This window comes from Pseudomonas chlororaphis subsp. aurantiaca (assembly GCF_013466605.1).
In the GTDB taxonomy this organism is placed as follows: Bacteria; Pseudomonadota; Gammaproteobacteria; order Pseudomonadales; family Pseudomonadaceae; genus Aquipseudomonas; species Aquipseudomonas chlororaphis_I.
Map to the genome: position 1 here is coordinate 3,638,571 of NZ_CP059162.1, position 56,991 is coordinate 3,695,561.

The window sequence follows — 56,991 nt, forward strand, 5'->3', positions numbered from 1 at the left end:
TACCTGCGACATGGAAGCCCAGGCGCAATACAACCTGGTCGACGGTCGCTACCTGTACGACATGACCTCCATAGGCGTGGGCAAGAACGACCACCGCTGGCTCACCGAAAGTACCGGCAACCCGCGACTCAAGCGTGACTTCTATACCTCCGACAATCTGCGCGCCACCAGCGAACGCTAACCGCGGCCTATCGAGAACTGACATGAAAAGAATAATTACCAAAGCCTCAGGTCTTGTCATTGCGTGTGCAACCCCTCTGGCGATGGGGTTCACGTTTGAAACCGAAAACATCCGGGGCTCGTTCGACTCCACCATCGCCATGGGCATGGGCCTGCGTACCGAGTCCCCAGGCTGCAACCTGATCACCAGTGGCGCCAGCGGACACCATCCGCCCAGCGGTTGCCTGTCGCCCAGCGCGGGCATCGGCGACCAGGGCAACATGAACTACGACAAGGGCGACCTGTTCACCAACTACCTCAAGGGCACCCATGAGCTGCTGCTGAAGTTCCCCGAGGACTACACCTTCATGGCGCGCGGCAGCTGGATCCGTGACTTCGCCGCGACCGACACCAGCGGTGCGTTGTCGGCCACCAGCCCGGAGAGCGTGGGCAGCGACGGCCTCACCAGCAGCGCCCGCGACGATCTCAAGTTCAAGGCCCGCCTGCTGGACCTTTGGGTGAGCAAGAGCTTCGACGTCGGCGAGCAGCACGTCCGGGCCAGGCTCGGCAACCAGGTGATCAACTGGGGCGAGAGCCTGTTTGCCGCCGGCGGCATCAACAACACCAACTCCTACGATGTCATGGCCCTGTCGCGGCCGGGCACCCAGCTCAAGGAAGCCTTGTTGCCAGCGCCGATGCTGAGCCTCGCTTCGGGTCTGGGGGCTGGCGTCAACATCGAGGCTTACTGGCAGTTCGGCTGGAACAAGAGCGAGATGCCGCCCGTGGGCAGCTACTGGTCCACCACCCATGCGCTGGGCGAGGGCAGGGGGGCTTATGGGTACGAGGAAAAGGACGCCCGCGACAGCGGCCAGTGGGGTATCTCGCTGCGCTGGCAGCCCCAGGACAGCGACCTGAACCTCGGCCTCTATGTGATGCGTTATCACGACAAGCTGCCGTCCCTGACCATGCAGGTGCTGGACCCGGACACCTTCGCCCTGGCGCAGAAGTGGGAGTACCCGGAAGACCGCATACTCTATGGCATTAGCGCCAACATGCCGATCGGCGACTGGGCCGTGGGCACCGAGCTGTCATACCGCCCCAAGGATGCGGTACCGCTCAACCCGGTGATCGATGCCTGCACCAGCAACGGTGGCAAATGCTGGAAGGATGAGAAGAAGTTCCAGTGGCACCTGACCGGCATCTACAGCCTGACCCCGTCCAACTCGCCGAGACTGCTCGACTTCACCGGCGCCAGCACCGGCACGCTGCTGACCGAACTGGTCGTCGTCAAATACCCGGGCTTGCATGACAACTACAACGGCGAACCGATCTCCGCCGGCTTGAACACCTGGCAGCTGGATCCGGCCACGGCGCCGACGGCCAAGGGCAACAAGACCTCTTCGGGGATAAGCCTCGACTTCAGCCTGACCTACGACAACACGCTGATCCCGGGCTGGCAGGTCACGCCGGGGGTGTTCTATTCGCAGTCGCTCAAGGGCCGCACGCCCAACCTGTCGGCGACCTTCACCGAGGATGCCAGCAGCATGAACCTGTACCTCAACTTCGTGCGCAACCCGGCGAGTTGGCAGGTTTCCTTCAACTACGCGAAGTTCTCGGGGGGCAAGACTCCCTACGACCAACTGTTGCGTGACCGCGACTACGTCGGTCTTGTGGTTTCCCGAACCCTGTGAGGCGTGCAGTGAACAGTTCCGTAAAGATGTCGGAGAAAAAGGTGCGTGGCGTGCTGCCACGCATCGAGCAGTGGTTGTTTGCCCATCGGCTGCTGACGCTGGTGAGCCTGGGTGTCTTCACCCTGGCCATGGCCTGGTTCGCCGTGCAGTTGCGCATGGAGGCCGGCTTCGAGAAACAACTGCCGATCGGTCACGAATACATCGAGACCTTCGAGGCCTATCGCAACGACCTGCTGGGGGCCAACCGCCTGACGGTGGTGGTCAAGGCACGCCAGGGCACGATCTGGAGCAAGGAGGGACTCAAGCGCCTGTACGATGTCACCCAGGCGCTAATCTTCCTGCCCAATGTCTCGCGCAGCAGCGTGCGCTCGTTGTGGACACCCAATGCCTTCGTCAACGAGATCACCGAAGAAGGTTTCCGGGCCGATCCGCTGGTGCCGGGCACGGTTACCCCGGAAAACCTCGATGAGGCGAGCATTGCGATGATCGCCGACTCAGCGGCCCAGGGCGGCTTCATCGGTACCCTGGTCGCCCGTGACCAGAGCAGCGCGATGATCACCGTCGATCTCAATGAGTTCGATGCCAACGGCGAGCGCCTGGACTATGTGGCCTACAACCGGGTGCTGGAGCAGCAGATCCGCGAGAAATTCGAGGACGGCAACTTCGACATCCAGATCATCGGTTTCGCCAAGCAAATCGGCGATATCGCCGACGGGGCTTCGGCGGTACTGGAGTTCTGTCTGCTGGCCCTGCTGCTGACGGCACTCGCGGTCTACTGGTACTGCCACTCGCTGCGTTTCACCCTGTTGGCCCTGGGCTGTTCGCTGGTGTCGCTGGTCTGGCAGTTCGGCAGCCTGCGCCTGCTCGGTTACGGTCTCGACCCGCTGGCGGTGCTGGTGCCGTTCCTGGTATTCGCCATCGGCGTGTCCCATGGCGTGCAGCAGATCAACTTCATCGTCCGCGAAATCGCCTGCGGCAAGTCCATCGAGAGCGCGGCGCGTGCCAGCTTCCGCGGTTTGCTGATCCCTGGCACGCTGGCCCTGGTGACGGCGTTCGTGTCCTTCGTGACCCTGCTGCTCATCCCGATCCCGATGGTCCGCGAGCTGGCGATCACTGCGTCGCTTGGGGTGGCCTACAAGATCATCACCAACCTGGTGATGCTGCCGGTGGTGGCCTCGATGTTGCGGGTCGACGGCGGTTATGCCGCCGCCGAGGAGCTTTCCCGCCAGCGCCGGGCCCGCTGGTTGCGAGGCTTTGCCCGACTGGCCGAATGGCACAACGTGCGCTGGGTGCTGGGCATGGCCTTGCTGATCTTTCTCACGGCGGCCTGGCAGAGCCATGACCGGGTCGTCGGCTCCCTGCAGGCCGGGGCCCCGGAGTTACGCGAGGAAGCCCGCTTCAATCGCGATGCGGTGGCCATCGCCAGCAACTACGACATCGGCCTGGACTGGCTCAGCGTGGTCTTCGAGGTCGTTCCCGACACGTCCGGCGCAAGCCCGGCGGACGCCTGCGAAGACGTTGCCCTGGGCCAATATCAGGATCGTTTTGTCTGGGCCATGCAGGGCGTGCCCGGGGTGCTGTCAGTGACCTCGTTCTCCAACAGCATGCGCCAGTTCAACGAGGGCTATAACGAGGGCAATCCGAAAATGAACGCGGTGCCCATCGACCCGGCGAACTACTCATCGATGGCAGCCGAGGTGGCCCGTGTCCCCGGGATGATGCGCCCCGATTGCAGCATGACCGCCGTGCACCTATTCCTGGCGGACCACAAGGCCACGACCATCCACCGGGTGATCGCCGCCGCCAAAGCGTTCCGTGCCGAGTTCAAGCAGCCTGGCGTGAGCGTGCGCCTGGCGTCCGGCAACGCCGGGGTGATTGCCGCGATCAACGAGGAAGTGGAGCGCAGCGAGCTGCCGATGATGCTGTACGTCTATGGCGCCATCGCTCTGCTGGTGTTTGTCGTCTACCGCGACTGGCGCGCGGTCCTGGTGTGCTGCCTGCCCCTGACCCTGGGCACCTTCATCGGCTACTGGTTCATGAAGGAGCTGCAGATCGGCCTGACCATCGCGACCTTGCCGGTGATGGTATTGGCCGTCGGCATCGGCGTGGATTACGCCTTCTACATCTACAACCGCCTGCAACTGCACCAGGCCCTCGGCCAGCCGATCACCAAGGCGGTCGAGCATGCGTTGCTGGAGGTCGGGGTGGCGACCATCTTCACTGCGATCACCCTGGCAGTGGGGGTGGCGACCTGGGCGTTTTCCGACCTCAAGTTCCAGGCCGACATGGGCAAGCTGCTGGCCTTCATGTTCCTGGTCAACATGGTCATGGCCATGACCGTGCTGCCAGCGTTCGCCGTCTGGCTCGAGCGGGTATTTCCGCGCCGGCGCCCCGTGCGCATGATCGGCGCCCTGGCGCACTGAGGAGAGCACTATGCGAAACCTGATTTGCCTCATGGCGACCCTGTTCGCCAGCGCGCTACCGCTGGCCACAGTGCAAGCCGCACCGGTACAGCCAGTACCGGCGACCCGGACAGCCAACGCCACGGCGGCCACCATGCTGGGTGCCAGCTGGGCCCAGGAACGCCTGGTCGCCGTTGGCGACCATGGCACGGTGTTGCTGTCCGACGACAAGGGCCACAGCTTTCATCAGGCGGCGGCCGTGCCGCTGTCCACGCCCCTGACCGGTGTCTCGTTCATCGACGCCAGGCAGGGATGGGCGGTCGGCCACTGGGGCGCGATCCTCGCCAGCACCGACGGCGGTGACAGCTGGCAGCTGCAGCGGCTGTCCAGCGCCGAGGATCGGCCGTTGTTTGCCGTGCATTTCTTCAATCCCAGGCAGGGCGTCGCCGTGGGCCTGTGGTCGCAGGTGCTGACCACCGACGACGGCGGCCTCAACTGGAGTGAGCAGAAGCTGCAGGCACCGCCTGGAGCGAGTCGCGCCGATCTGAACCTGATGGGGCTTTTCGCCGACCACCAGGGGCGCCTGTACGCCACCGCCGAGCGCGGCCAGGTGCTGCGCTCCGATGACCAGGGCAAGCACTGGCGCTACCTGGATAGCGGTTATGCCGGCACCCTCTGGACGGGAGCGGTGCTGGCCGATGGGTCGCTGCTGGTCGGCGGCCAGCGGGGCACGCTGTTGCATGGCTCCGCGGACGGACTGAGCTGGAAACGCGTACCCCTGAAGAGCAAGAGCTCGGTAACCGGCATCGCGGTAGCGGGGCAGCAGGTCGTCGTGGTCGGCCTTGATGGGCTGATGGTGAGCAGCAGCGACGGCGGGCTGAACTTCCAGGAACAGCAGAGTGCCGAGGGTGTTTCGCTGACGGCTGCGCTGTTGAACGGCAACGGCTCGCCCATCCTGTTTTCGCGACGGGGTGTGGTGTCCATGCAAGGCCAGGAGGAGGGGACGATGCACCCGAGTGAGTGAGTCCGCGGTACCTGTTCCAGGTGGACCGGCGCGGCGCTTCAGGCGTCGAGCCAGGTCCTGATCTTCATCCTTTAAGGGGCCCGTGCAGTACTCCACTCCAAGCGTGGCCCCTTCTTTTTAAGCCTTGCCAGGTAGGGCTTTTCTGCCTGTGTCGACGAGGGCCCAGGCTCTTTTTCCGGTCTGCTTTCGTGGACATTTCGCGCTTGTAGATTGCCCGTTCATGCCCCCGCGATTAATTTACGTAACGCATGTTGCGTTAAATAAATCACCTTGTTAGAGTCGATCTCAAATAACAAGACGCAGGAGGTTGCACATGAAAGCTCTCATCACTGGATCGCGCTCGGGAGCACTTCCCGGCGGATCGCTCGGCTTCGATCGTCCCGGCGCGCGTCGCGCGGCGGCTCGCAACACGTTCTCGCTGGAGGTGCTCTGATGATCTCGCTCAAGCCCACCCTGACCTTGCCCGCTGCCGGGCTGTCCGGTTTCGAACCCCCGCTGAGCGAGGAAGAAGCTGCGATCCAGGCTTCCGTGCATCGTTTTGCCAAGGACGTCTTGCGGCCGCTGGGTCGCGAGCTCGATCGCATGAGTTCCGAGGAAGTCGTCGCCCCAGGCTCGCCTTACTATTCGTTGTTCGGCGAGTTCGCCAAGCTGGGGCTCGACCCGGCATTGCTGGCGGAGCTGCCGCCGGAGATGGCGGTGCGGATCGAGTCGCTGATCGGCGAAGAACTCGGCTGGGGCGATGCCGGCCTGGCGGTTTCTCTCGGCTGCGCCGGCTTTCCGCTGCAGATGGCCGTCGCCGCCGGTAATACCGAACTGATAGAGCTTTGCCAGGGGCGGATCGGCTGCTGGATGGCCACCCAGCCCGATCGCGGCAGTGACAACCAACTCTTCGATATAGCGCGCGACTGGCCCGCGGGGCAGCAGGCCAATATCGGCAACCTGACCGCCAAGGTGGTCGGCGACGAGATCATCATCAACGGCCAGAGTTCGGCCTGGGTCTCCAACGGTGCGGTGGCGCAGGTGGCTTTCGGCTTGATGTGCGCCGATTACGGGGATGGTTTCTACGACCGTGACGGCTTGCCCCATGGCATTGCCGTCATCATCCCGCTGGATCTCAAAGGCGTGTCCAAGGGTAAGCCGCTGGACAAGATCGGTCAGCGCTCTCTGCCCCAGGGCGAGATCTATTTCGACAGCGTACGGGTGCCCCGGCGCTACGCCATCGCCGAGCGCGATGCTTATTACGGTGCCGTCAGCTCCTCCTGGTCCTATGCCGGTACGCACATGAGCCAGGTGTTCACCGGCGTCGCCCGGGCGGCCTTCGAATATGCGCTGCAGTACTGCCACGAGCGCCGGCAGGGCGGGCGGATGTTGATCGACCACCAGATGACCCGCCTGCGCCTCGGCGAAATGCTGCGCCGGGTCGAAATCGCCCGCGCAGTCGCCCGGCGTTCGCTGAGCTTCGCGCGCCTGTCACCGCAGACCCACCCTTACGCCACTGCCTCCGCCAAAGTCACGGTGACCGAAGAAGCGATGGCCGTGGTCGAGGAAGCCTTCCGCCTGTTCGGCGGTAACGGCACCACCCGTGAATACCCGATCGAGAAATTGTTGCGCGACACACAGTCCGCGCTGATCGAGGACGGCGAGAACCGTGTCCTGACCATGCGCCTGGGGCTGCTGGCCCAGCAGCTCTACGCCGAAGGCTGGGCGAACAACTGATCCTGAAGGATCACCCGGCAACACTCATCCAATAACAACAATGAGGAACACTCCAATGGCTAAATATCCTGTCGTTGTCTATGGCGCCAGTGGTTACACCGGCATGTTGATGATGGACTGGTTGATCGACCAGAACATTCCGTTTACCGCGGTCGCACGTAACGCCAGCCGTGCCCAGGAAATGATGGCGCAACGTGTCGTCGGACTGGAGTCGGCCACTTACGAAATCCTCGAGTGCCCGCACGAAGTCCAGGCTCTGAGCGCCGTGTTCAAGGGCGCGCGCGTGGTCTGCAACACGGTCGGCCCATTCGTCAATTTCGGGTTGACGGCCGTCGAGGCGGCGTTGAATGCCGGCTGCCACTACCTGGATCCGGCCGGCGAGCAGCAGCATATCCTTGCCCTGCGCGATCAGTTCGGCGAAAAATTCCGTCAGGCCGGGCTGCTGCTTTCTCCCTCTCTTGCCTACATGTACACCTTCGCTGAAATTGCCGCCGAACTGGCGCTGGAAACCCCGGGGGTCGACTCCCTGGAAACCGCGACCCTGACCCGCGGGCCTCGTGGCCGTGGTGCCGGTGTCACCGTGGGATCGACCGCCACGATTTTCGAGGGCTGCCGCCATGACTCCTTTTACCTGTGGGAGAAAGAGCTGGTCATGTACGCCCCCAATGCCAGCTTCAATGTCGTTTCGCCCGACCTCATGGAGTCGGTGTTCTGCCTGCCCTGGGGCGGCACTTCGCTGCCCGTGTACTTCGAGCGCGACGCACGCGTTCGCAGCTGCATGTCCTGTGTCGGTTTCTACGACAACCCGGTGATGAAAGTCGTCCATGGACTGAACGAGAAGTGGGACGCTGAATACAAACACTTGCCCAAGGAACAACAGGACGCCGTCATCCAGAGCCTGGTGAGTTCGACAACGCCGAGCATGCCCCCTCGTGAACGCGGCACCTTGCAGCGCACCGTGGACTTCGCCATCGGCCGCGGTCAGTTGACGGCGGTGCGTGCCACCGTGCACGGCATCACCCCCTACATCGCCACCGGCGCCCTGCATGCCGCGGCAGTGACCAAGCTGCTGGACAACGACACCGCCAAGGTCGGTTTTGCCTCGGCCTCGAAGGCTTTCGGCCATCGCTACCTGCTGGGTTTCCTCGAGCAGCGTGGCCTGGCCCGCGCAACCATCACCCAACTCTGAAGTGACAGACATGGCGATTATTGATTTCTTCGACCGTGGCTGGCGGATCAATCCGCAGGGCGCGGCTTATATCCAGGACGATCGGGTGTTTACGTTCACCGAAGTCCGCGATCGGTCATGCCGTATCGCCAACGCCCTGTTGGCCGAGGGTTTGCCCAAGGGCACCAAGGGGGCGATCTGGTCAACCAACGATGTGGTGGGCTGGACCTGCACGCTGGGACTCTGGCGCGCCAACCTGTGCTGGATTCCCGTCGGCGCGCGCAACAGCGCCGAAGAGAACCGCTACGTGCTCGATGCGTTCGACTGTGAGGTGTTGTTCTTCCAGAAGGAGTTTGCCGCGGTCATCGACTCGCTGCGCGCGAGCCTGCCGAAGATCAGGTTGTGGATCTGCCTCGACGGCGACCTGCCTGGCGCGACTTCTCTTTCGGCCTGGAGCGATGCCCAGCCGAGCAGCGTGCCCCAGGTCGACTATGACATGGACGACGTGATGGCGATCTCGCCCACGGGGGGAACCACGGGGATGCCGAAGGGGGTGATGAACACCCATCGGAGCGTGCAGACGTTCTGTGCCCACTTCATGATCAACTTCCCTTATGAAGACGAGCATCGTCCCGTCAACCTGGCGGCGGCGCCGATGACCCATACCGCCGGCACGCTGTCCCTGCCGTGTTCCGCGCGGGGCGGCACCGTGGTGGTGATCACCAAGCCGGATCCGGCGCTGATGCTGGCGATGATTCCCAAGTACAAGGTCACCGAGACCTTCCTGCCGCCCACGGTCATCTATCGCCTGCTGGATGTGCCCGATCTGGCGCAGAAGGTCGATTTCAGCTCGCTGAAATACTTCCTCTACGGCGCGGCGCCGATGTCGGTGGAGAAGCTCAAGCAAGCGATCGAGACCTTCGGTCCGGTGATGGCGGGTGGCTACGGCCAGACCGAAGCGCCGGCATCGATTTCCAACCTGCCGCCGAGCGAGCACCTGTATGGCGGCCAGCTGGCGTCGGACGAGCGGCTGTCTTCGGTGGGGCGTCCCAATCCGCTGATCCGGGTCGAGATCATCGACGACGCGGGCAAGATCCTGGCCCAGGGCGAAACCGGCGAGATCTGCGTGCGCGGCGACCTGGTGATGAAGGGGTACTACAAGGCCCCGGAAAAGACCGCCGAAACCATCATCGATGGCTGGCTGCACACCGGCGATATCGGCCACCTCGACGCCAATGGCTACCTGCACATCACCGATCGCAAGAAGGACATGATCATCTCGGGTGGCTTCAACGTCTATCCGAGCGAGGTCGAGCAGGTGCTCTGGGCCCACCCGGCGGTGCAGGACTGCGCGGTGATCGGCGTGCCGGACGCAACCTGGGGCGAGAGCGTCAAGGCGGTGGTCGAGTTGAGTTCCGGCCAAAGCGTCAGTGCCGAAGAACTGATCAGCCTGTGCAAGGCCAGGCTTGGTTCGGTCAAGGCTCCCAAGAGCGTGGATTTCATCGATGCGCTGCCACGGAGTCCGGTCGGCAAGGTATTGAAGAAGGATCTGCGTGCCCATTACTGGCAAAGCGTCGATCGTCAGATCTGAAGTCGAGGAGTTATCTGATGGAACCCATTTATATTGCCGGCATCGCCATGACCCAGTTCGGGCGGCATCCGGAACGCAGCCTGCAGAACCTGGCCCTGGAAGCTCTGCAGGGCGCGCTGGCGGATGCCAACGCACAGCGTTCGGACATCGGCGCCGTTTTCTACGCCGGCATCACCAACGGCCCGTTGCAAGGCCAGTTTTCCATCCCGGGGCAGGTGGTATGCAGCAAGATCGGCATCGAAGGGGTGCCGGTCTATAACGTCGAGAACGCCTGCGCTTCTGGCAGTACCGCGGTGCACCTGGCGGTGCAGAGCCTGCGCGCCGGCGCCACCGACGTGGCGCTGGCGCTGGGCGTCGAAAAGATGAACGTACCGGACAAGCTCAAGGCCCTGTCACTGTTCGAGACGGGCTGGGACGTTTCCACCGCCGAGGAGAACTACGAGATCCTGGTGAAAATGGGAGAGGGCATCGTCCCCCCGGCCGGGTCGGAGTCCGATCGTCCATACAGCAAGTTCATGGCCATCTATGCGGCCATGTGCCGTTGGCACATGAAGACCTACGGCACCACCCAGCGGCAGATCGCAGCGGTGTGCGCCAAGAACCACCAGCATTCGGTACACAACCCTTATTCCCAGTTCCGCAAGACCTTCAGCATCGAGGAGGTGCTGGCCGCGCCGCCCATCACGTATCCGATCACCTTGCCGATGTGCGCGCCGCTGTCCGACGGCGCGGCGGCCGCCATCCTCTGCACGGAGGCGGGCCTCAAGCGCATCGGTGCCGATCCCAAGCGCTGCGTGCGGATCGCCGCCAGCGTGATCCGCAGCTTCACCCTGCGGGGCCTGAGCGAGCCGGAGAAGCATGTCAGCCTCCTTGCCGCCCGCCAGGCCTATGAGATCGCCGGCCTGGGGCCGCAGGACATGCACGTCGCCGAGGTGCATGACGCCTCGGCGATGGGCGAGATCATCCAGTCGGAAAACCTTGGACTGGCGCCCCTGGGGCAGGGTGGTGTGTGCGCCGAGCGCGGTGACTTCACCGTGGGCGGGCGGATCCCGATCAATCCCTCTGGCGGGCTGGAATCCAAGGGCCACCCACTGGGCGCCACGGGCATCGGCCAGTTGTATGAGCTGACTACCCAGTTGCGGGGCGAGGCGGGTGCGCGTCAGGTCGAGGGCGCGCGTCATGCAATCCAGGAAAACGGTGGCGGGCTTCTGGGTGTCGAGGAAGCTGCCGTCGCCATTCACATCTTGAGTCGATAGGAGAACAGTCCATGTCCACGACCCGTCGGGGCGATGAAATCAAGGCCACCTCTGGCCCGGGGCAGTTTCGCAGTCTCGGCGGGTGGATGGAGCGACCGGACGATCTGCAACCGGAACTGGAGGGTAATGTCAGCGCCGACGTCATCGTGGTCGGCGCCGGCTTCGCCGGCCTGTCCACCGCGCTGGAGCTTACCGCCCTTGGCGCCAGGGTGATCGTTCTCGAGCGAGAGTGCGCCGGTTTTGGCGCCAGTGGCCGTAATGCGGGTTATCTCGCCGGTAGCCTGGGGATCGAATTCGAGATGTTCCTCAAGCGCGTAGGTCATGAGAAGGCGAAGAAAGTCGTCGCCTTCTATGACGAGGGCGTTGCCTACGTGGAAAGAAGGCTGCGCGAACTCGGTATCGACTGCGACTACAACGCCTCCGGGATCATTCGGGCGGCGGTTCATCCCTCACAGGAAAAGAAGTTGCGCGAGAGCATGCAGATCGGTCTCGAGCTGGGCTCGTCCGCGTGCTTCCTCGACCAGGCCGAGATGCGCGCTCGTGGCATACCCCCGGCGTTTCTCTTTGGCTGCCTGCAGCGACACGGCGGTACGCTGGACCCCGGCAAGTACGTGATGGGACTGCGTCGCGCGGCGCTTCAGGCCGGTGTGAAGATTTATGAGAACACTGAGCTGCTGTCCTACAGCGAAGGCCCGATCATCCAGTGCAACACCGCGCGGGGCAGTGCCAGCGCCCCGCATCTGGTGCTCGCCACCAATGCCTATACACCGCAGCTTGGCCTGCTGCGCGACAAAGTGGTGCCGTTGCGGGTGTCGGCGATCGAGACCCAGCCGCTGTCCCCCGCGCAGCTGGCCTCGTTGGGCTGGCCAGGCCGCGAAGGTCTGGTGACGCCTCACTGGACCATGGAAAGTCATCGTCTGACCGCTCGCAATACGCTGGTTGTCACGACCAAGCGACTCAGCTATGTGTATGGATCCCAGACACCGAATGTGCCGGACAATGTTGCTTATCACGAACTGGCAACAGCACTCGAAGACCGCTTCCCGACCTTGCGCGGCCTGGGTATCCAGTCATGCTGGAGTGGCTACATCAGCCTTGCCTACGACGCACTGCCGGTAGTCGGTGAAACGGGAGAGCAGGGCAATATTCTCTACACCGCCGGGTGCTCCGGGCATGGCGTCGCCACCCAATCACTCATGGGCCACCTGCTGGCCGAGCGAATTGGCGGCATCGAGCATCCGTTGCTCGCGGCCCTGCGCCACAAGACCCCCTCGACGCTGCCCGAGCCGTTGCAGTGGTGCGCCGTCAACCTGGCGCTGGGCCTGGTGCACAGGATGGACGAGCACGTCAATCGCAAAGCACGCCGTGTTTCCAATCAGTAACTAACAGACTTGTCGATGTTCAAGATTCGACAGATGGCTGGACATATAACAACAACTTGATGCACTTGGCTGCGCACCCTGGTTTTTAAACTTGATGACTTCGCCCGTTGTGTTCTGGCGAACTGAAAGTTGCTGTCGGGTACAACGCCGCTGTCACTCTTCTATTGCCGAAATGACACTCATCAAAGAGTGATTACTTTAATAAAAAATACGTGAGGCACCCTGTATGAACAAGAAGCCCACCCCTGACACTCCGCTCGATTTAAGACGAAGGCAACTGCTCAAGTTTGCCGGCGCCTCGGCAGCGGTAGGAAGCCTCGGCCTGAAAGCGGGGCTGGCAAATGCCGCTGAAGGGCCAGGAAAAACAGACTCCGCCACTGACAGGGGAGATGTTCTGGACGTCGTCATCATCGGCGCCGGGCTGGCCGGCCTGACCGCCGCCCGCGACCTGCAACAGGCAGGTTGCCGCTCATTCGTGGTCCTCGAGGCCAGGGATCGGGTAGGGGGCCGAACCCTCAATCACGATCTGGGCTCGGGTTATGTGTCCGAAGCCGGCGGCCAGTGGATCGGGCCTGGACAGACCGCCGTGGCGGACCTTGCCCGCGAACTGGAGGTGGGTACCTTCCCCACCTATTACGAGGGCAGCACGGTCATTCTTGGCGGCGACGGGCGGGTCGAGATCGACCTGAAGGGCACCTTCGGCACCGATGAGACGCTCGCGGCGAAGCTCAGCGAACTGTCACGCGACGTGCCTTGCGGCGCGCCCTGGAAGTCTTCGAAGGTGGCCGAGCTGGACAAGCTTTCTGCAGGCGACTGGCTGTCCAGGCAGGCCATCAAGCCCGAGGACCGGGCTGGGTGGAATGCCAGCTTCCTCCTGACCTGCGGCGTGGCGCCGGCGAAGATGGGGTTCCTGCATTTCCTGTCGATGATCAACTCGGCCAACTGTGAGTACATGCAGCTCGACTCGATCAAGGACAGCGCCCAGGGCACCCGGCTTGTCGGTGGTTCGCAGATTCTCTGCATCAAGATGGCGCAGCAACTGGGTGACCGGCTGCGCTTGTCGTGCCCGGTCCGGCAGGTTTCCGACTGGGACCGCGAAGTCGTCCGGTTGCAAACGGATCAGGGGGAGATCCGTGCTCGCCGGGTGATCATGGCCATCCACCCCGCATTGTGCCATCAGCTCCGGTTCGATCCGCCGCTGCCCGAAGGGCGCGCGGCGCTGCAACGTGCCTGGCCCGCCCACTCCCCGGCGCGCAAGACGTCCATGGTCTATTCCCGTCCATTCTGGCGGGAAAAAGGCTTGAACGGGCATGTCATACAGGCGGGCGGCCCCGTCATCTGGGCCTACGACAACTCCCCGCCGGGGGGCGAAATCGGCGTGATCAATGCCTTCGTCACCAACGCCATGGTGTCCTCCGACCTGAAGGAAGCACAGCGCGTGCTGGCCCAGATTTACGCCAGAGCACTGGGCGACGAGGCGTTGAAGCCGGTGTCGTATCGCGAGCATGACTGGGGACAGGCCGCCCCCTGGACCCTCACCTGCGTTTCCCCCATTCCGCCTGGTTTCTGGAGTACCCATGGCGAGGCCCTGCGTCCTCCCTGCGGCAATCTCTTCTGGTCGGGTACGGAGACCGCCGATATCTGGGCGGGCTACATGGACGGGGCCGTGCGCTCGGGCCATCAGAGTGCCTTGCAGGTGCTCAATGCCCTGCGTCGGGCGTAGGAGGCGAAGATGAAAAGAAAGATTGTGCTGGGGATTATCGCAGTCGTTGCCGTCCTGCTGGGCCTGTATGGCCGGGATTTGCTCGACCTCTATCGTTTGCAGAACTACATCAGCGCCTCGACCGAGGCCTACGAGGCCGACGGAGGCCCATGGCCGCAACTGACCGACGTCTGTACCGGTTGCCATGGAACCAAAGGCAGCTCGCAACATCAGCGCTACCCCAGCCTCGCGGGGCAGCCGGCCCCATACCTGGCGGCGCAGTTGCACAACTTCGCCAGCGGGCAGCGGATCAACCCGAACATGGCGCCGCTGGCGATGACCCTGAGCCGGGAGGAGATCGACCGACTGGCCAACTACTACGCCAAACAGCCTTTGAGCCGCGACTCGTCCTTTCAGCCCGACCCGGGCCTGCGGGACAAGGGGCAGAAACTGGTCGCCGCAGGCGGCTGCGTGGCCTGCCATGGCGAGCGCCTGATGGGCCGCGAACAGTTCCCGCGTCTTGCCGGGCAAGGGTCCGACTACCTCCGGGTGCAGCTCGATGCCTTCGCCGACGGCCGGCGAAAGGACCTGACCGGGGCAATGGGGGCCATTGCCGCGACCTTGTCAGCAGACGAGCGCAAGGCCATTGCCAGCTATCTCACAAGTTTGTCTGCGCAATAAAACAACGAATCGAACATCAATAAAAACATTGAGAGTATGTGTCATGGAACTCAGGAATATTGTTATATGCGCCGCTTGTTTCATATTGGTTTCGGCGGGACTGGTTTATGGGCTCAAGCTCCTGCGCAAGCGTAACTATCTGCTTGGCCTGGAATGGCTGGTCGTTGCGTTCTCGGCGACCAATGCTTTGCTGTACTTTTCATTGGGATCGGAAACGGCTTATTTGTTTTCGTATTTCTGTGATGCGTTTTCCAGGGGCGTCGGAATTCCAGTCATTACCATCATTGGCTTCATGGCGGTCACCCATGATTACAAACCGTCGGTCTTCAAGGATGTCATGCTGTTCGCGGGCGGTATGCTGGTCACCCTTGCTCTTGTCCTCTCTGCCAATGCCCTGGGCGGGTTCCTGGCGTATTTCTACGTCGTCATGTGGACTGTCTTCTCCCTCTACCTCGTTTACCTGGTCCTGCGTCTGCTGAGTGCCGGGGAACACATCCTGGCGCTGGGCCTGTTCCTCGGCATGCTGGCGGCGCAGACGATTGCCTGCATCTACGATTTCTACAAGATCCCGGGGGACGAGACCAACGTGCTGTTCAACTTCTATGTGCTGGCGTTGCTTAGCTGGGCCTGTCTGTTGGTCCTGATGTACTACGCCTATGGCGCCCTGGAGCGCACCAAGGAATCGATGCCGCTCCTGCAGCCACGCTGACGAGTCGTTTTTTCAAGAACGGGCCTGATTGCGCCCCACGTGCCGCGGTGTGACAGACCCACCGCGGCACGTGGGGCGCGAGCATGTTGGATGTGAAGCTGGTCGCGTCTGTCCGCATGCAGCCACCTGAGCCTGACCTCGGGGCAACGTCGGACGCGGATATCCATGATGTTTTGTGCCCGCAGGAACGTCAGGGCAGGGCGGAGGTCGAGGAGGGAAGGCAGGGAGGAAGGCAAGGAGAGGTAAGCATCCTTGCCCACGCTCACCCACAGCGGACTACTTGGCGCCTGGTGTGGGTGCCAGGGTGCCCAGGTAGTGGGCCACTGCCTTGATGTCGTCTTCCGACAACGCACTGGCCAGGGCGTTCATGGCCTGGGTGGGGTCCTTGCGCTGGCCCTGTTTGAAGGCGGTGAGCTGATCCGTCAGGTAGAGCGGCCCCTGGCCGGCGATCCGCGGCGCCAACGGGCCGCCCGAGAGGTTTTCACCATGACAGGCGACGCAGCCAGTGGTGGCGACCTTGGCCTTTCCGCGTTGCTCGAGGGCCTGGTCGCTTGCCGGGGCCTCGGTCTGGCCGGCTGTCTGCCGGGAGAAATAATCCGCCAGGAACTTGATCTGCTCTTGCGTCAGATTCGCCGCAAGCGGGCTCATTTGCGCACTGTGCCGGCGCCCTTGCGCGAAGGCCTGCAACTGCGCCTCGATATAGGCTGCGGATTGTCCAGCCAGGGAGGCATATCGGGTGTTTGCCGGCTGGCCCCTCGCGCCATGGCACAGGGCGCAGGTGTCCTGAAGCTGCGGCCAGGCGCCGCCGTTGGCCAGGTACCTGGCATTGTGCTCGTCGAGGGTATTCATGAAGCGGTAGCCGGCCACCAGCTCCGGGCCGTAGATCGCACCAGCCCCAGCCAGCGCCGTGGCCACCACCACCGTGCCGATCACTATTGCTCGTTTCATCAGGCGCTCCTCCGGTCTTGGACCAGGGCCTGGAGCGCTTCCAGCGCGGCCCGGTGGCCGGCACGGACCGCGCCGTCCATCGAGCCGGCCCAGAGATCCGCGGTTTCAGTGCCGGACCAAATCAAGCGACCGGTCGCGGGGTTCAGATGCTCGCCCCATTGCGTCCAGAAACCGGGCGGCATTGGCGAGATACAGGTGAGGGTCCAGGGGTCGACCTTGCCCCAGTCCTGGTCGTGGAACTGGACAGGGTGCAAGGCTTCGTCCCCCAGGGCCTGGGCGTAGATCGCCGACAAGGTGCTCTGCGCGGCTTGCGGATCATGGGGCAGTTGCCCGGTCCTGACGAACCCGCTGAGGACCCCGAGGCTGCCATCCGGGGGCGAATTGTCATAGGCCAGGATCAGCGGCCCTTCGACCTGGATGATCTGGCCGTTCAGGCCCTTGTCTCTCCAGAAGGGGCGTTCATAGACATGCACGGTCTTGCGCATGGGCGCGTGGGCCGGCCAGAGTCGCTGCAGCTGTGCACGCCCGGCGGGGAGGGGCGGGTCGAAGGTGATCTGGTTGCACAGGGCCGGGTTGACTGCCGCAATGACCTGCCGGGCGCGGATGATACCGCGGTCCGTATGCAGTTCGACGACGTCGCGGTCCCAACCGACGATCTTGCGCACCGGGCAAGACAGCTTGAGCTTGTCCCCCAGGGCTTGCGCCATCTTGAGGCTGAGTACCTGGGAGCCGCCAACAAAACGTGTCTCCTGGGCGCCGCCCTTTATCCCCTCGAGTTTCTCCAGGCTGCAATCGGAAGAGTTGATCATCGACAGGTAGTGCAACAGTCCCATGCCGGCTGGGGTGGTGCCGAAGGTCAGGCTCACGGACATGTTGAATCCGATCTGGTCCTGGTTGCTGATGCCTTGCCTGACCAGCCACTCGCCAACCGAAAGTTTGTCGAGGGCGGCGGCATCCGCTGCCTTCCAGGGTGCTTTGCTGGGGACGCCCCTGGCCAGCTCGTTCAGCTTGCCGACCAGCTCGGTGTTGGAGTTCGGGCCGTCGGTCACGTCCTCTTCCACCTTGGTGTCATCCAGCAGATAGACGGTTTTGCCTTGGTAATAGGTGGGGAAGGTGCCGACCTCAAGCTGGCGTGCCAGGTCGGCGATGGCTGTTTGTCCTGGCCCGATCCACTGGCCGCCCGCTTCAGAGACCACGCCATGGCCGAGGTCATGGTTGTAGGTACGTCCGCCCACGCGATCGCGGGCCTCAAGCACGGCGAAAGACTCGCAGCCGGCGCTGAGCAGGTCCCGTGCCGAAGTCAGGCCCGCCAGGCCGCCACCGATGATCGCTACGTCCAATATGCCGTCGCGATTGTCTTGTAGCGCCTGCGCCGCGGCACGCGTGCTCAGCGCGAGCCCTCCAACCACTGCCGCGCTGCCAAGCGCTTGCAGCAGCAAGCGTCGCTGCGGTGATTGAAGGGGTGATTCATTGTCGGTCGAATGCATGTTTGTCCCTGCCAGATCTGAGTTTTATTTTTAAAAACAGGTGTTATGCAAAATAGCGCATAATCTGATCCGGGCAAAGGGGAAAATCGCCGCGAATCAGGGACAGGGCAGGGGGCGTCGAGCTATTGAAGCCTTGCCTGAGTAGGCGTGATGGAGCAAGGGGGGAGGAGAGGGCCGCAACGACCTGGATGGCAGCGCTATTTCGCGGCGCAAAGCATGCAAAAGGCCGGAAGCGTGCCGGCCTTGTGCTGGTTCTGAAGAAGCTCCGTTACCGATTCCGGCAACGCTACGGCCTCATTGCTTCCGGGGACTCTTGCCGTTCGATGGCGCCGCCGGTGAGATCAGGGTGATGACCGCATCGAGCAGGGCCTGGCTTCTGGCGGGGGTGAACCTTTCGGGCTCGATCGGCAACATCATCATCCAGCCGTCGCTCATGGCGCTGATCTGATCGGCGAGCAGATCCGCTTCGATGTCGCTGCGGATCTTGCCTTGTTTCTGTCCCTTCTCCAGCATCGACGTGAGTACCTGGCGGAACAGTGCGTAGCGTTGCTTGATGATGCTCGCGAACGCTGGTTCGTGCCTGGCATGGGCCAGCAATTGGAACCAGGCGAGCCAGCCATTTGGTTCATCGACGCGCATCCAGTTCAGCCATTGTTCGATGAGTGACTTGATGTCGACCTGTTCCTGGCTGCCTTCCAGCAAGGTGTCGATCTGGTCGAACAGGCTCTGGGCGACAGCCGTGACCATCTCTTCCTTGTTGGCGAAGTAGTAGGTCACCGCACCCGTGGTGCATCCGGCGTGCTGCGCCACTTTGCGCATCGAAGCGCCGGCGTAGCCTTCCTGGGCGATCACGGCGATCGCCGCTGTGAGCAACTCGGTTCTTTTCTCGTCGCGGTTGCCAACAGGGCGCCCGCGCCGTACGGCAGGCTTGGGTGGGGAGAGGTGAGAATCATGCATGGGAAATGGGCAACTTCGCTGGCTCGATTATCTGGAGCACCATCGGTTTGAAAATGGTGCCTTCTGGCTGTGGAGCAGCATAGGGAATTTGCTCGCAGAAAGCACATGGGAAAGCAGCGCAGCGGCCAGGGCTTGAGTCCGCCGACTATTCGTCATCCGCGCGGAAGATCGTCGGGGTGATATCGGTGAAGTTGGCGACATCGCCAATCACCCTGGCAGTCCCGGGCGAGGACAGCGCGGCATTGATATCGGCCTGCTCGCGAAAGCGCAGTATCACCATGGCCACCAGCGGCGTTGGCCCGGTTGCCGGAAACAGCACCTCTGCCGATTGCAGCCCGAACTCGCTCCAGGCGGCGCGCGCCAGTGGCAGGTGGGTTGCCAGATAGTAATCCCGGTCGAATCGCCCGCCTTTGGCAGCGGGATAACTCACGATCAGTGTTGCCATGTTGTAGTCCTTGTTCCTGTCAATAAGCATCCTCGAAAGGGCGCGAAGATACTTCGCAGCCCCTTGGAATCTTGAGGCGCCTGTATGCGTCGACGCCCTCGGATCAATCCCGGCCGCAGCCGATGACCGCCACCGCGCGTATTTCCACGCGCAATGCGGGAAGGGCCAGTTGCGTGACGCCAACCGCGCTCCAGGATGGGTAACGATCGGGGAAGTACTTGTCCTTGATCTGTCCGAACGTATGGATCTCGCCCTGCAGATCGATATGGAAGGTCATCAGCTCGACCACGTCGGCCAGGCTTGCACCCGCTTCCTCGAGAATGCCGCTCAAGGCCTGGAACGCCAGGTGCGTTTGTGCCTCGATGCCTTCGGCCGGAGTCATGGTCGCGTCGACGCCAACCTGGCCGGACACCCAGATCATGTTCCCCACGCGGGTCGCCTGGGAGAAGTGAAAATTGTCGTAAATGGCCTGGGTATGGCCAGGGTTGATGGACTGTCGACGCAAGTCTTGGGTGGTCATGGACGATCTCCTTATTAGGCTTAGGCGATTTGCCGGAACGTGGTGTGGCGAAAGGAATCCCCGGCCTTCAGGTCTGCCAGTTCCTGGGTGAAGAGCACGCCTTGCTGCGGATAACCGGCAGCGCTGTGTTCCGGCAGCGGGCGGAAGGTTGCGTCGTCGCCGAAGAAGCGGAAGACAAAGGTGTGACGATCCGGGAAGGTCTCATCGACCGGAGCACCACCGTGCAGCGCGCCGGGATGGAGCACGACTATGTCTCCAGGCTCGGTCGCCCAGGAGAGGATTTCGTAAGCGTCGGGATCCTGCTTGCGCTGGGCCTCGACATCGGGAAGCCGAGGCAGTGCGTTGCCGCCATGCAGGGGCTGGGTCGGGTCGTTCGGATCGAGGAAGGTGGTGCCGTCGTAACGCGGCCCTTTGTGCGAGCCGCGGACGATCTCCAGGGCATTGCGCTTGGGCACCGACTCGAAGCTGATCCAGGCATTGCCCCAATGCAGGCCAGCCCAAGGCAAATAGGAGGTGTCCTGGTGCCAGAGCGTACGGGAGCCGCGGCCGCCCGCCTTGAGAAACACTTCCTCGGCGAAATACCAGACATGTTCAGAGCCCCAGAGCTGCGCAAACAGCTTGCCGAAGGGCAGGGAAGCGACCAGTTCCTCGAGCCGGGCCTTGGCCCTGGGGTTGGCATTGTCGACATGCGATTGCTGCTCGGTCCCGTCGAACATCCTGAAAGCATGCGGGCCGTGATTCTCGACAGCCCAGTCGTAGGCGGCCCGGCACTGGGCCAACTGTTCTTCGTTCAGAAAACCTTTGATCAGGACGGCCCCGTCTTCCAGGAACGCCTTGCGCACAGAGTCTTGCATGAGAGCTTCCTCCTAGGAAATGCCACTTGGCGATCTGGATCCTAGCAAGTCGCTTTATTTTACGCAACACGTGTTATTATAATTTGAAAAAGGCGTCGACAAGGCCAGATTCCCAGGCCTGGCTAATGCTTATCGAGTTCATCACCCGCTGACCTTCGGCGGCTCGGAGTACGAAACCTGCTGCGATGCCGAGCAGTAACGGAAACGCTGTCAGAGGGAAGGCGGGTTCGGCTGCAAGGTGCCGCAGATGACGCGAATTCGGAGCGGGTAGCCAAGGGTGGTGGGCTGCATGCACTGGATGGAAGCGATAGCCCAGGCGGACAACCGTATTTTAATCAGGACTCTTACCCGGTTTTTATGGACAACTTAGATCTCGTTAATGTCTTGCTCGTTGAAGACGATCGGAAGCTGGCGGCGCTGATCGCAGAGTTTTTGCTCCGGCATGGTTTTGAGGTGCGGGTGGTTCACCGGGGCGACCAGGCGCTGGCGGCATTTATCGAGTTCAAGCCGAACGTCGTGCTGCTTGATCAGATGCTCCCAGGCCAGAGTGGGCTGCAAGTGTGCCGCGAGATTCGCAACCTGTCCGATACGCCCATCGTCATCCTGACCGCAAAAGGGGATGACCGGGACCATGTTCTCGGCCTGGAGTCCGGTGCCGACGATTATGTGATCAAGCCTTTCAAACCCTCTGTGTTGCTGGCTCGGCTACGCGCCTTGCAACGCCGGCTGGCACAAAACTCAACGACACTCGATGTCCTGGAGTTCGGACGGTTATCGATCGACCGCGGTTGCCGGGTGGTCAGCCTGGCCGATGAAAAAATCAACCTGACCACCATGGAGTTCGAATTGCTGTGGGTGCTGGCCAGTGCGGAGGGCAAGCTTCTTTCTCGCGACGACATCCTCAACCGTATTCGCGGGATCCCGTTCGATGGGTTCAACCGTAGTGTCGATGTCTACATCAGCAAGTTGCGCGGCAAACTCAATGACAACCCCCGGGACCCGGTATGCATCAAGACTATCTGGGGCAAGGGCTACGTTTTTAATCCGTTTGCGTGGGAAGTCTAGATCGCGCTACGCCAATCATGGCTATTGGCTTGGCGAGAGAGACTTGGCTCAACCATTAATAGATGCAAGGTAGGACATGAAAAAGGTTTTTTTATTTTTGCTGTTTTTTGTCTGGATTCCGACATCTCTGTATTCGCTTTACTGCTGGAAAATGGCGGAGACCAGAGTTGCCGCCTTATGTCTCGCAGCACTCCTGGCAGCAGGCGGTCCTGCTAGCGCAGGGCGCCACCAAGCAAAGCAAACTATGGCTGAGCAAAGGTAGTTCGTTGATCGGCAGCATCGCTGTATGACAAGCTTCAACAATGACATCTAGACAGCTACGGATAAAAGATGAAAGGAACAGATGTTAATGAGTCCGGTTCAGATTTTGATGACTTCACACAATGTCGGCTTGAGTTCAAGCTTGATGTCAATCCGCGCTACGGGGAGCCATCTGACTACGTACTCCATTATGAGGGTAGCGTTTTGTCAGGAGAAGGATTCGACCAGCCCGTCGGTACAATATCGATTTATGTCGCAGACTTGCAGCAGGCGTACTTTGAAGGGCAGGACCCTTGGGAGGTGCTTGATAGTGTCGACAACGGGCTTGCGCATTTTTGCAGCCTCATTTCTCGTAAAACAGGGCGGTTCAAGCGATCTGTCGAATACATTGTTGGTTCCGACATTGAGCGTCTCTTGATCATTTCTCACCTATTTATAGATCCTGAGTATCGAGGGAGTGGTCTTGGGCTGAGTGCTATCGACGTGGCTTGTAAAGGACTTGGAAACGGTGCGGCGGCAGCCCTAAAGGCTTTTCCTACGCAATGGGAGGGCTGTGTTGTCGAAGATCCGAAGGCATTTCGTCGAGATCGACTCAAGTTGATGAGGTACTACCAACGCGTCGCTTTTTTTCCGGTTCTTGGCGATGGTTTGATGGCAAGAGCTTTGTTTTAGGTATAGCTGGTGAAGGGGATTAGCTAACTCGCATTCGACACTTCCTGGGGGCCTGATTCGGACAACTCTTGGATAATCGCCATCCGACGGCGTTCGCCCTGGAAGACCTGGTGACGGAACTGGAAGGTGGTTATCGCACCCGGTTGTTCGGCACCGGGCTGGCTGCGGTTGCCCAGACCTTGCTGGCGTACCTGCGGCCCGGCGACCAGGTGTTGATCAGCGATGCGGCGCCTGGCCCCGGAGTTTCTCCAGCTTTTCGGCATCCAGGTCGCCTACTTCAGGCCTGACGGCAGCGACCTGGAAGCGCGTCTGCGGGCCAATACCAGGATGGTCTACACCGAATCGGTGCGATCGTGCTGTCGAGGGCTTGCCCGGACGATTCGCTGCTGGCAGATGAATCAATCCTGGAGGTTTGCCGCGCTGAGATCCTTGAATCGCTGTTGGCGGGCTCAAAGATGCAAATCCTAGACATCCTTGACAGCGGCATGGGTCAATAACTGCACATTTTTCTGCACATTTCATAAGGCACACGGCCCCATGAAAATAAGGGGTTCCAGCCCAGTTCTTATCGGTGATTGGGATGGTTCTCTGCACATTTATTTTCACATTTGAAGCCATGTTTTAAGAATCAGCCCATGCAGTTGCTCTTGTCATTGAAATGACACAGTTCAGGCCTGGGCTGGCAGCCTTAGCACCGAAACACCGCTGCCGATGCCTCGCTGAAGGTTGTTAGAACGAGGCCGCCGAGGCGCCTGGCTGGAGGCGCTCCTCGACGGCTTGGGCCTGAAGGGGTTCAGGGAAGAGTTTCATTGGCGCAAGGCTCAGGAAGTGTGTTCGCCGCTTGCTTACCCAGAATCCAACTTACCCATGTAACGGTAGGGACTTAGTGGCTATCCAAGGCCTTTAGCTCTGACTCAATGCGTTGTACCAAGGGAGCTAGATCTTCGCCGTTCATCAGGAAACTGCGCGCAAATAATGTCACGGGGTGTATACCCAAAGCGACGGCGAGATCTTCCACTTTTTCGATTGACGGGCTTTTCTTACCCGCTTCTACTTCGCTGACATACGCTTGGCTGGGGGCGAGCGCCTCCTGAGCTAACCCTTTGTTCAAACGTATTTTTTTCAGGGCTAGCCCGAACGCTACCTTCCGTTCCATTTGTATGACTCACAAAAGGAACGATGAAGCCCGTCACGATGTAAAACGACTATACTCGATAGCGATATTTGATCGAGGAAGTGATCGTGTTTCGTACTTACGACTGGGCAGAGGCCGTCACAATAGAGTTATTTGACGAGGATTTCCGCGTCTGGACATACGTTGAGTATGACGTCGGTGGAGCATGGTTCCATGTTCAAATCGAAGAACGGAGTGGCTCCATCGCAAAACGCTTCAATCTTATGATCAGTGGTGATCTGGCTCTACGCGCCTTGCTTGCTCGACAGTCGAAGAAACTGGTCATAATCGAAGTTCAACTCGTCAGCGCGAATGAGCTCAATCAAGGTGGCCGACAACTGATGGAACCATTGATAAAGGCAGAGACGGTGTTTGAAGGTAGAAAAAAAGGCACGATCTACCACGTCGAAAACGGTAATTGCTACCTCGTGGGTAATATTGATCTTGAAAGAGTTAAGCCAGAGGAGCGAGATGTGATCTTTGACCTGTCTATGCTTCTGAAGACACCTTAACTCATGAATAACCGAACTCTACCAACCAATTGATCGACTAACAAGATTCCCAAAATAGGCATTCCCAAGAGCTGTATCGACAATCATGAAAGGGAAGGAACCGTGCCCGACCCGGAGAGAAGGGCCGCGATATAGTTTTTCTAGGGAAGTGCTCTTCAGTCGACCGCTTAGCTATTCTTTATGATAGACTATCAATAGAAGTATTTATCCCTAACTGATGGCGGGGAGAACCAAGGCATTATCACAATAGTCAATATAACGACTACTTAGCGTTTGAGCGAATCTAGGATGTTTTCAAGATCTAGCCCTTTCGCCAAGCACTTATCTGCAATTACGAACAGTGCTTCATAGAGTCGATCCCGCTGCATGATCAAGGCAGCATTCTCCACCTGAAGGTGGGCGATACGCTCTTCGAGACTTCTTCGGCGACGCGCACCATCTGGGTCCCTCCCGCTTTCCTTCATTTGTACTATACGAGCAGAGTCAATTCGCTTTCCACGCTCACCCGTTAAGGTAGCTCGGCTCGTCAGGGCCAGGCGCCGTTGTACTTCGGGACGAGAAATAGGCGCAATTTCCCATCCTAAGCTAATCATCTGGGCGAGAAGGGCATCGATCGCTTCATCCAAGGTGGCTCCTCTCAAAGTTTGTCGTTGCGCCATTGTCGCCTCTACTCATCCGAAACCGAACTGTGCCGTTTTTCCATGTCAGTAACTGTCACTGGATGTCCATTGGGGAACACACGTTGTGGGCCAGTATTAACATTGCGTTTAAGGGTGGCTTGTAGGTTGTCGAGCTTAGCCTGTTGGTCCGCCAGCCAGACATCGCTGCCCGCTTCACCGACGCCGGCATCCCGCATGATAGCGATAGCTGTTACTAGACGCTCGACTTGACTCTCAAGGTTAGCCCGCTCGGAGGGAGTGCCCATCAGATGAAGATGCGAGCAGCCATTCCAGCACTGTAGATGCTTAGGGCAGGGCGCTTGAGAGAAATCGTGAGCGCAACCTCCAAAAGGTGTTAAATGCAACGCCGTGGCATGTACGGTAAGGAACGCTTCTGCTGTGGTCATGCCCTTATCTGACAGAAGTGCATGATAACTGTCGGTCAACGCGCCCTGAATGCGCTTATCTCTGATACCCGTGTGCAGGAAATCGATGCGCTCGTGATGACTGTTGAACGCCAAAAACTCCTGATGAGCAGCAGTGTTCTCTTCGATGCTTGTATGTTGGTAATGGATGTTCTGATCCAGGCGTTTTCGCCCTAATGCCAACGCTTGCTGCACATTGCTCATGCCGGTTAGTTGGTAAATGGTATTCCGCCAGTGCCGAGGTTGGTGGCTTGTTAGCCGAATCGGAGTCCCGTCAGACTCGGTCAATGACCGACGCGAAAAAATGGATGCGTACTTTTCATCGCTACCCAGCGCATGATTAATATCCAAGAGGGTCACTCTACGCGGGATTGCTCGAAAAACGTTCGCTTCCCGCCCACCAAGACGAAATTGGCCATCGAAAGCGATGGCAAGCGTTTCGCTGGTTTTTAGGACAACACGAGACGTACCTCCGACATTTTCAGTTAACGCTGCATGGTTCCGTAGTTTGGGAACAAGAAAATGCTCAATATCACCCGCTAAGTAGCTGCGGTTGATCGCCTTCGTTCGATCCTTGGTCTGGTCGCAGGGATGAATCCCATTTCGTGAAAAGTACGCATGCAGATTCCTAGAGGTCTCTCGGCCCTGGCTAAAGCCAAGCCAGCGGAGAACTTCACCCTCTGACATTACTGCCTGCGGCGAGTAATCCCAGAGGCGTCCTGGATGGTCTTCTTGCCACCTAGCGATTTCTCGCTGTTCTTGCGTCAGCACCTTCAGTCGTTCGACCGCCCGCCTGGCCAAAGGAATGTCGCTTTCTGCTAACCAATGAACACGGGATTGAAATTGCTTTTCCGCAAAGTACCTGATGCCGCATTCGACCAGAGGCTTGCCATTGGCATCTACAACCACTTCTCCTGTCGTTCCTTTGATCGGCCTTTCGACCCAACAGTCATAGGGAATCACTGCTACCTCATTGCCTCGTTGCCCAGTCGCAATCAATAAATCGATCACGCGCAGCAAGATTTCTTCGCCCTCACTAAGCGGGTTGTTCGAACATAAGGCATAGGCTTCCATCGCCTCGCGAGAAGGCAACCTATCATCAGATTTACGTTGTTTTACCGCACGATCAGGATCGTGCAATGAAATGTATTCGTGGCGGGGCTTCTCTGGTTTTGTAGCATGCTCAAAGTGGATGGCGATTTCGGTTAATTGCAGATTGTCAACCGTATCCGCGATCACCTGAAGATGAGATATCGCGTCGTAAAAGTTCTTATAGCCACTTTGGCGGAGAAATTCCACGACGCGGTCGAAATCGCCCCGCGTCAACAATGTAGGATCGGATACGTCCCGTTCAAACAGCGGGTTGTACAGCCGCCGGGCCGCAATATTGTAGGCAGCGACCATCGAAAACTTCAGGTCGCGAGTGCGCTGCAAGTATACGATCAAGGCTTTGCAGAAATTTTGAAAATCTAATGGAAGGGGAGCTTTAGGAGGCACAGGGTAGCCGTTTTGCTCAAGTGATTGTCGGTGTGTTTCGAAGGTAATGGTTTGTTGTCTTCCTCGCTGAGGTAACCAGCGCTCGACCTCCCACAGCGGTGCCCCCCAAGGTGTTGTTATCGGCAACACCTCGAAAACGGACTTTTCCTGGTTAATGAAATTCTCAAGGTTCTGCCTTGCCCTAAACTGCGTCATCTGACCGACCCTCCGCGCGCTGCCGGCAGCGCTCTATCGTTGCAGACACAGCCAGGATAGTGGTCTGATGCTGAACGAGGGGGCGGTTGTGACTAAGGTCGCCTGCCTTTTCTGCGGTATCGATAAAACGTTGCGCCTCTCGTTGCAGCGCCTCCATCACCTGCTCATGTCGACCATCAGCAAAGGGGTGAAACTTTTTACAGGTGTAGCAGGCATAAACAGGGTTGTAGGGACAGTGGGTGTGGATGGGGAGGGCACAGGCACCGATATCCCCGATGTACTGTGTGTCGATCACGCCACGGATCGTTCTTTCAGACACGGTATCACGACGGTGCACGATTTCTCCGGTCAAGAGACTGCGCATAATGCGTTGATAAGCCGGGCTCTTACCCAGCGCTTTCTCTTTGATCCGGGCAATGTTGGGGGTTGCCGTTACGTAAGCACGCGCCGCAACCGTGCTGTTGTGCCCAAGCAGTTCGGCAATCAAGTCTGCCGGAGTTCCCTGGTCTGCCAAACCTTGCCCGAGGTGATGACGCAGCAACATGGTTACCTGGTTCGGCTTGTCTATCCCGGCTTCACACAGCTCGTGTTTGAGGCCAGCACCGATTTCGATGACAGATAGGCGATCTCCTGTAAGACTGACAAACAATGGATTGCAGCCACTGCCAAAGCGGCGTTGAATCTCCGAAATATGTAGCGCGATTTTATTACCCAGTCGCGTGGTAATTTTTCGAGGTCGTCGCTCAGGTCGTCGTTGGCCGACCTTTTTGGCCATGGGTAGCCATAGGGTGTAGTAGTTCTCACGATCATCGGTTTCAACTACTTCGAAGTCTGCAACGTCAAGCGAATGGAGTTGAATCGAGCGTGGCCCCAACTCGAAACCTAGGTGTAAGATTATGTTGAACTGAAGTTCACTCCAGTCATCCATCGGAATATGGCGGTCAATACGCCGAAGCAATTGGATCTCCTCATCAAGTTCTAGCCCTGACTGAGAGAGAAAAATTCGCGCATACGGGTCAATCCGATCTGGTTTTGTATCCTTGATTTTAAGATAGATGTTTTGATCAAAACCTTTAATGCCTCTGTCAACAGCCCAGCGATAAAGCCTACGGAACCCAATTAGATTTTGCCTAGATTGTTTGAAGCTATCCAATTCAGTGATTAATTTTTGATAATCCCAAGGAAAGTAACGAGCGAGATCCGTGTTTGATAGGTGGACAAGAGATCTTGCAAACATGAATGCTGTTTGGGGAGCATATTTTTCTAACGCATATGCCATAAAGCCTTTGGCTATTTCATTGAACTCTGGAGTTAAGTCAAGCGCGACCCAGTCAATTTTCAGTACAGCGCCACCGTCGTACCACTTCCACACTGGCAGTCGAGTATCGACGTATCGTGGCTGATCATCGGTGCGGGTTCGTATAGCGACCCGGTTCGGCCCCTCAAACTTAAAGGTCGGCAACGACGGGGAGGGGGACCCGTGTTCTTGGTCATCTGATTCGCCCACAGCAAATCTCCTTACGTGTCGAGCCGCCCCCGGGCTGCCGAAGTTCGTTGGGCGTTGTGGCGGTTGGCCGACGCGGCTAGAAAACGACTGGCATAACGACGGGGCATAGCTGAGGTTTCAGACCAGCCACAGACTCGTCGGAGTTCGTCCATGGCCCGCTCTAGGTCAAACCCTCGTTCCTCGACCAGGTGGGCCAAGAAGCGGTCGGCAAAGGTATGGCGAAAGTCATGCGCGGAAAGTGTAGGCAACAACCCGGGATGAGCCAGTTCAATGGTCAGAAACAGGCGATCAAGGACGTTAGACAATGCGCGGATCGATAGCGGGAGGCCTCGATCCGAGATGAACAAATAGCGATGCGGCAGTTTCTTCGGTTTGCCATTACGCAGAGGGCGCCGTTCGCCTTGGATATAGCGCTCGTAGACCTCATACAACTGCGCAGAGAGACCTACCGTCCGCCCGTACGTTTTCAATGCCGGCTCTTCCGCGCGCGGGTCGCCGGGGTCATGTTCGCGATCATTGATGCTGACATAGGCATGCAGGGACCCCTGATTGATATCCGTGGTGTAGAGCTTGAGAAGCTCTCCGCGACGGATTCCAGTCTCCAGCAGCAATTCGATCATTAGCCAATTGCGCAGCTGCAGTCTTTCTGGGAACGGATTCTCTGGAGCGCCGGGGCGAATCAGTGTGTGAATGATCTGGCGTTGCGCATCCGTCAGGCTGCGGTAACGAGTACGGTCTGGCCGAGCATTGATGATATGGCTCTCAAAGCGTCGTTCAATGACATCGGCGACATCTGCAAATACAGTCTCGATGTTAGCCAAGGTGGTTGAGTTCTGACGAGCGCGCGGGATGTAGCGGGTGACACACCAGGACAGGTACTGCTTCAGCAGCTGCAAGTATTGGTCACGGGTGCGCGGATCGATCTGCGGAAAAGGTGCCGTTGCAGCCGTGCCAATTCGGGCGATCAGATTATCGGCTTGACGGCCACTTTGGAGCCAGATGGCATAACCATCCAGCAAAGCCAGGATCGCCTCAAAGCGACAAGCCAGGATGGCCTCATCGATATCCAGGTTTCGGCTTTGGGCATAGGTGTAGAAAACCTGGATCGCACGCAGATGTGCCGCCGCCGTGTTGTAAGCACGGTGCCTGAGTTTCCGTTGGACGTAGATGAACGGAACGAGTATGGGCAACGGCGCTGCATCACCAACTTGCACCAGCAACGGTACCCGCTGACCTGAAGAGAACCGGCACTGAATCAGCTTCATCTGCAGCCACCTCAGTTAAGGGCTAGCCATGAACACGAAGGACATGGCCCGTTAACAGAGTGGACGTCAGAAGCAGGTTTGTCGAATCAAGACCTTACGATCCTTATGAACATTTCTAACATGACCCCTCGTTTAACATAATATACATTATGCGAATCATAATATGCAGAGCTGGGACTGGGTGTGTGGTCAGATTTGCAGCCTGGCAAAGCCTCCAGTCCTCGACAGTATGCCTGCTCTTGAGAGTACCGCAGATCGTCAGCCGAGCACCCGTAGCGCTGCTGGAGGTTCTGGCAGAACTCGTTGAGAAACCTTAGCGAAAGTTTTCGGTGTGGTTTTTTATAGGTCTTCACCTGCCACGGTTTACGGCTACCGGTTTTCGGCTCGCTGGTGGGCACGCGACGAATCGCCTGAGGATCAAGTAGCTTGATCACGTCCTTCAAGCTGTAGCCGTACTCGCCGAGTGTTGAAGTGTCCACATTCCATGAAACGTGGACACCTTCCAATTTGTTCTTTTAAAAATGTCAAGTCCTCTTTGCCCAGTAGTCATGCAGGAAAACAATATTCATTCCAAGTGCCCAACTGGTCACTCCTTCAACTGTCCGGCCATTAGCCCCACCGGCTACGGCTATTGGCGATGCTGACGTCCAGGTCTGACTGTGTCAGTAACCTGGCGGCCGATATGAATGATTCGCCCACCCTGCCCCATGTGCTTGAGCGCCTCCTGAGCGGCAACAAAAACACCGGTGACATTCACCGCAAGAAAGAGACTCGGCCAGAAAACGGAGAGCCCAGGTCTGAAGCGATCGATCCGTCAGTCTGCCCCCGCTCTACGCTTTTGATGAACCTTTGAACGATCATTACGGTACCCACTACCTTGCATCAATCTTGTAGCTGTACTGCGTCCTGCGCCGCCCTTAATCTCGGGAAAAAAGCGCCCAAATGGGCGCTAAGAGGTCAAGTTTCAACTAAAGCGCATCACGATTCTGATGCGATAGCAGCTGCCACTTTGGATACGTTCGAAGCATTCAGTCCCGCAATGCACACTCGCCCATTGCGAATGAAGTAAATGCCATGATCCTCTCGAATGCGATCCACAGCTTCTGGTGTCAGACCGGAAAAGCTGAACATGCCTTTCTGCGTGACGAGGTACTCCACGTTAGAGGATGGTTTGAGCGTCTTGATCTCGTCATATAGAGCATGTCGCATGTCGACCATTCGCTGACGCATCCGCTCAAGCTCAACTAACCACTCTGCTTTGAGTGATGGTTCGGAAAGAATGATGTTCACCAACTCGGCACCGAATCGAGGGGGATTTGAATAGTTGGTGCGCACTGTGCCTTTGAGTTGACCCGCAACGCGCCCAGCTATGGCGCTGCTCTCGCAGATGATGGACAGCGAACCAACACGCTCGCCATAAAGAGAGAAAACCTTCGAGAAGGAATTGCTGATAAGACCGGTGATGCCCTTAGCCGCCAAGGCGCGAATCGCATAACTGTCTTCTTCCAGGCCATCCCCCATTCCCAGATAGGCAGCATCCAGGAACGGAATGAGCGAACGGCGGGCGAACACACTGAATAGGGCCTCCCATTGACTTGGGGACAGATCCAGACCTGTAGGGTTGTGACAGCATGCATGCAAGAGAACGATGGTATTCACCGGCAACGATTCGAAGGCATCAATCAGGCCTTCAAGGTTGATCTCCTGCCCCTCCTCCTTCAGGTACTGATAGCGCTGCACTTCAAAGCCAGCTCCCTTGAAGATTGCATGGTGGTTGTCCCACGTTGGGTCGCTTACCCAGACTTGAGAGTCCGGGTAATAGCGTTTCAAGAAATCTGCGCCGACTCGAATTGCGCCAGAGCCTCCAACTGTTTGTATGGTAGCGATGCGTTCTCCATGAGCGGCGTTCGTCTCACCAAACAGATACTCCTGGACACGATTACGGAAAGAAGGAAGACCATCCATTGGGAGATAAAGATTGGGTTCTTGGGCCCTTGCATCCAGGATGTTCTTTGCTTTTTTTACCGACTCCAGAACAGGAACGTTACCGTTCTCGTCGTAATAGAAACCGATGCTGAGGTTAACCTTTTCAACACGGGAATCTCTCTGATAATCGTCCATCAGCGACAGGATTGGGTCGCCGGGATAAATTTCGACCTGCTCGAACATTAGTGGTCTCCTGGATTCAGTTGGTGAAAGTTGGGTGTAGAAATGTCCACGGACTCGTATCACCACCGCGAGGAACTATCACCTCGATCAGGACGGGCTTATCCGCAGCGAATGCATGCTCCAAAACAGGGTGCAGCTGAGCTGGGGAGTTGACGCGGTATGCCTCGACACCGAACGATTCAGCGAATTTAACGAAGTCAGGGTTTACCAATTCGGATCCGAGCAACCGACCGCCAAAGCTCTCCTGCTGATCCCGGTAAACGTTCCCGAAGGCGCTGTTGTTGAAAACAATGGTGACCAGGTTCAGTTTGTACTGCACAGCGGTTGCCAACTCTTGGGCTGCGAACATGAAACCGCCATCACCGCAGATGGAAACGACAGCTTTGTCCGGATGGGCAGCCTTCACACCGAGCGCAGTAGGGAATCCAAAGCCAAGCGTGCCTTGGTGACCGGAGGTAACCAAAGTGCGAGGTTTATAAACCGGAAAGCCAAAGATGGATGTGAATCCGACTTGGGAGATTTCCTCGATGAAGAAGCCATCGCGTGGCAGAACCTCGCGGATAACTCGCAGGTAACTGAGTTGAGGTTGCACAGCCTGGATAGCATGCTCTGCAGCGGCCTTGGCTTCGGCAATTTCCACATCCCGATGTAGAGGTGGGCCTACTCGTAGAACCGCTTCGGCGAGCGCCTTGGATGCCTCGCCAGCATCGGCGACCAAGTTAACTTCTGCACTGATTCTGCGAACTTCTGCTGGGTCGATATCGATGCGGATCAGCTTCAGCCCAGCAGGACGGTGCCTCCAGCGAATGTCCAGCAACTCGAATCGGGAACCGATAACTACAGCCACGTCAGTTTGCGGCCACAACCGGGCGCCTGCGGCGACTGTGAACCCTAAAGGATGTTCGTCGCTCACAACGCCCCGCCCGCCCCTGAAACTGACCACTGGTGCCCCCAAAACCTCGGCCAGTTGGTTGACCTCGGCACCGGCGTCCAGGGCTCCAGAGCCTACGAAGATCATCGGCGCCTTTGCCTTGCTCAACAAATCTGCAGCACGATCGACCGCGTCGGTATCCACAGGCGGAGTCGGCTTCAAGCCGATAGGCTGTTGAGGCAAAACAGTGGCCGACTTGGTGAAAAAGTCCCACGGTGCCTGGAGAGATACCACACCAGGGCGCCCGGACAGCATCTCTTGAAAAGCACGTGCAACTTGCCAGGGTGCGTCTGCAGGCTGCTCGATATGAGCCGCCCACTTTCCGACGCTTCGCAGAATTTCTAATTGGCGCGGGAGCTCATGCAATTGACCACGTCCGCGATCCTTGAACGCGCTCATGACGTCGCCGGTGAGCGCCAGAACTGGTGCATTACAGCCATGGGCGGTCAACATCGCAGCACTGGAGTTGAGAATTCCGGGCCCGGGAACCACAGTGAAAACGCCTGGTTTACCGGTGGATCGAGCATATCCAAACGCCATGTAAGCACTGGTCTGCTCGTGCCGGGCACCAAAGATCCGCAAGCTATCGGCATTACGGGCAAGTGCGTCGGTGAGGCCATAGATTTGAGCACCAGGGAGTGCAAAAACCGTATCTACACCATGCGCCTTGAGGCTTTGAACCAAGGCATCACCACCGGTCATTGTTGCCGGAGAGCTCTTATCAGTTTTCATATAGTACCTATTGCGGTTTTATTCGTAGCTAACTTTATGGGGCACGCCTGTTTGATGTTTTCTGTAGCTTGCATATACCAAAAGAAGCCAGAGCGGGATCAACCATACGGCGATGCGAATTGCCGGAATGAAGGCCATAACGACCAGCAGACCAATAATGAAGGCGATACAAAGGTAATTGCTGAATGGATGAAGTGGGGATTTGTACTCTAGCCCCGGACCATTCTCTGACTTTGCCTTCCTGAACTTCAGGTGCGTATAACTTGTGAGAAGCCAATTAATAACAGTCGCTGAGACGGTCAGAGACATCAGGACTTCCATTGTCCCATTTGGCGAAAAATAGTTCAGGATGACGGCCGCTCCTGTCACCAGCGAAGTCGCAATCAGCGCGTTTACAGGTACTTGATTACCATTGAGCCTGGTAAGAGGCTTAGGAGCCTGATTTTGCTCAGCCATTGAAAACAGCAAGCGTGTATTGCAATAGATAACACCGTTATAGACCGACATCGCTGCTGTCAAAACAACTAAATTGAGTAGGTGAGCCGCCAAGTCACTGCCCAGCAGGCTCAAAATTTTGACGAACGGGCTTGCACTATAAGGATCACCAGCTTGATCCAGGGAAGCCACAAGGATATCCCAGGGGCTTAGCGCTAAAAGAATAGTAAGGGCCGCAATATAAAATATGCCAATCCGATACAGAACTTGGTTGATGGCACGAGGAATGGTTTTCTTAGGTTTTTTTGCTTCGCCAGCGGTAAAGCCAATCATCTCCAAGCCGCCAAACGCGAACATGATGAAAGGAAGAGCCATCAATAGTCCGCCAAAACCATTCGGGAGGAAGCCACCGTGCGACCACAGGTTCGCGACAGAAGCCCCCACCGGCTGAACGGGGCCGAAGAGCAGCCAGCTACCAAATCCAATCATGGCGATGATCGCGAGAACCTTCACTAACGCGAACCAGAACTCCACTTCTCCATAGACGCGAACATTCAGCAGGTTCATGCCATTTACGATTAGAAAGAAGCAGGCAGCCGTTGTCCATGTTGGAATCTCCGGCCACCAGAACTGGATATACTTACCGATTGCTGTCAGCTCGGCCATTCCAACCAGAACATAGGCGGCTATATAGTTCCAGCCAGTTAGGTAACCTAGAAAGCCACCGCAATATTTTCGAGCAAAATGACTAAGTGATCCAGACACTGGCTCATCGACTAACATCTCGCCCAGTTGTCGCATAATCAGGAACGCGATCATACCTGCGAAGGCGTATCCAATAAGAAGCCCTGGCCCGGCTGACTTTATTACCCCTGCACTGCCAAGGAACAAACCAGTGCCGATAGCCCCACCCAGTCCAATCATTTGGATGTGACGATTCGATAGGCCGCGCGAAAGCTCGGGCCCAGAACTCTGAATTCTGCTCATATTATTCTTCTCAGTTATCATCATCCCAGATAGCAACCACTGAGGTGCTAGGCGAGACGTAATTTCGGCAGGTATAAAGAGGGTAAGAAATACCCATGATTATGATCGTTTGGGTCTCTATGTATCGAATTGCCCGTGGCAAGTCGATGAGGCTTTACATTACCATCATGACGCTTTGCAGACAGCCACCACACCTGCATAGTTACTATGCAGGTTCTGAATAATTACAAAATTTTGCCATGCGGAAGATGATTGCCAGGGCTGAGAAATTGAGACCCTCGACAATGTTGATAAACGAATTGCCGGAACCATTGTTGCTCAGCTGAGGGTTGGGTACGACTGTGCCAGACGACCCAATAACGAAACTGATGTTCAATAAAAGATAGAGGCCGGAAACAGATCTCGGCCTGTTCACTCCATCTGCGTGCAATGTGTTCTGGCAATGTCAGCAGGGCGTCACTTTGCTGAAGAACGCCCAGAGCAGCTGAATAGTACGGAACCGACAATTTAAGATTACGAGTGAGTTGCTGTTTGCGCAGATAGGCGTCTACAAAGCCGTCTTTATCGCCGCCAACCGTAATCTTTATATGCGGCCAGGCAAGATAGTCCCGTTGGCTTACGACGGAAAACGAGGCAAGAGGATGGCCCGAACGCATACAGCATACGGCAACGTCCTCCCCGATGATGCGACCATGGTAGTCCGCCGGCGTTTCGTCAATCATGCTGGTAATCAGATCGACCCTGCCACTCGATAGCCAATCGAAACGGTTGGCCTGCCAAGTGCGAAAATCGATATTGACATCAGGGGCAACGCTGGCAAGGTCTCGTAGCAAGTCAGGAAGAATGTACTGTGCAACGTAGTCGGACCCAGCCAATATAAAACGCCGATTGCACGTAGCGGGTGAAAAAACAGCAGGTGAACTGATGCTATCGATCCGCTCCAGCAAATTCTTAAGCGGCTCAAGCAATTGATCCCCGCGTTCCGTCAATGTGTATTCTCGCCCTTGACGAACCAAAAGAGGATCGCCCAGCACCTCACGGAACAGAGCCAGGTGTCGACTGAGAGTTGATTGGCTGGTACCCAGAATTGTCGCCGCCCGGCTGAGATGAGGCACCTCCAGGATTGTTACCAGCGCCTTCAATTGTGAAATGCTGAGGTTATCGAAGGCGGGGCTCATAGATGCTATTCCAGGCTGATACTAATAGACGGATTACCTGCATCCAGTATCGCGTAGCCAACGCACTCCCCACCACAGTAGCGACTCACCAAGTGGGTCAAATCAGCAATGGCCGCCCTCACCTCTGCGTTGGTGCTGGGAAGTAGGCCATCGATATCAAAAAATACAAAACTGGTCTCAGGGAGGGTACGAGTGTCCGCTGCCTGCCGCCATGTCCAGCGGCGGGTGAGGATACGATTGGTTGTCGCCAGGACGATCTCGTCAGGTGAGATGGGCTCGGGCTCTTTACCGGGTTCCGCAAGAAATCGATCTAGAGGGTTTGCCTTGCGCAACTCTATATTCTGCGAACGGGTGGTAATCGGGTGTACCCCAGCTGGCAGGACATATCGCAACGAAAGAAGGTTGCCGATATCGACCAATGTATTGATGTCAGGAAGGGAGTCCGGTTTGAGTACACGGCGGCTGAGAGCCTCAATGGAGCTTCGATGCTCGGAAGGCTTAGCCCCAAATTGACGATAAGCATCTCGCCACGCTGCAATGTGTGGATGCTCAGCTGGGTTGCCCACGATTTTCTGTCGCAGGGCTGCCTCGCTATCGCGGAGCTGCTGAGTGACTTCGGGTTGCTGCTTAGTGTTGTCGAGGTTGCGAAAAACAACCACACCACGGCAGTAGTCAGGGTGAGCCTCGAAAATTCCCGAATGGATGCTGTACGAAAAAACTGTCACAAAAGCTCCCTGTGATCTAGGACATTACCCTTGAATATACTCGCTGGGTACGCCGAACACTCGCCCACTTTCTGCAACGCAGCTATTCAGGATTCGAATAGTCGCTCGCGACATCTACGCTTGGGAGCACACCCGTAAGCCCCTGACTACAAGTTGTGGGTGATGTGATGTGACTCTACCCAAGCGCAGCCCCCCGCTGCCGATCCTCGATCAACGCCTCGACATCCGATATCTTGTCCTTCCGTCGCTACTGCGCGTTGCTGGAGCTCTGCCAGCAGAGCTCCAGCAACGCGTTGTTCGGCCTGGAGTATGGGCTCTACCAGGGGATCGATGTCTTTGGCGATATTTTCTACCTGATCCACAACACCAGGACCGTCGGTGATGCGCTGTTCGAACTGCGGACCCACTACGGGTTTTACAACGGCGCGGCGCAAATCGGCCTGGATGTCGTCGACGGCATGGCACTCCTCAGCTATCGGGCCGGTGAACAGGCCGTTCCCGGACTGCCCCAGGCAGAAGAGCTGGCCTGTGGTGTCGGCCTGCGGCTGATGCGCACCCTGGCAGGTGGAGACTGGCAACCCAAGGCGGTGCTGCTTCGCCACCCTCCCCTTGGCGATGAGTCGGCCTATCGGCGGGCGCTGGGTATTACGCCGACGTTCGCCGCAGCCCACACCGGGCTGCTATTCGACGCCTCGGTGCTGGCGCTGCCACTGAGTCTTGCCGATGAAACCCTGCACCAACTGATGGCTGAACATCTGAGCGGCATGGAGCGCCTGGCCGCGGACGAAATGCCGGGCTACGTCAGACAATTGCTGCGCAACCTGTTGCCCAGCGGTCGGGCCACGATCGAGCGGGTTGCCGACTGCATGGCGATAAACCCACGCACACTGCAGCGCCGCCTGGCGCAGGAAGGCACCTCCTTCCAGCGACTGCTGGATGAAACCCGCCAGGGAATGGTGCACAACTACCTGAAAATCCCCTCGATCAGCATGACCCACGTGGCGCAACTGCTCGGCTACGCCGACGTCAGTACCTTTTCCCGAGCATTCAATCGCTGGTTCGGCATGTCCCCGTTGGAATGCCAGAAGCAGCTGGGGTTACGCAGACAGCCATTTCTGCTTCAGGGCCGCTTGAGTGATCGGCAAAGCCGACCATGAATATTGCTTTTTAAGTCCAGATGAATTCCACCAGGGGTGGTTTATCGTCACGGCACGCCTCAATAGAGTATCCAGGCAGGGGCGACAGCGGCTCTCCTGATTATTTCTGGACCCGACATTAATCGCCTCGTATTGCATCGACTGCAGCCATCGCGAATACCACATCCTGGTGATGAACCTGTCCCCTCCCCTGATCCCGGATGTTGCCGGGTGTTTGGAGCACCGCAATGAAAACTCGTACTTTCCTTATCACCGGTGCCAGCAAGGGTATCGGCCGTGCGCTCGCGAACCAATTGTCCCAAGCGGGCCACCATGTGGTCGGCATCGCTCGCAACGGCAACGACCCGCATTTTCCCGGTACCCTTGTTTCCCTCGATCTGGGCGACCGGGAGCAGACCGGAAAAACGCTGGCGGGGCTGGTTTCACGTTATGCCTTCGATGGTTTGATCAATAACGTTGGCCTGGTGCGCCCGCAGGCACTGGGCGATATACAGCTCGACGATTTTGATGAAGTCATGCGGATCAACCTGCATAGCGCCTTGCAGGCAACGCAAGCTTTGCTGCCGGGGATGCGCAATCGAGGTTGGGGAAGGATCGTCAACCTCTCCAGCCTGACCATCCTGGGGATCCCGCACCGCACCGCCTATGCCGCAGCAAAAGCCGCGCTGGTCAGCTTCACGCGCTCCTGGGCGTTGGAGCTGGCAACCAGCGGGATCACCGTCAACGCCATTGCTCCAGGCCCCACGGAAACCGAGTTGTTCCGCGCCGGGAATCCGCTCGGCAGCGACGGTGAAGCACGTTACCTGGCGAGCGTTCCCATGGGCAGGCTCGGTCAGCCGGATGAAATCGCGGCGGCCATCGCCTTCCTGCTATCGGAACAGAGCGGCTTTATCACTGGCCAGACATTGTTTGTCGATGGCGGAGCGTCCATTGGCAAATCGACTTTCTAACGACAATTCCTGTGGCCGTTCGTAGCTAATAGCCAACGCCTTACAGCTCGCACAGCCAAATGCGCACAGACTTTCCGCCGATGCCTGATAGCTTAAGGCCATCCAGCGGCATGCCCCCATAAGCAGGGCTGCTGCGGACAAGACATGGAGGTCTGGCAGTCATCGTTCATCGAAGGCTGTTTCTATCAGGGACAAGGATCTGAAGCCGGCGACTACCACCCCATCCTCCATGACCCGACATTCGCGCCCGCCACTTGCTGGCCTGCAGTGCGCGATATGTGCAGTACGTGCCGGTGCTCTCCCAAACGCCCTGTTCCACGAGGAACAGCGCTGGGGAAAACCACCCGGCACAATGGATTCCGGAAACCATTCAATAAACGGGGCGGACTCCGAAAAGCCAGACGAGTAGGAACTTATATATGGAGATATATCGTATGTCGGCTCAAGAGAACTTTGTTGGCGGATGGACTCCTTATCACAAACTGACCCCAAAGGATCAGGAAGTATTCAAAGAAGCCCTGGCCGGGTTCGTGGGTGTGCAGTACACGCCTGAACTGGTTTCGACCCAGGTCGTCAACGGCACGAACTATCGCTATCAATCGAAAGCGACGCTGCCGGGCTCGTCGGAAAGTTGGCAAGCGGTAGTGGAAATCTACGCGCCTATCAAAGGCAAGCCACACATCACCCAGATCCACCGGATCTAAGCAGGGATCAAACCCATCGGGTCGCGCACCAGTTGTGCGGCCCGATGGTTCATCGCGACGCTCTCCCTCCTGGCCCTCCTCCTAAGCAACCGCGCCATCCCCCTACCTTGTGCAGTCGCTCCAGCCAGCCAAGCCCCCCGCTTTTGCGCAATCCTCTGGAATACTTGCCTGATCCTCTGAGCTTGCCGGGTATCGGATAGGAAACCCTTTCCCCCTGGGCTAGAGTTCCGATCACTAGGAGCCAGCCGCCATGACCCACGCCAGCGCCGGCCAGGCATCGCCCCTGGCACACACCCTCGACACCTCCGCGCATTTTCTCGTTATCTCACCGGGCCTGCCGGCCAACTCCAATGTGCTTGCGGCCAGCCCGGCGCACGGGGCAGCGGCTTGGCGTACCTGCGCCTTTACCCGCGTTTCTTGACCAAGGAGGCGCCTCGTAGCGCCTCCCTGAAGAAAAAACAACGACACACCAACCGATGATCAGCAGGTGAGCCATGGAACTACGAATCAACCAGAAGACCTATCAGGTCGATGCCGACGCCGACACGCCGTTGCTGTGGGTGATCCGCGATGACCTGGGCCTGACCGGTACCAAGTACGGCTGCGGCCTGGCCCAGTGCGGCGCTTGCTCCGTGCTGGTGGACGGCAACGTGGTGCGCGCCTGCGTCACCCCGGTGGCGGGGGTGGTCGGCCGCGAGGTCACCACCATCGAGGCGATCGAAACGGACGAGGTCGGCAAGCGCGTGGTGGCCGCCTGGGTCGAGCACCAAGTGGCGCAGTGCGGCTACTGCCAGTCCGGGCAGGTGATGGCGGCCACTGCACTGCTCAAGCACAGCGCCACGCCCAGTGATGCGCAGATCGATGCGGCGATGGTCAACCTGTGCCGCTGCGGCACCTACAACGCCATCCGTACTGCCGTGCATGACCTTGCCGCACAGCCTGCCAAGAAGGAAAGCGCCTGATGAACAAGCCCATCGACTCCGCTGAAGACCTCCCGGGCCTGCCGCTCGACGAGCCAATCAACCTGTCCCGCCGGCGCTTTCTGACCGGTACTGCCGTAGGTGCACTGGTACTCGGTTTCGGCCTGCCGCTTGGCTCGGCCCGGGTTCTGGCCGCCACGGCGACCGCCGCGGAACGCGGGACCAAGGTCCCGGCATTTCTCGAGATTCGCCCGGACGGCACCGTGTGCCTGCTCAGCCCCTTCATGGAAGGCGGACAAGGCACCCACACCGCCATGGCCCAGATCGTCGGCGAAGAGCTGGATGCCGATCCCGCCACCTTCCTGGTCGAGAGCGCGCCGCCTGGCGAAGCCTACGTGGTGATGGAGAACGGTATGCGCATCACCGGCGGCAGCATGTCGGTACGCATGAGCTACCCGACCATGCGCCGCCTGGGCGCCCTCGCCCGCACCATGCTGCTGCAGGCCGGCGCCGAACAGCTGGGCGTCCCGGTGGCCGAGCTGTCTACCGAGCCTGGCCGGGTGCTGCATGCCGCTTCCGGTCGCTCGCTGGGCTACGGTGAGTTGGCCGGTCGTGCCCTGGATATGCCGGTGCCCGACCCGGCCAGCATCACCCTGCGCGACCCGAGCCAGTTCCGCTGGATCGGCAAGCCGGTGCGGCGCGTCGATGCCTATGAAAAATCCACCGGCAAGGCGCTGTACAGCATCGACCTGAAGGTCGACGGCATGCTCCACGCCGCCGTGCAGCACGCGCCGCGCCTGGGCATGACCGTGGGCAGCCTGCGCAACGAGGCGCAGGTCAAGGCCATGAAAGGTGTGCACTCCGTTCACCAGTTGCCCGGCGCGGTGGCGGTGGTCGCCGAACGCTGGTGGCACGCCAAACGCGCGGTGGAAACCATCCAGGTCGACTGGCTGGAAGCGGCGGCCGATTCGAAGGTGCGGACGATGCCCGCCGGTTTCTCCAGCGATGCGTTCCGCGATTTTCTCGCTGCCCAGCAAGGCCCGGCTCGCGACGACGAGAACGAAGGCGATGTGGTCGCCGCCCTGGCCAGCGCCAAGACCCGGGTCGAAGCCACCTACCACAACCAGTACCTCAACCACGCCCAGCTGGAGCCGCCTTCGGCCCTGGCGCGCTTCAATCCCGACGGTTCGCTCGAGGTCTGGCTGCCCAACCAGGCGCCGGACATGTTCCGCGACGACATCGCCAGGCGCACCGGCCTTGCCCCCGCGCAAATCACCCTGCACTCGCCGCTGCTGGGCGGTTTTTTCGGCCGGCATTTCCTCTATGACTCGGCCAATCCCTACCCACAGGCCATCGCCCTGGCCAAGGCCGTCGGCCGTCCGGTCAAGCTGATCTGGAGTCGCGAGGAAGAGTTCGTGCGCGATGCGCTACGCCCTGTCGCCGTGGTCAAGTTCCGCGCCGCGCTGGACGCCGAAGGTTTGCCGGTGGCGATCGAAGCGGTGAGCGCCACCGAAGGCCCCACCGAAGCCATCGCCGGCAAGCAGGGCGAAAAACTCGACCCCACGGCCCTCGAAGGGCTGTCGGGCAAGTCCTACGCGATTGCCAACAAGCGCATCGCGCAAATCTACGTCAAGGGGCCGGTGATGCTCGGCTACTGGCGTTCGGTGGGCAACTCGCTCAACGATTTCTTCTACGAAGCCTTCCTCGACGAACTGGCAGACAAAGGCGGCCGCGATCCGTACGAGCTACGCCAGCACCTGCTGCGCGACAACCCGCGCCTGACCACACTGTTGCAGGCGGTGGGCGAACTGTCCGGCGGCTGGAAGCGTGGCCCGTTCACCGCCGAGGACGGCACTCGACGCGCCCGCGGCGTGGCCATGGCCTCGCCGTTCGGCTCGCACACGGCGGTAATCGCCGAGGTCTCGATCGAAGGCGGCCAGGTCAAGGTCCACGACATCTGGCAGGCCATCGACCCGGGGAGCATCGTCAATCCGGCGATCGTCAAGGCGCAGGTCAATGGCGCCGTGGCCCTGGGGTTGTCCCAGGCGCTGGTGGAAGAAGCGGTCTACGTCAACGGCAAGCCACGGGCGCGCAACTACGACCTGTACCCGATCCTGCCGCCTTCACGCATGGCGCGGGTGCATGTACGGATTGTCGAGAGTGGCGAAAAGATGGGCGGCATCGGCGAGCCCCCGCTCCCCGCGGTGGCGCCGGCGGTGGCCAACGCGGTGGCGCGGCTGACCGGCCAGCGCATCCGTAGCCTGCCATTGAGCCGATACACCTTCAGCTAACGACAAGGACTGCCCATGAATAACAGCCGATTCGCAAGAACCGCAGGCTGGCTGGCCTTGCCGTGCCTGGTCGCGGCAGGCCTGCTGGCCTGGTATGTGACCCGCCAGCCCGCCTCGCCCTTCGAGCAGGAACAGGCCGCGGCGGCCAGCTTCGACCCCGCCCTGGTGAGCCGCGGCGAGTACGTCGCCCGGGTCAGCGACTGCGTGGCTTGCCACAGCCTGCCGGGCAAGGCGCCGTTCGCTGGCGGCCTGGCAATGGCCACGCCGCTGGGGGCCATCCACGCCACCAACGTCACCCCCGACCGGGACGCCGGCATCGGCGCCTACAGCCTGGCCGACTTCGACCGCGCCGTACGCCATGGCGTCGCCCCGGGCGGCCGGCGGCTCTACCCGGCCATGCCCTACCCGTCCTACGTCAAGCTCAGCGACGATGACATGCGCGCGCTGTACGCGTTCTTCATGAAAGGCGTGCAACCGGACAGCCAGCCGAATGTCCCCAGCGCTATCCCCTGGCCGCTCAATATGCGCTGGCCCATCGCGCTGTGGAACGGCCTGTTCGCCCCGACCACGCCCTACGCGGCCAAGCCCGCCGAGGATGCGCTGTGGAACCGCGGCGCCTACATCGTCCAGGGGCCGGGCCACTGCGGCAGTTGCCACACCCCGCGCGGCCTGGCGTTCAATGAGAAGGCCCTGGACGAATCCGGCGCGCCGTTCCTCGCCGGCGCCCTGCTCGACGGCTGGTACGCACCGAGCCTGCGCCAGGATACCAATACCGGTTTGGGGCGCTGGAGCGAGCCGGAGATCGTGCAGTTCCTCAAGACCGGGCGCAACAAGCATGCAGTGGTCTACGGCTCGATGACCGAGGCGTTCAACAACTCCACCCAGTTCATGGCCGACGAGGACCTGGCCGCGATCGCCCGCTACCTCAAGTCGCTGCCCGGCGATCCGCAGCGCGACGGTACGCCCTGGCAGTACCAGGCGGTGTCCGCCGCCACCCGTCCGGACAGCCCCGGAGCCCACACCTACGTGACCCGCTGCGCCTCCTGCCATGGCCTGGACGGCCAGGGCCAGGCCGAGTGGATGCCGCCTTTGGCGGGAGCTACTTCAGCCCTGGCCAAGGAGAACGCATCGGCGATCAACATCACCCTCAACGGCTCGCTGCGCGTGGTCGCCGCCGGCGTACCGGATGCCTACCGCATGCCGGCCTTTCGCGAGCAGTTGTCGGACCGGGAAATCGCCGAGGTCCTGACCTTCGTGCGCGGCACCTGGGGGAACCAGGGTGGCGCGGTCGATGCGCAAGCGGTCGGCAAGCTGCGCGGACATACCGACCCGGCCAGCAGCAGCCCGATCATCCTGCACATGCGCTGAAAGCAGGGGCTCGCAGGCAATCCCCCTCCACCCGGATCGGGTTTGCCGGCAGCCCCTTGCATGAACAACAGAGGCCCCCATGGAAAGCATCGATCTACTGGTCCTGAGTACCGCCCATGACTGGCTCCAGGCCGGCCAGCGCGTCCTGCTCGCCACCGTGGCCCGCACCTGGGGCTCCTCGCCCCGCCCCGTGGGTTCGATGATGGCCCTGCGCAGCGATGGTCGGGTGGTCGGCAGCGTCTCGGGAGGTTGTATCGAGGACGACCTGATCCACCGCTACACCAGCGCCTACGCTGGCAACGCCCTGCCGAACGGTCCGCTGCAGGTGGTGCGTTATGGCATCAGCGCCGACGAAGCCCATCGCTTCGGCCTGCCCTGTGGCGGAACCCTGGAACTGATCCTCGAATTCACCCCATCGAGGCCTGCCCTCGGACAACTGCTGGCGCAACTCAACGCCGGCAAGCTGGTACGCCGCAGCCTGGACCTGGGCACTGGCCAGGTGACCCTGGCCACCAGCACGGCGCCGGAGCAGTTCTTCTTCGATGGCCAGCAGATGGTCAACACCCTGGGCCCCGGCTACCGCCTGCTGCTGATCGGGGCCGGCGCGCTGGCCGAATACCTGGCGACCATGGCGCTGTTCAACGGCTTCCGGGTCGCGGTCTGCGACCCCCGCCCCGAATACATCGGCGGCTGGAACGTGGCGGGCGTGGAGCAGTTGGTCGGCATGCCGGACGATGTGGTCCGGGCCTTCGCCCCGGACCTGCGCAGTTGCATCGTCGCCGTCAGCCATGACCCCAAGCTCGACGACCTGGCCTTGCTCGAGGCACTGCACAGCCCGGCCTTCTACATCGGCGCGATCGGTTCGCGGCGCAACAGCCAACTGCGCCGCGAACGCCTGATCGAACACTTCGGCGAGAGCGAAGCCTCGCTCCAGCGCCTGCACGGCCCGATCGGGATCTACATCGGCAGCAAGACACCCGCCGAGATCGCCGTGAGCGTCATGGCCGAGATCCTCGCCGCCAAGAACGGCGTCACCCTGCCCCGCGCCGTCGACGTTTCAAGCGCCAAGCAGGCCCGCGAGCAAGAGGCGCCCGTGGCCTGATCGACACAACCGCTCGGCGGTCAATGGCCGAAGTTTGATTTTGATCAAATTCTCCGTTGCCTTGCTGGCTAGACTGAAAATCAATACGACGTCATAAGTCGAGGTTGTACTTCATGTCCTGGTTCCGCCGTCATCGCCAACGCCTGTTGCACCTCATCCTCGTGGTGTGGGTGTCAGCCATGGGCGTGATGGCCATCCAGGGTTGCCTGTTGCAACCGAATCACGAGATAGCCGCGCCACATCATGCCGAGCAGCGGGTGGCGGATGATCATGCCCTCCACGCCAGTGGTTGCCTGCAAAGCTGTGAGGACACTGTCACGGCGATAAAACCTGCATTGCAGCATCCAGCATTGGACACCCTCCAGTGGGCCGCCCTCTTGCTGTTAACTGCGGCAGTCATACTGGTGCTCGATCCCGCGAAGGAATCCTCCTTTGCCGCCCTTGCACTGAAGCGCCCCGCCCCGCCGAAAGAACCGGCCCGCCTGGCTTTCGTCCGTTTCAACGATTAACCCCCCCTGCTTTCAAACTGGCAGAGCACGGTTTGCGCCGTTTTTCGCGCCTCTGTCATGCCTGCTTATTCCCCCACGAACTCAGGAGTTCATCATGCATAAGCATTCAATATTCGTTCTGGCAACCGTCTTGGCTGGCGGAGCACTCATGGCCTCTGCCGAGGACGCGCATCACCCGGCCGATGCTCCAGGCGGAGCAATCCAGAGCACGGCACCGGCGCCAACGGCCATGACTGACGCCATGACCGAGCAGATGGAGAAAATGCAGGCTGCCCATGACAAGGCCGCGGCGGCTGAAACGCCCGCCGAGCGCCAGGCCGCCCTGCAGGAAGGCATGAAAGCGCTGAAGAACGGCATGGCCATGATGAGCAAGGAGCAGAGTTCCATGGGGTGCATGGGGATGTCCGGAGCCAAGGACGGCGCAGGCAAAGGCATGATGGACATGATGATGCAGATGATGGAGCAGCAGTCATCGATGATGGATATGCCCATGAAGAAATGAACCTGATGTGTGTCGCCAAAGAATCCGCCGAGGCGAAGTCACTGGCCGAGCCGATGCTGACTGCCCACTTGTGCAGCTGTTCATGCCCCACGCCACGGCAATCATCAGTAAAGGCACGAACGGCAAACACACCCGGCAAGTGAGGAGCGCCAACCATGAATCATGCTGAACCGGCCTACGGCCTCTGGTCGCTGGTCATTATCAATTCATTAGTGTTTATCTTGTTCGCCTTCAGCTTCACCCGGCCCAGGACGAACCGCGATTGGCGCTCCTTTGGCATGTTCTCGGCGTTCCTGGTGGCGCTGTTTAGCGAAATGTACGGGTTTCCGCTGACGATCTACCTGCTGATGCCCTGGCTCACGCGCAACTTCCCTGGCATAGACTTCCTTTCGCACGACGCCGGGCATTTGCTCGAAATGGCCATGGGCTGGAAGGTCAATCCGCACTGGGGGCCATTCCACATTCTCAGCAACTTGCTGATCGCCGGCGGCTTCTGGTTATTGGCGGCCGCCTGGCGTGTGCTCTACAAGGCCCAAAGTACCGGGCAACTGGCGCTCGACGGGCCCTATGCGCGGATCCGTCACCCGCAGTACGTCGGCTTCGTGCTGATCATGTTCGGTTTTCTGTTGCAGTGGCCTACCTTGATCACCCTGGTGATGTTTCCAATCCTCCTGGTGGTCTACGCCAGGCTGGCGAAGCGGGAAGAACAGGAGATGCTTGCGCATTTCGGCGATACCTACCGCACTTACTCGCAACAGACGCCGGCATTCCTGCCCTGGTCAGCCCCTCACAGTCCCCCTACTGGTGCCCCTCCAGGCCCAGGAGGACAGTCATGAACGCTCCCTGGAAAACCGGCATTTCTCTGGCCCTGACCATGGCCATTTCCTACACCATTTGTGCGCTGCTCTATGCGCTGTGGCCGGCGCAGGGTGTCGCCTTTCTCAGTGCCTTGTTCCATGGCCTCGACTTTGCTCGCCTCCAGGCGCCACAGGACTACAGCGTGGCGACGTTCGTCGGGCCGCTGCTGGTCTTGAGTGCGTGGGGCGCAATCGTCGGCACCTTGTTCGCGTGGCTGTCCAACAAGCTCCATGGCCGGCCCTGATAACCGCTTCGAGCAGGAGGCCGCGATGAACCAGTCGCACATGCAGCACAGCCACCATCGGCAAGCGCTTGCATCAGGAACCATGGCGAAGGATCCGATCTGCGGAATGATGGTGGACAAGACCACAGCCTTGTCACGAGAGCGTGGCGGGCGCCGCTATTACTTTTGCAGCGATACCTGCCTGCGCACCTTCGAGTCGCCAGAACGTGAACTGAAGGCGATGAAAACCCGGGTCACTATCGCCCTGACCGGCGTTCTGGCCTTGGCGCTGCTGCGTGCAGGCGCCTTCATTGCACTGGCGGCGGGCGCCACGCTGCTGACGTGGGCACCGATCCCGGCGCTCCCCTGGTTCACATGGGGCATCTGGCTATTTCTGCTGGTCACACCGGTGCAGTTCATCGGTGGCTGGAGTTTCTACAAGGGGGCGTGGAACGCCATTCGCACCCGTAACATCAACATGGATTTTCTGATCGCCCTCGGCACGTCAGTCGCCTATTTCTACAGCGTCGCGGTGTTGTTCTTCCCGGACGTCCTGCCAGTCAAGGTGGCCGAGCGCGACGTCTATTTCGAGGTGTCGGCGGTCATCATCGCCTTCGTGCTGCTGGGCAGGTACATGGAGGAGATCATCAAGAAGAAATCCTCTGCCGCGGTACGGCGCTTGCTCGATCTCAAACCGGCGATCGCCCATGTGATGCGTGACGGGCAAGAAGTCGACCTGCCTGCCGAGAGCGTCATGGCCGGCGAGTTGCTGATAGTCAAGCCAGGCGAAAAAATCCCCACCGATGGCGACGTGAGTGAAGGCCAGTCCACGGTGGATGAGTCCATGCTGACCGGCGAGTCGATGCCTGTCGACAAACACCCGGGCAGTCCGCTGATCGGAGGCACGCTCAATGGCAGCGGAGTATTGCGTTTCAAGGCGAGCAGGATCGGTGCCGACACCGCGCTGGCGCAGATTATCAAGATGGTCGAGGAGGCGCAGGCCAGCACGGCACAGATCCAGCGGCTGGCCGATCAGGTCACCGGCTACTTCGTGCCGGCAGTGCTGGCGGTCGCGCTGCTGGCCCTGATCGGCTGGTCCCTTGCGGGAAACTTTGCCCAGGGATTATTGGCCTTTATCGCGGTTCTGATCATTTCCTGCCCCTGCGCGCTGGGCGTGGCGACGCCGGCCGCATTAATGGTCGGTGTGGGCAAGGGGGCCGATAACGGCATCCTTATCCGCGGCGGCGAAGTCCTGGAGCGGGCAGAAAAACTGAGGACGGTGGTGTTCGACAAAACCGGCACCATTACCCGAGGCGAACCGAATGTAACCGAAGTCATCACGCTGGGGACCGCGCAGGAAAACGAGGTCTTGATGCTCGCCGCCGCCGTGGAGTCCGGTTCGGAACATCCGCTCGGCGCAGCGATAGTGCGCGCCGCCCGGCATCGTGGCATCCGTTTGCCGCAAGCCACTGGCATCCATGGGATCGCCGGTCACGGCATCGAAGGCCTTGTCGACAGTCAACACATCTGGCTGGGCAACCGGCGATTGTGCGCCCGCCAAGGCATTTCGACCGAAGCGGCCGAGGAGCATCTCATCCGCCTGGAAGCCGATGGCAAGACCTCCATGCTGGTCGGTGCCGATGAACGCCTGCTCGGGGTGATTGCCGTGGCCGATACCATTAAGCCCGAAGCGGCTGAAGCCGTTGCGGCATTGCAGGCAAGCGGCATCAAGGTCGTGCTACTGAGTGGCGATAACCACCGCACCGCCGAAGCGGTCGCGCGCCAGGTCGGCATCGAGCGGGTGATCGCCGAGGTCTTGCCGGATGACAAGGCCGCCGTGATCCGCCAATTGCAAAGCGATGGGCAGGTCGTGGCCATGGTTGGCGATGGTGTCAACGATGCGCCGGCCCTGGCCACCGCCGACATCGGCATTGCCATCGGCTCGGGTTCGGATGTCGCCAAGGAAACCGGCGGCATCATCTTGCTCAAGAACGATGTACGTGACGTGGTCACGGCGATCAAGCTATCCCGCGCGACCATGGTCAAGATTAAACAGAACCTGTTCTGGGCGTTCATCTACAACAGCGTCGGCATTCCAATCGCAGCCTTTGGCCTGCTCAATCCCATCATCGCTGCCGCCGCCATGGCACTCAGCTCGTTGTCGGTGATTGCCAACTCCGCGCTGCTCAGGCGTGCCCGTATTGGCTTGAGCCAGGAGCCCGGATCATGAAGCGCGAAGTTCTTGCAATCTGCCTGCTGGTGAGTGTTGTGGGTATTGCAACAGTGGTTTACCTGTTGGGGCTGACGGGCAAATCGTTTGTCCTGGCCGGGTTATTCCTGCTGTGCCCGGTCTTGGTCGGGGTGCAACTTTTTCGCGGCGTCCGCCAGTTTGACAAGGATATGGCCGAGGCTCATCGGCAACTGAAAAGGAAGAAGCTGCCTTGACATCCGATCCGGCTCAACACTCCAAATGGCCGACGAAGCACAGCAAAACCAGAGGTCTTGCGTCATAACCGTCCCTCCAGCTCCCTCAGGAGTGCTGTCATGAATCAACATAACGTGCCCCAGCATCGCGCAAGAGGTACCAACGGGTACTTTTTAGGCTTCCTTGTCATCATCGGTTATTTCCTGTTCACCGAGCACAAGGCCCATGTCGTTCCGTATCTGCCATTCCTGCTGCTCCTGGCCTGCCCCCTGATGCATGTCTTCATGCATCGTGGGCATGGGCATGGCAGACATGGACACGCTGAAAGGGCTGAACATGACAGTGGCTGTGGCCATCACCCCAGCGGCACTGGCAATGACCAGGAACATACGGGCCTACCCGACGGCAACAGGAAGTACCCCGACCGCCCTGCATGACGGATTCGTCGTACCTGCGCAATGCAACGAAGCTCATCGAGCTTCAGTTGGCGTTGTGCGGCCTGGCTGCATTAAAAGCGACGAATCTCCAACGTCGCCCGCAGCCCGCCAGCGTGGCGATTCTCCAGTCTGACCCGCCCGCCAAGGCGCGCTGCGATGGCCTGCACGATAGTCAGCCCCAACCCTGCTCCCTGAGCGTTTCCGCGGCTATAGAAACGTTCGAAGAGCCGCTCGCGTTCAGCCTCATCGATTCCCGGCCCCTGGTCTTCGACGGACAGTTCGTAGTGATCCTGTTGCTTGGCCAGTCGCACCCTGATCAGTCCGTGGGGTGGCGAAAAGTTTGCCGCATTGGTCACCAGGTTGTTCAAGGCGATATCGATGGCGGCCGCGTTACCCCTGACCCGGCCGATGTCTTCGGCGACATCGAATGCCAGCTCGAGCCCCTGGTTCAACAACCAGGGCGTCAGCTGGGCCAGGCTGTCGCGAACCGTCGCCGCCAGATCGATGCTGGGTGCCGCCTGAGTGTCCGTTTGCGGCTCGATACGAGCCATCGTCAGCAACTGATTGACCAGCCGAGTGGTGCGGTCCACGCCGGCAATCAAATGCTCGAGCGATTCACGGCGATCCTCCTCGCTCCCCTCCTCCATCAGGTTCTGCGCATGCACCCTGAGCACCGCCAAAGGAGTGCGCATTTCATGGGCGGCGTCAGCGATAAAGCGCCGTTCACGGCCCATGACTTCCTGGATCTGTGCCAGCACCCGGTTGAGGGCCGCCTGCATGGGCTCAAGCTCGGTGGGCAGTGGCATCAACTGCAACGGTTCGAGAGAGCCGGGATGCCTCGCGCGCAGCGTCGCCGCCATATCCTCCAGCGGTTTCAAGCCCCAGCCGATTGCCAGCCAGATCACCGCGGCGAGCATCAGGGCGCCAAGCAGATTAGGGACAACGGTGTGACGAACAATCCGATCCACCAGGTCGGCACGCACATCGTCCCGCTCACCGACCCATATCTTCAGGCCGTATTGCGTGTCATCCAGGGTGAATGCCCGCCATTTACGGCTACTTGGATCGGTCACGTCACTGAAGCCGGGCGCGGCCGACGCCGCGGCAAAGGCCGGCGCGCTCAAGGTGTGGACCAACAGCTCGCCCTGGGCGTTCCAGACCTGGAACGCGATCTTGCTTTCATAGGGGTGGCCATCGACTTTGGGGGCTGCCTGGCCCAGCGCCTGGTTGAACGCCTGATACAGCTCGGCGTGCTCCTTGCTGGCCATCGGCATGCGCATGATCCCTTGTAGCAGGCGAGCGTTCTGAGCCAGCTGGGCGTCGTAGACCTCGTCTATTTCATGATTGCTGTCGTGCAGATTGAGCACGGTCATGATCAGCAGGCCAAGGAACAACAGCCCGAGGATCAACCTCAGGGTACGACGCCTGATGGAGGTCATGGGCGCCCTTCCACCAGGTAACCGACGCCCCGGACGGTCCGGATCAGATGGCTGGAAAACTTCTTGCGCAGGTGGTGGATATGCACTTCCAGGGTGTTGCTTTCCGCCTCCTCGCTCCAGCCGTAGAGCAACTGCATCAGGTGGTCGCGGGTGATCACGCGGCCAGGCGGCGACAACAATTCGTGGAGCAGTTGGTATTCCTTGGGGGTCAGGGCCACCGGCTCGCCCAGATAGCTGACTTGCTGGGTGCCGGGGTTCAGGCTGATGCCTGCATGCTCGATCAGCATCTGGGCACGGCCGGCGCTGCGCCGCAGCAAGGCGCGCAGGCGTGCCTTGAGCTCGGCCAGGTCGAAGGGCTTGATCAGGTAGTCGTCGGCCCCGGCGTCGAGCCCGGCGATGCGGTCTTCCGTGGCATCCCGGGCGGTGAGGATCAGCACCGGGAGGTTGCAGCCACTGTCACGCAGGCGCCGCAGCACATCCAGGCCGTCCATGCGCGGCAGGCCGAGGTCGAGCACGGCCAGGTCAAAGGTTTCGCTGAGCAGCGAATGCAAGGCGCTGCTCCCATCCTGCAGCCAGTCGACGGTGTAGCCCTCGCGCTCCAGGGCATGCTGGATCCCCTCGCCGAGGGCCACGTCATCCTCAATCAGTAGTAAGCGCACACGGACTCCTGTCAGTTGAGTTTCTTGTTCACGTCCACCAGCAGTGCCTCGATTTCCTTGCGGCGCCCGGCGTCGGCGGTTTCCCGGCCGGGCCTCGGGGCTGCCCGCAGGGCCTTTTGCAGCGCGTCCCGGGCTTCGCCGTAGCGTTTTTGACGGTAGAGATGATCGCCCCAGAAATACAGACTGTCGATGCCATTCGGGTTCACCTGCAAGGCCTGCTTGAGTAACTGTTCGGCTTTTTCCGCGTCGCCGAAGCCGATGGGCCAGCCCGGCACCCGGTCGTACAGTGCTGCCAGGCTCGTGTAGGCCGAGCCTTGCAGGGCCTGGGGGTCCAGGGCCATGGCTTTTTCCAGGTAGCCCTTCGCCGCCTTGGCCTTGCTCAGCGCGCCGAGACCACCCTGGGCGCCGGCCCAGCTGCTGGTGACGATGCCGGACCAGATCCAGGCTTCGGCCAGCGATTGACGCTCCTGGGTGAACGCGGAGGCCTGGCTGGCCAGTTGTTCGAACGCGGCGCTGCGCTGCTCTTCCGGGAGTTCGTATTGGATGTGTGCCCAGCGTTGCTGGATACCGTTCAGGTGTTGCTGGTCGGCGGGCTCCAGCGCCCAGACGCTCTGGCCCAAGGCCCCCAGCAGCAGACCAATGATGAGTTTTTTCATGGTTTGAGATGCTCGTTATCAGGTTTCTGGCTCAGGCGACGGATCAACGGCAACTGCTTGCGCAGGCCGCGGTCCACCAGATTGGGCAGCAGGCTGTTGAGGCGCATGAAAAAGCGCTCCGGCCAGCCCAGGTAAAGGTCACGGCGGTCACCGGCGATGGCGTGGATCACCGCCGAGGCGACGGTCTGCGGATCGTCGACATTGGACTTGAGGGCGTCATTCAAGGCCTGGGCCGCCGGACTGTTCATGCTGGTATGGGTGGCCCGTGGCGCGACATACAGGACGCCGACCCGGGTGTCTGCCAGTTCCCGGCGCAGGGCTTCGGAAAACCCGCGCAAGGCAAACTTGGTGGCGCAATAGACGGCGTAACCGGGGTAGCCGATGGAGCCGTAGGTCGAGCCGACGTTCACCACCATCGCGCTCTCGGCTTGCTTGAGCAGTGGCAGCAAGGTCTTGGTCAGGCAGACCGGCGCGCCGATGTTCACCGCCAGCATCGCATTGATGTCGCTGTCATCGAGCTGTTCAAGCATGGCGAAGTGATTGACCCCGGCGGCATTGATCAGCAGGTTGATGTCGCCCATGGCCTGCGCGGCGGTCAGCACTTTGCGCCGGTCGGCGAGAAAGGTCAGGTCCGCCGCCACCCAGCACAACTGGCTGGGATAACGGGCGAGCAAAGGCTCCAGGGGGTCGCGCCGGCGCGCCACCGCCAGGACCTTGGCGCCACTGGCGCACAGGGCGCCGGCGATCGCCAGACCAATGCCGCCGCTGGCCCCGGTCAGCACTACGCGAGCGTCAGACAGGCGCATGCAGCGCCTCCCCGCCGCGGGGCAAGCCGCGGAACATGTCAGTGTAAAGCCTGTAGACCACCTTGGACGCATGAATGACCGCAGCCTGGTCGGCCGGATCGTCGAGGGTGTCCATCAGCCGGCGGTAGGTCTGCATGTGCTCGACATCCAGCGAGCCATGGGAGCTGAGGTAGCTGAAGGCTGTTTCCGGCAAGCCCAGGCGCTGGCGAATGCTGCCAGCGGCATGGGTGGCCAGGGCAATGCTGGTGCCCTCGAGCACATTGACCATGCCGAACAGCCCCACCGGATTGTCCCGGGCGATCAGGTCGTAGAGAAAGCTGACCATCAACTCGATTGGCAAGGAGGGACGACCGTTGCGCACCTCGTCCCTGTCGCCGCCGCAGGCCTCGATGTCATCGAGCACCCATTGTTCATGGCCGTATTCATCCTCGATGTACTCGCACACTGCTTTGCGCAGCCACTCCAGGCGCAGCGGCAGGCGTGCACCGCAGGCCATCATCAAGGGCACGGTGTGACGCACGTGGTAATAGGCCTGCGCCAGGAAGGCCCGGTAGCTTTCCAGGCTGACCTGGCCCTGCAGGGCGTCGAGAATGATCGGCAGGTTGAACAGCTCGTTACGTTCCTGGTGGGTAGCTTCTTGCAGGCGGTCAAAAAAACTCATGATGCGGATTCCTCGCAAGGTAGGGATTCGGTCAGTTGCGCCCGGTAACGCTCGACGATGGCGTCGCGACGCGGCCGGCCATTGGCGGTCAGCAGGCCATTGGCAAAGGTGAAGGGCTGATCCAGGCGGGCCCAGTGGTGGACCTGGGCGTAATCGGGCAAGGCCTCGTTGGCCTCGGTCACGGCGGCGGCCAGTTCATCGTCGGTGCAGTCCGGGCGATGGGGCCAGAGCAGCGCGCGGTTGCGCGGCATGGCTTCGCCGTAGACGAAGGCCTGGGCGATATGGCGGCGCTGGGTCAATTCGGCCTCGACCCATTCCGGGTTCACGTTGCGGCCGAAACTGGTGACGAACTGATGCTTCTTGCGCCCCTTGAGGTAAAGAAAGCCATCGGGGTCGAACTCGCCGAGATCGCCGCTGGGCCACCATTGATCGGTGTGCGGCGGTTCGCCCAGGTAGCCGAGCAAGGTCGAACCCTTGATCAGCACTTCGCCGTCTTCGGCCAGGCGGACCTGCACATGGGGCAGCGGCTGGCCGACACTGCCGGGATGGTTCGCCTCCGGTCGGTTGAGGCAGACCACCGATGCGCATTCGGACAGGCCGTAACCTTCATACACCGGCAGGCCGACGCGCTGCGCACGCTGCAGCAGCGCCGCAGAAACCCGTGCCCCGCCCACCGCGGCAAAACGCAGCGTGCCGGGGTTGAAGGCTTTGTGTTCGGCGGCGCTGACCAGCACCTGCAACAGCTGCGGCACCAGGATCAGGCTCTGGGGCGCACGGCTGGCCAGGCAACCGAGCAGGCGCGGTACATCAACGCCACTGGCACCCTGGATGCCCAGGGTTTTCTGGCTGGGCAGGCTCAGGGTCACGCCGGCATACAAGGCGGCATAGCAGCCAAGGTTTTCCAACAGGATCGCCAGCGGCAGAAGCGCAAGGTGGTGCTGCGGATCCGCCGGTTTGCTGGCCCGGTCCAGTTCGCGAGCGACCCGCAGAAGGCTCTCGGCGCTCAGGCACACGCCTTTGGGAGTGCCAGTGGTGCCCGAGGTGAAGGTCAGTTTGGCGGTGCCTTGCAGCATCCGGCCCGGGCCACTGAAGGCGCGCCGCCAGAAGGTTGCGGTTTGCGTGTATCCGGCCGCTTTCAGCTCGGCGTCCAGCTCCGGCTCGGCAATCACCCAGCCTGCCTGGCTCTGTTCCAGGCAATGGGCGCGCTGGGCCGGGCTGAAGAACGGCGGCAATAGCACGCACGTCAAGCCTTCGAACAGCACGGCCAGGTCCCAGAGCATGGCTTCGACGCCATTGTCCAGGGCGAGGGCAACCACCTTGGCGCCTTCGTCGCGCAAACGCTGTTGGCGCTGCATCACTTGCGCGTACAGCGTGGCGTAGTCCAGCTTCAGGTGATCGCCCCACAAGGCAATGGCATTGGGCCTGTGCTCGGCATGGTCACCTAGAACCTGCTTGAAGCGCTCCCTTTCAGGCGACATGGCTGGCCTCTGCAAAAGACGACGGCAACCCGAGGCGATCGAACATCCCGATGTTGCGTAGATGAATGAAACCGGCGCGAATGTTGCCAACGTGCACCCAAGGCTTGCTCTCGTAATAGCTGCCCCAGCTGTGTCGCTCATCGCCCAGCCGCTGTGGGTCGGCGGCACAGAGGGTCACGGGTTTCAGGCCCAGGCGATGAAAGCTGTTCACCAGCCCGATGTTGCCGGTGAACGCCACCCATTCCAGGTCCCCCATGGCCAGCAGGTAGGTCATGGCGATGATGCTCAGCCGTGCACTGCCCGTATCGCTGGCGGCCAGGTTGCCGACCTCGACGATGCCCGCCCGGTCCACGGCGCGATCGGCTGCTGCGCTGATCAGCGGCTCGATCGGATCGTCCAGATAGCGCTCCAGGAACAGTTGCTCGTGGCTTGCCAGGCGCACGCCGGCCACCGCACAGAGTTCACCCGATGCAATGTTGCGCATGCCAAACAGCTGCGGCATGAAATGACGGATGTCGGCACCGTGGGCCTTGCGGAAACGGCGCTGGATAAAGGCTTCGAAGAGCGGACGCTGAGGCTCGTCCGGCAAGGCCCTGGCAAGGCACATCGGCGGCGCTTCGGCTTGGCCGAAGTGCAAAGGCAGAGGGATGTGCCAGTCATGATCAGGCATGGATGGATGCCTCCCTGGGTAAGTTCGGGAGGAGTATCGGGGGCGTTTCTTAACGGAATCTGAAGGTGGCGAAACGATCCGGCAGGACGGCCGGG

Annotated in this window: 53 protein-coding genes and 3 pseudogenes (1 of these 56 cut by a window edge); 31 read left to right on the plus strand and 25 right to left on the minus strand. The window is 60.0% G+C overall.

Going from position 1 to position 56,991, the window contains the following annotated elements:
* The 12 genes from H0I86_RS16540 to H0I86_RS16595 form a co-directional block, all read left to right on the plus strand.
* Positions 1-181, plus strand: partial view of a DUF1329 domain-containing protein gene (locus H0I86_RS16540; protein WP_009049043.1) — the final stretch only. Its footprint begins 1,244 nt before the window's first position; the window shows 181 of its 1,425 coding nt (coding positions 1,245-1,425); its start codon lies beyond the left edge, outside the window; the stop codon is at positions 179-181.
* 82 nt (positions 182-263) lie between these two features.
* Entirely contained in the window at positions 264-1,850 is a 1,587-nt protein-coding gene (locus H0I86_RS16545) for a DUF1302 domain-containing protein (RefSeq protein WP_180921308.1), read from the plus strand.
* 8 nt (positions 1,851-1,858) lie between these two features.
* Positions 1,859-4,273, plus strand: a complete 2,415-nt coding sequence (locus H0I86_RS16550; protein ID WP_096374249.1) for an efflux RND transporter permease subunit — start codon at positions 1,859-1,861, stop codon at positions 4,271-4,273.
* Positions 4,274-4,283: 10 nt separating this feature from the next.
* Positions 4,284-5,276 (plus strand): WD40/YVTN/BNR-like repeat-containing protein, encoded by a 993-nt coding sequence (locus H0I86_RS16555; RefSeq protein WP_124308591.1) that lies wholly within the window; start codon positions 4,284-4,286, stop codon positions 5,274-5,276.
* A 432-nt stretch (positions 5,277-5,708) separates the two neighbouring features.
* Entirely contained in the window at positions 5,709-6,992 is a 1,284-nt protein-coding gene (locus H0I86_RS16560) for an acyl-CoA dehydrogenase family protein (protein WP_096374250.1), read from the plus strand.
* Between the two features lie 55 nt (positions 6,993-7,047).
* Positions 7,048-8,181 (plus strand): saccharopine dehydrogenase family protein, encoded by a 1,134-nt coding sequence (locus H0I86_RS16565; protein ID WP_009049048.1) that lies wholly within the window; start codon positions 7,048-7,050, stop codon positions 8,179-8,181.
* Between the two features lie 10 nt (positions 8,182-8,191).
* Positions 8,192-9,751: an AMP-binding protein gene (locus H0I86_RS16570; protein WP_124326045.1), complete on the plus strand. Its 1,560-nt coding sequence runs from the start codon at positions 8,192-8,194 to the stop codon at positions 9,749-9,751.
* Positions 9,752-9,768: 17 nt separating this feature from the next.
* Entirely contained in the window at positions 9,769-11,007 is a 1,239-nt protein-coding gene (locus H0I86_RS16575) for a thiolase family protein (protein ID WP_124299470.1), read from the plus strand.
* Positions 11,008-11,018: 11 nt separating this feature from the next.
* A complete protein-coding gene (locus H0I86_RS16580) occupies positions 11,019-12,389 on the plus strand; it encodes an NAD(P)/FAD-dependent oxidoreductase (protein WP_028683986.1) in 1,371 nt (456 codons plus the stop codon).
* 226 nt (positions 12,390-12,615) lie between these two features.
* Positions 12,616-14,112, plus strand: coding sequence for a flavin monoamine oxidase family protein (locus tag H0I86_RS16585; RefSeq protein WP_180921309.1), 1,497 nt, complete (start codon positions 12,616-12,618; stop codon positions 14,110-14,112).
* 9 nt (positions 14,113-14,121) lie between these two features.
* Positions 14,122-14,772, plus strand: coding sequence for a c-type cytochrome (locus H0I86_RS16590; RefSeq protein ID WP_180921310.1), 651 nt, complete (start codon positions 14,122-14,124; stop codon positions 14,770-14,772).
* A gap of 43 nt (positions 14,773-14,815) precedes the next feature.
* Positions 14,816-15,481: a hypothetical protein gene (locus tag H0I86_RS16595; protein ID WP_009049054.1), complete on the plus strand. Its 666-nt coding sequence runs from the start codon at positions 14,816-14,818 to the stop codon at positions 15,479-15,481.
* Between the two features lie 276 nt (positions 15,482-15,757).
* Here the strand turns inward: H0I86_RS16595 and H0I86_RS16600 are convergent, their stop codons facing one another.
* The 6 genes from H0I86_RS16600 to H0I86_RS16625 form a co-directional block, all read right to left on the minus strand.
* The gene (locus H0I86_RS16600; protein WP_101282488.1) at positions 15,758-16,429 is read right to left on the minus strand and encodes a c-type cytochrome; all 672 of its coding nucleotides are present in this window, start codon (positions 16,427-16,429) and stop codon (positions 15,758-15,760) included.
* Positions 16,429-17,916 carry a flavin monoamine oxidase family protein gene (locus H0I86_RS16605; RefSeq protein ID WP_124299469.1) on the minus strand — a complete coding sequence of 496 codons (1,488 nt, stop codon included), beginning with the start codon at positions 17,914-17,916 and terminating at the stop codon, positions 16,429-16,431. Before H0I86_RS16605 ends, H0I86_RS16600 begins: the two co-directional genes overlap by 1 nt.
* Before the next feature lie 294 nt (positions 17,917-18,210).
* A complete protein-coding gene (locus H0I86_RS16610) occupies positions 18,211-18,873 on the minus strand; it encodes a TetR/AcrR family transcriptional regulator (protein ID WP_028683989.1) in 663 nt (220 codons plus the stop codon).
* A gap of 145 nt (positions 18,874-19,018) precedes the next feature.
* The gene (locus H0I86_RS16615) at positions 19,019-19,318 is read right to left on the minus strand and encodes an EthD family reductase (protein ID WP_009049058.1); all 300 of its coding nucleotides are present in this window, start codon (positions 19,316-19,318) and stop codon (positions 19,019-19,021) included.
* Positions 19,319-19,421: 103 nt separating this feature from the next.
* Complete coding sequence (locus H0I86_RS16620; RefSeq protein WP_009049059.1) at positions 19,422-19,838, minus strand: RidA family protein; 417 nt, start codon at positions 19,836-19,838, stop codon at positions 19,422-19,424.
* Positions 19,839-19,858: 20 nt separating this feature from the next.
* Complete coding sequence (locus H0I86_RS16625; RefSeq protein ID WP_028683990.1) at positions 19,859-20,692, minus strand: phytanoyl-CoA dioxygenase family protein; 834 nt, start codon at positions 20,690-20,692, stop codon at positions 19,859-19,861.
* 357 nt (positions 20,693-21,049) lie between these two features.
* Between H0I86_RS16625 and H0I86_RS16630 the strand changes: the two genes are divergently transcribed.
* The 3 genes and pseudogenes from H0I86_RS16630 to H0I86_RS16640 all read left to right on the plus strand — a co-directional run.
* A complete protein-coding gene (locus H0I86_RS16630) occupies positions 21,050-21,757 on the plus strand; it encodes a response regulator (protein WP_063430776.1) in 708 nt (235 codons plus the stop codon).
* Positions 21,758-22,087: 330 nt separating this feature from the next.
* Positions 22,088-22,690, plus strand: coding sequence for a GNAT family N-acetyltransferase (locus H0I86_RS16635; RefSeq protein ID WP_180921311.1), 603 nt, complete (start codon positions 22,088-22,090; stop codon positions 22,688-22,690).
* An 80-nt stretch (positions 22,691-22,770) separates the two neighbouring features.
* A pseudogene (locus H0I86_RS16640) lies at positions 22,771-23,032 on the plus strand (PLP-dependent transferase); the annotation flags it as partial.
* Positions 23,033-23,573: 541 nt separating this feature from the next.
* On the opposite strand, the gene H0I86_RS16645 reads toward H0I86_RS16640, so the two are convergent.
* Positions 23,574-23,846 (minus strand): helix-turn-helix domain-containing protein, encoded by a 273-nt coding sequence (locus tag H0I86_RS16645; protein ID WP_180921312.1) that lies wholly within the window; start codon positions 23,844-23,846, stop codon positions 23,574-23,576.
* An 86-nt stretch (positions 23,847-23,932) separates the two neighbouring features.
* On the opposite strand from H0I86_RS16645, the gene H0I86_RS16650 reads away from it, so the two are divergent.
* The gene (locus H0I86_RS16650) at positions 23,933-24,376 is read left to right on the plus strand and encodes a hypothetical protein (RefSeq protein ID WP_180921313.1); all 444 of its coding nucleotides are present in this window, start codon (positions 23,933-23,935) and stop codon (positions 24,374-24,376) included.
* 266 nt (positions 24,377-24,642) lie between these two features.
* Here H0I86_RS16650 and H0I86_RS16655 read toward each other — a convergent pair whose 3' ends face one another.
* The 11 genes and pseudogenes from H0I86_RS16655 to H0I86_RS16695 form a co-directional block, all read right to left on the minus strand.
* Complete coding sequence (locus H0I86_RS16655; protein ID WP_258019329.1) at positions 24,643-25,002, minus strand: hypothetical protein; 360 nt, start codon at positions 25,000-25,002, stop codon at positions 24,643-24,645.
* 41 nt (positions 25,003-25,043) lie between these two features.
* Entirely contained in the window at positions 25,044-27,152 is a 2,109-nt protein-coding gene (locus tag H0I86_RS16660; RefSeq protein ID WP_180921315.1) for a hypothetical protein, read from the minus strand.
* The gene (locus H0I86_RS16665; RefSeq protein ID WP_180921316.1) at positions 27,139-28,659 is read right to left on the minus strand and encodes a site-specific integrase; all 1,521 of its coding nucleotides are present in this window, start codon (positions 28,657-28,659) and stop codon (positions 27,139-27,141) included. Before H0I86_RS16665 ends, H0I86_RS16660 begins: the two co-directional genes overlap by 14 nt.
* 11 nt (positions 28,660-28,670) lie before the next feature.
* Positions 28,671-29,924, minus strand: coding sequence for a tyrosine-type recombinase/integrase (locus H0I86_RS16670; RefSeq protein ID WP_180921317.1), 1,254 nt, complete (start codon positions 29,922-29,924; stop codon positions 28,671-28,673).
* A 329-nt stretch (positions 29,925-30,253) separates the two neighbouring features.
* A pseudogene (locus tag H0I86_RS32205) lies at positions 30,254-30,388 on the minus strand (transcriptional regulator); the annotation flags it as partial.
* Between the two features lie 212 nt (positions 30,389-30,600).
* Positions 30,601-30,687 (minus strand): annotated as a pseudogene (locus tag H0I86_RS32210) (oxidoreductase); the annotation flags it as partial.
* A 215-nt stretch (positions 30,688-30,902) separates the two neighbouring features.
* Positions 30,903-32,093, minus strand: a complete 1,191-nt coding sequence (locus H0I86_RS16675; protein ID WP_180921318.1) for an amino acid aminotransferase — start codon at positions 32,091-32,093, stop codon at positions 30,903-30,905.
* A 16-nt stretch (positions 32,094-32,109) separates the two neighbouring features.
* On the minus strand, positions 32,110-33,756 hold the full coding sequence (locus H0I86_RS16680; protein WP_180921319.1) for a thiamine pyrophosphate-dependent enzyme: 1,647 nt from the start codon (positions 33,754-33,756) through the stop codon (positions 32,110-32,112).
* A gap of 18 nt (positions 33,757-33,774) precedes the next feature.
* On the minus strand, positions 33,775-35,178 hold the full coding sequence (locus H0I86_RS16685) for an amino acid permease (protein WP_180921320.1): 1,404 nt from the start codon (positions 35,176-35,178) through the stop codon (positions 33,775-33,777).
* A 224-nt stretch (positions 35,179-35,402) separates the two neighbouring features.
* A complete protein-coding gene (locus H0I86_RS16690) occupies positions 35,403-36,356 on the minus strand; it encodes a LysR family transcriptional regulator (RefSeq protein ID WP_180921321.1) in 954 nt (317 codons plus the stop codon).
* A gap of 5 nt (positions 36,357-36,361) precedes the next feature.
* Complete coding sequence (locus tag H0I86_RS16695) at positions 36,362-37,081, minus strand: B3/B4 domain-containing protein (protein ID WP_180921322.1); 720 nt, start codon at positions 37,079-37,081, stop codon at positions 36,362-36,364.
* A 233-nt stretch (positions 37,082-37,314) separates the two neighbouring features.
* Here H0I86_RS16695 and H0I86_RS16700 point away from each other — a divergent pair, with 233 nt between their 5' ends.
* From H0I86_RS16700 to H0I86_RS32365, 15 genes are all read left to right on the plus strand, one after another.
* Positions 37,315-38,238, plus strand: coding sequence for an AraC family transcriptional regulator (locus H0I86_RS16700; RefSeq protein WP_258019330.1), 924 nt, complete (start codon positions 37,315-37,317; stop codon positions 38,236-38,238).
* Between the two features lie 227 nt (positions 38,239-38,465).
* Positions 38,466-39,188, plus strand: coding sequence for an SDR family oxidoreductase (locus tag H0I86_RS16705; RefSeq protein ID WP_180921323.1), 723 nt, complete (start codon positions 38,466-38,468; stop codon positions 39,186-39,188).
* A gap of 434 nt (positions 39,189-39,622) precedes the next feature.
* Positions 39,623-39,892 carry a hypothetical protein gene (locus H0I86_RS16710; protein WP_009049031.1) on the plus strand — a complete coding sequence of 90 codons (270 nt, stop codon included), beginning with the start codon at positions 39,623-39,625 and terminating at the stop codon, positions 39,890-39,892.
* 250 nt (positions 39,893-40,142) lie between these two features.
* On the plus strand, positions 40,143-40,313 hold the full coding sequence (locus tag H0I86_RS16715; RefSeq protein ID WP_180921324.1) for a hypothetical protein: 171 nt from the start codon (positions 40,143-40,145) through the stop codon (positions 40,311-40,313).
* A gap of 73 nt (positions 40,314-40,386) precedes the next feature.
* Positions 40,387-40,854 (plus strand): (2Fe-2S)-binding protein, encoded by a 468-nt coding sequence (locus tag H0I86_RS16720; protein ID WP_180921325.1) that lies wholly within the window; start codon positions 40,387-40,389, stop codon positions 40,852-40,854.
* Positions 40,854-43,103, plus strand: coding sequence for a xanthine dehydrogenase family protein molybdopterin-binding subunit (locus tag H0I86_RS16725; RefSeq protein ID WP_180921326.1), 2,250 nt, complete (start codon positions 40,854-40,856; stop codon positions 43,101-43,103). The genes H0I86_RS16720 and H0I86_RS16725 overlap by 1 nt, the downstream gene beginning before the upstream one ends.
* 15 nt (positions 43,104-43,118) lie before the next feature.
* Positions 43,119-44,471 carry a c-type cytochrome gene (locus H0I86_RS16730; protein ID WP_180921327.1) on the plus strand — a complete coding sequence of 451 codons (1,353 nt, stop codon included), beginning with the start codon at positions 43,119-43,121 and terminating at the stop codon, positions 44,469-44,471.
* 79 nt (positions 44,472-44,550) lie between these two features.
* Positions 44,551-45,573: an XdhC family protein gene (locus H0I86_RS16735; RefSeq protein ID WP_180921328.1), complete on the plus strand. Its 1,023-nt coding sequence runs from the start codon at positions 44,551-44,553 to the stop codon at positions 45,571-45,573.
* 113 nt (positions 45,574-45,686) lie between these two features.
* On the plus strand, positions 45,687-46,082 hold the full coding sequence (locus tag H0I86_RS16740) for a hypothetical protein (RefSeq protein WP_180921329.1): 396 nt from the start codon (positions 45,687-45,689) through the stop codon (positions 46,080-46,082).
* 94 nt (positions 46,083-46,176) lie between these two features.
* Positions 46,177-46,584 (plus strand): hypothetical protein, encoded by a 408-nt coding sequence (locus H0I86_RS16745; RefSeq protein WP_180921330.1) that lies wholly within the window; start codon positions 46,177-46,179, stop codon positions 46,582-46,584.
* Positions 46,585-46,739: 155 nt separating this feature from the next.
* Positions 46,740-47,420 carry a methyltransferase family protein gene (locus tag H0I86_RS16750; protein ID WP_180921331.1) on the plus strand — a complete coding sequence of 227 codons (681 nt, stop codon included), beginning with the start codon at positions 46,740-46,742 and terminating at the stop codon, positions 47,418-47,420.
* Positions 47,417-47,686 carry a DUF5676 family membrane protein gene (locus H0I86_RS16755; RefSeq protein ID WP_180921332.1) on the plus strand — a complete coding sequence of 90 codons (270 nt, stop codon included), beginning with the start codon at positions 47,417-47,419 and terminating at the stop codon, positions 47,684-47,686. Before H0I86_RS16750 ends, H0I86_RS16755 begins: the two co-directional genes overlap by 4 nt.
* A gap of 25 nt (positions 47,687-47,711) precedes the next feature.
* Entirely contained in the window at positions 47,712-49,895 is a 2,184-nt protein-coding gene (locus tag H0I86_RS16760) for a heavy metal translocating P-type ATPase (protein WP_180921333.1), read from the plus strand.
* Positions 49,892-50,110, plus strand: a complete 219-nt coding sequence (locus H0I86_RS16765) for a hypothetical protein (protein WP_180921334.1) — start codon at positions 49,892-49,894, stop codon at positions 50,108-50,110. The genes H0I86_RS16760 and H0I86_RS16765 overlap by 4 nt, the downstream gene beginning before the upstream one ends.
* A 99-nt stretch (positions 50,111-50,209) precedes the next feature.
* Positions 50,210-50,527 carry a DUF2933 domain-containing protein gene (locus H0I86_RS32365; RefSeq protein ID WP_180921335.1) on the plus strand — a complete coding sequence of 106 codons (318 nt, stop codon included), beginning with the start codon at positions 50,210-50,212 and terminating at the stop codon, positions 50,525-50,527.
* Between the two features lie 71 nt (positions 50,528-50,598).
* Here the strand turns inward: H0I86_RS32365 and H0I86_RS16775 are convergent, their stop codons facing one another.
* Genes H0I86_RS16775 through H0I86_RS16805 form a run of 7 tightly spaced genes read right to left on the minus strand, consistent with a single transcriptional unit; the run spans position 50,599 to position 56,896 of the window.
* Positions 50,599-51,966 carry a sensor histidine kinase gene (locus H0I86_RS16775; RefSeq protein WP_180921336.1) on the minus strand — a complete coding sequence of 456 codons (1,368 nt, stop codon included), beginning with the start codon at positions 51,964-51,966 and terminating at the stop codon, positions 50,599-50,601.
* A complete protein-coding gene (locus H0I86_RS16780) occupies positions 51,963-52,625 on the minus strand; it encodes a response regulator (protein WP_009049018.1) in 663 nt (220 codons plus the stop codon). Before H0I86_RS16780 ends, H0I86_RS16775 begins: the two co-directional genes overlap by 4 nt.
* A gap of 11 nt (positions 52,626-52,636) precedes the next feature.
* On the minus strand, positions 52,637-53,281 hold the full coding sequence (locus H0I86_RS16785) for a tetratricopeptide repeat protein (RefSeq protein WP_180921337.1): 645 nt from the start codon (positions 53,279-53,281) through the stop codon (positions 52,637-52,639).
* The gene (locus H0I86_RS16790; protein WP_180921338.1) at positions 53,278-54,087 is read right to left on the minus strand and encodes an SDR family oxidoreductase; all 810 of its coding nucleotides are present in this window, start codon (positions 54,085-54,087) and stop codon (positions 53,278-53,280) included. The genes H0I86_RS16785 and H0I86_RS16790 overlap by 4 nt, the downstream gene beginning before the upstream one ends.
* Positions 54,074-54,748, minus strand: coding sequence for an iron-containing redox enzyme family protein (locus H0I86_RS16795; protein ID WP_180921339.1), 675 nt, complete (start codon positions 54,746-54,748; stop codon positions 54,074-54,076). Before H0I86_RS16795 ends, H0I86_RS16790 begins: the two co-directional genes overlap by 14 nt.
* Positions 54,745-56,226, minus strand: a complete 1,482-nt coding sequence (locus tag H0I86_RS16800) for an AMP-binding protein (RefSeq protein WP_180921340.1) — start codon at positions 56,224-56,226, stop codon at positions 54,745-54,747. Before H0I86_RS16800 ends, H0I86_RS16795 begins: the two co-directional genes overlap by 4 nt.
* Positions 56,216-56,896, minus strand: coding sequence for a thermostable hemolysin (locus tag H0I86_RS16805; protein ID WP_180921341.1), 681 nt, complete (start codon positions 56,894-56,896; stop codon positions 56,216-56,218). The genes H0I86_RS16800 and H0I86_RS16805 overlap by 11 nt, the downstream gene beginning before the upstream one ends.
* Positions 56,897-56,991 lie beyond the last annotated feature (95 nt).

Excerpts from the sequence above, each read along its gene's own strand:
- H0I86_RS16545 (WP_180921308.1), top strand. The coding sequence starts at position 264 with ATGGGGTTCACGTTTGAAACCGAAAACATCCGGGGCTCGTTCGACTCC.
- H0I86_RS16555 (WP_124308591.1), top strand. The coding sequence starts at position 4,284 with ATGCGAAACCTGATTTGCCTCATGGCGACCCTGTTCGCCAGCGCGCTA.
- H0I86_RS16560 (WP_096374250.1), top strand. The coding sequence starts at position 5,709 with ATGATCTCGCTCAAGCCCACCCTGACCTTGCCCGCTGCCGGGCTGTCC.
- H0I86_RS16565 (WP_009049048.1), top strand. The coding sequence starts at position 7,048 with ATGGCTAAATATCCTGTCGTTGTCTATGGCGCCAGTGGTTACACCGGC.
- H0I86_RS16570 (WP_124326045.1), top strand. The coding sequence starts at position 8,192 with ATGGCGATTATTGATTTCTTCGACCGTGGCTGGCGGATCAATCCGCAG.
- H0I86_RS16575 (WP_124299470.1), top strand. The coding sequence starts at position 9,769 with ATGGAACCCATTTATATTGCCGGCATCGCCATGACCCAGTTCGGGCGG.
- H0I86_RS16580 (WP_028683986.1), top strand. The coding sequence starts at position 11,019 with ATGTCCACGACCCGTCGGGGCGATGAAATCAAGGCCACCTCTGGCCCG.
- H0I86_RS16585 (WP_180921309.1), top strand. The coding sequence starts at position 12,616 with ATGAACAAGAAGCCCACCCCTGACACTCCGCTCGATTTAAGACGAAGG.
- H0I86_RS16590 (WP_180921310.1), top strand. The coding sequence starts at position 14,122 with ATGAAAAGAAAGATTGTGCTGGGGATTATCGCAGTCGTTGCCGTCCTG.
- H0I86_RS16595 (WP_009049054.1), top strand. The coding sequence starts at position 14,816 with ATGGAACTCAGGAATATTGTTATATGCGCCGCTTGTTTCATATTGGTT.
- H0I86_RS16600 (WP_101282488.1), bottom strand. The coding sequence starts at position 16,429 with ATGAAACGAGCAATAGTGATCGGCACGGTGGTGGTGGCCACGGCGCTG.
- H0I86_RS16605 (WP_124299469.1), bottom strand. The coding sequence starts at position 17,916 with ATGCATTCGACCGACAATGAATCACCCCTTCAATCACCGCAGCGACGC.
- H0I86_RS16610 (WP_028683989.1), bottom strand. The coding sequence starts at position 18,873 with ATGCATGATTCTCACCTCTCCCCACCCAAGCCTGCCGTACGGCGCGGG.
- H0I86_RS16615 (WP_009049058.1), bottom strand. The coding sequence starts at position 19,318 with ATGGCAACACTGATCGTGAGTTATCCCGCTGCCAAAGGCGGGCGATTC.
- H0I86_RS16620 (WP_009049059.1), bottom strand. The coding sequence starts at position 19,838 with ATGACCACCCAAGACTTGCGTCGACAGTCCATCAACCCTGGCCATACC.
- H0I86_RS16625 (WP_028683990.1), bottom strand. The coding sequence starts at position 20,692 with ATGCAAGACTCTGTGCGCAAGGCGTTCCTGGAAGACGGGGCCGTCCTG.
- H0I86_RS16630 (WP_063430776.1), top strand. The coding sequence starts at position 21,050 with ATGGACAACTTAGATCTCGTTAATGTCTTGCTCGTTGAAGACGATCGG.
- H0I86_RS16635 (WP_180921311.1), top strand. The coding sequence starts at position 22,088 with ATGAAAGGAACAGATGTTAATGAGTCCGGTTCAGATTTTGATGACTTC.
- H0I86_RS16645 (WP_180921312.1), bottom strand. The coding sequence starts at position 23,846 with ATGGAACGGAAGGTAGCGTTCGGGCTAGCCCTGAAAAAAATACGTTTG.
- H0I86_RS16660 (WP_180921315.1), bottom strand. The coding sequence starts at position 27,152 with ATGACGCAGTTTAGGGCAAGGCAGAACCTTGAGAATTTCATTAACCAG.
- H0I86_RS16670 (WP_180921317.1), bottom strand. The coding sequence starts at position 29,924 with ATGAAGCTGATTCAGTGCCGGTTCTCTTCAGGTCAGCGGGTACCGTTG.
- H0I86_RS16675 (WP_180921318.1), bottom strand. The coding sequence starts at position 32,093 with ATGTTCGAGCAGGTCGAAATTTATCCCGGCGACCCAATCCTGTCGCTG.
- H0I86_RS16680 (WP_180921319.1), bottom strand. The coding sequence starts at position 33,756 with ATGAAAACTGATAAGAGCTCTCCGGCAACAATGACCGGTGGTGATGCC.
- H0I86_RS16685 (WP_180921320.1), bottom strand. The coding sequence starts at position 35,178 with ATGAGCAGAATTCAGAGTTCTGGGCCCGAGCTTTCGCGCGGCCTATCG.
- H0I86_RS16690 (WP_180921321.1), bottom strand. The coding sequence starts at position 36,356 with ATGAGCCCCGCCTTCGATAACCTCAGCATTTCACAATTGAAGGCGCTG.
- H0I86_RS16705 (WP_180921323.1), top strand. The coding sequence starts at position 38,466 with ATGAAAACTCGTACTTTCCTTATCACCGGTGCCAGCAAGGGTATCGGC.
- H0I86_RS16710 (WP_009049031.1), top strand. The coding sequence starts at position 39,623 with ATGTCGGCTCAAGAGAACTTTGTTGGCGGATGGACTCCTTATCACAAA.
- H0I86_RS16715 (WP_180921324.1), top strand. The coding sequence starts at position 40,143 with ATGACCCACGCCAGCGCCGGCCAGGCATCGCCCCTGGCACACACCCTC.
- H0I86_RS16720 (WP_180921325.1), top strand. The coding sequence starts at position 40,387 with ATGGAACTACGAATCAACCAGAAGACCTATCAGGTCGATGCCGACGCC.
- H0I86_RS16725 (WP_180921326.1), top strand. The coding sequence starts at position 40,854 with ATGAACAAGCCCATCGACTCCGCTGAAGACCTCCCGGGCCTGCCGCTC.
- H0I86_RS16730 (WP_180921327.1), top strand. The coding sequence starts at position 43,119 with ATGAATAACAGCCGATTCGCAAGAACCGCAGGCTGGCTGGCCTTGCCG.
- H0I86_RS16735 (WP_180921328.1), top strand. The coding sequence starts at position 44,551 with ATGGAAAGCATCGATCTACTGGTCCTGAGTACCGCCCATGACTGGCTC.
- H0I86_RS16740 (WP_180921329.1), top strand. The coding sequence starts at position 45,687 with ATGTCCTGGTTCCGCCGTCATCGCCAACGCCTGTTGCACCTCATCCTC.
- H0I86_RS16745 (WP_180921330.1), top strand. The coding sequence starts at position 46,177 with ATGCATAAGCATTCAATATTCGTTCTGGCAACCGTCTTGGCTGGCGGA.
- H0I86_RS16750 (WP_180921331.1), top strand. The coding sequence starts at position 46,740 with ATGAATCATGCTGAACCGGCCTACGGCCTCTGGTCGCTGGTCATTATC.
- H0I86_RS16755 (WP_180921332.1), top strand. The coding sequence starts at position 47,417 with ATGAACGCTCCCTGGAAAACCGGCATTTCTCTGGCCCTGACCATGGCC.
- H0I86_RS16760 (WP_180921333.1), top strand. The coding sequence starts at position 47,712 with ATGAACCAGTCGCACATGCAGCACAGCCACCATCGGCAAGCGCTTGCA.
- H0I86_RS16765 (WP_180921334.1), top strand. The coding sequence starts at position 49,892 with ATGAAGCGCGAAGTTCTTGCAATCTGCCTGCTGGTGAGTGTTGTGGGT.
- H0I86_RS32365 (WP_180921335.1), top strand. The coding sequence starts at position 50,210 with ATGAATCAACATAACGTGCCCCAGCATCGCGCAAGAGGTACCAACGGG.
- H0I86_RS16775 (WP_180921336.1), bottom strand. The coding sequence starts at position 51,966 with ATGACCTCCATCAGGCGTCGTACCCTGAGGTTGATCCTCGGGCTGTTG.
- H0I86_RS16785 (WP_180921337.1), bottom strand. The coding sequence starts at position 53,281 with ATGAAAAAACTCATCATTGGTCTGCTGCTGGGGGCCTTGGGCCAGAGC.
- H0I86_RS16790 (WP_180921338.1), bottom strand. The coding sequence starts at position 54,087 with ATGCGCCTGTCTGACGCTCGCGTAGTGCTGACCGGGGCCAGCGGCGGC.
- H0I86_RS16795 (WP_180921339.1), bottom strand. The coding sequence starts at position 54,748 with ATGAGTTTTTTTGACCGCCTGCAAGAAGCTACCCACCAGGAACGTAAC.
- H0I86_RS16800 (WP_180921340.1), bottom strand. The coding sequence starts at position 56,226 with ATGTCGCCTGAAAGGGAGCGCTTCAAGCAGGTTCTAGGTGACCATGCC.
- H0I86_RS16805 (WP_180921341.1), bottom strand. The coding sequence starts at position 56,896 with ATGCCTGATCATGACTGGCACATCCCTCTGCCTTTGCACTTCGGCCAA.